Origin of the sequence: Leuconostoc garlicum (assembly GCF_001998805.1) — a bacterium.
GTDB classification, from domain to species: domain Bacteria; phylum Bacillota; class Bacilli; order Lactobacillales; family Lactobacillaceae; genus Leuconostoc; species Leuconostoc lactis.
This window is the reverse complement of record NZ_CP016329.1, coordinates 173,015-230,685: the sequence shown is the minus strand read 5'-3', so window position 1 is coordinate 230,685 and position 57,671 is coordinate 173,015. Positions and strand designations below refer to the sequence as shown.

Below are 57,671 nucleotides of genomic sequence, written 5' to 3'. Positions count from 1 at the left end.
TTAGGTATCTTATTTAGCGGTCAAGGGGCGCAAAAAGCTGGCATGGGTGCCGACTTATACGCGGCATTACCCGCTTACCGTGACACAATTGACCAAGCGTCAGCCATCTTAGGCTATGATTTACAAGCTGTAGCCAATGACGAAACAAAAATCACGCAAACAGCTTACGCACAACCTGCTATTTTGGCGATGAGCAATGCCATTATTAACGCGTTGGGTGAGGCTTTGCCAACCCCAGTAGCAGGTCTGGGCTTGAGTTTGGGTGAATACTCAGCGTTGGCTGCCAGTGGCGCTATGGGATTTGACCAAGCCGTGGCGATTATCAAAGACCGTGGTATCTACATGCAGACAGTCGGTGAGGCCAATCCAGGTAAGATGGTTGCCGTGATGGGTGATGATCAAGCGTTGGTAGAAGACGTGTTAACATCACTGCAGGCAGCTGGCAAGCAAGTTTACCCAGCCAACTATAATACATTTGCGCAACTGGTCATTGGTGGTGTGTCTGAAGATGTTGATGAGGCCATGGCAGCCTTAACTGAAGCAGGGATTCAACGCCTCGTTGAATTACCCGTGTCAGGAGCCTTCCATACGCCATTGTTAAAAGATGCGGCTGTGCAGTTGACAACACGTCTGGCTGGCGAAACTTTCAGCGAGACCCAATATCCGGTTTATTCAAATACAACGGGGGCATTATTTACGGCTGACACGTTATTTGAAACATTGACAAAACAAATTATTTCACCCACTTACTTTGCGCAAGCGATGGAAAAAATGTTGGCTGATGGTGTCGATACATTTATTGAAGTTGGCCCATCAGATACGTTAATTAAATTCGCCAAGAAAATTGCACCAAAGGACGTCAAGCGTTATGCGATTACCGATATTGACAGTTTCAATGCGGTGCGTGATTTATTAGTTGCAGCAGGAAAGGAAGCCTAGTATGATGGATTTCACAGATCAAACAGTGCTCGTTACTGGCTCATCGCGCGGTATTGGTTTGGCAATTGCCAAAGCCTTTGATGCTGCGGGCGCTCACGTGATTTTACATGCGCGTTCAGCTATCGCGCCAGAAATTTTGGCTGAATTCAAGCAAACACCGCAAACTTTGCAATTTGATATTGCGGATGCTGAAGCAGCTGAGGCGAGTATCAAGGCCTTATACAAGCAAGCGGATTTCCCTGGTATTGATGTTTTGATTAACAATGCGGGTATTACCAAAGACCAATTGGCCATGGCGATGACGCCAGCTGATTTTGCTCAGGTCATTAATGTGAACTTGAATGGGACATTTAATGTAACGCAACCAATCTTTAAGAAGATGATTCGTCAAAGACATGGGGCAATTGTGAATATGAGTTCCGTTATTGGCTTAATGGGTAACATGGGACAAACGAATTATGCCGCTTCAAAAGCTGGTATCATTGGTTTCACCAAGTCACTTGCCAAAGAAGGTGCCCGTCGTGGGATTCGTGTAAATGCGATTGCGCCAGGCATGATTATGTCTGATATGACGGCGGTTTTGCCAGCAGAAACGCAAACGGAAATTTTGAAAAATATTCCCTTATCACGGTTTGGTGAAGCCAGTGAAGTCGCTGAAGCAGCGCTTTTCTTAGCACATAGTTCCTACATTACAGGGCAAACATTGACTGTTGATGGCGGATTGTATATTTAATTAAAGGAGAACAACATGACACGAGTAGTCATTACTGGTCTTGGTGCCGTAACCCCACTTGGAAATGATACAGAAACATTTTTGAATGGTATCTTCAACGAAGAAATCGGGATTAAGCCAATTACAAAGTTCGATGCCACAGAAACAGGGATTACGGTCGCTGGACAAGTTGATGGATTTGACCCAGCAAAACGTGTGGGCAAGCGTGACGCACGTAAGTTGGATTTGTTCTCACAATACGCCATCGATGCGGCTGATCAAGCATTGGAAAATGCTGGTTTGAAAGCACCTGAAGGCTCAGAAAACCCAACGACTGTCCAAGACCCGACGCGTTTTGGCGTTATTCTGGGTAATGGTATCGGTGGTTTGACCACTATTCAGGAACAAGTGATCAAAATGCATGACAAGGGACCACAACGTGTAAGCCCATTGTTCGTGCCTGAATCAATTCCAAACATGGTATCGGGTAACGTGTCATTGCGTTTTGGTGCCAAAGGGGTAAACTATACGGTTGTGACTGCTTGTGCCTCTGCAACCAATGCCATTGGTGAAGCTTTCTGGCGTATCCAATCCGGTAAGGCAGATGTGATGTTGACGGGTGGTTCAGAAGCCACAGTTAACGAAATTGGGATTGCTGGTTTCGCGGCTTTGACAGCGTTGTCAACGGAAACAGATCCGACGGAAGCATCAAAGCCATTTGATAAGAACCGTCATGGTTTTGTCCTTGGTGAAGGTTCAGGTATCTTGGTCATTGAAAGCCTTGAACATGCCCAAGCACGTGGGGCCAACATTTTGGCTGAACTTGTGGGTTATGGTGCATCATCTGATGCTTACCACATGACATCACCATCACCTGATGGTGAAGGTGCAGCGCGTGCCATGCGTGATGCCCTTCGCGATGCCGATTTGCAACCTGAAAAGATTTCATATATCAATGCGCACGGAACAGCAACTGGTGCCAATGATTCTGGTGAAGCACATGCGATTGCCACTGTCTTTGGGGCTAACAATGTCCCTGTCTCATCAACTAAGGGGATGACAGGTCATTTGCTTGGTGCGGCTGGTGCGATTGAAGCCTTGGTTTCGGTTGGCGCACTTGTCCGTGGGGAAATGCCAGTCAACGTTGGTGTGGACGAACAAGATGATGACACGAAGTTGGTGAACTTGGTGTCTACTGCGACAAAGCATACCGCACCTGAATATGTACTAAGTGCAAATTATGGTTTTGGTGGCCACAACGCTGCAGTCATTTTCAAAAACTGGCACGAAGAGGCTTAATTCATGAGTTTAAATATCGATGAAATCCGCAGCTTGATGGCGGATCTAGAAAATAGTTCATTACGCGAATTTCAAATTACCGACGGTGATTTTAGTTTGCATTTGTCAAAAAATGACAACGCGGCGATTGTCGCACCAGCACTCACTGCCGCCGCTGAACCAGTAGTGGCTAACGATGCACCTAACGAACATCCATTGGCAAAACCAGTGACAGCGGGTGTCGAAATCGTTGCGCCAATGGTTGGCACAGTGTATTTGCAACCAAAACCAGAAGCGCCAATGTTTAAACAAGTTGGTGACAAGGTAGCGGTTGGTGAAACAGTAGCTGTGATTGAAGCGATGAAACTGATGACCGAAATTCACAGTGAAGTTGCTGGCACAATTGCCGAAGTTTTGGTTGAAAACGAAGAAGTGGTGGACTATAACAAGCCACTTTATATCGTGACACCAGCATAATTTAAGCGGAGTTTTCCGCGTACATACCTGAATAGGAGGAAAGGCATACAGTAATTGGTGCTGTATGTTTAATAGACACATGAGCGTACTAAACACCCAACAAATTATGGACATCATCCCGCATCGTTATCCGATGTTGATGTTGGATACGGTTGAAGAATTGGTGCCAGGTGAACGGGCCGTGGCTTACAAGAATATTTCAATCAATGAAGAAATTTTCCAAGGTCATTTCCCAGGGAACCCAACCTTTCCAGGTGCGTTAACCGTTGAAGCCTTGGCCCAAACGGGTGCCGTTGCGCTCTTGTCAATGCCAGAATATAAAGGGAAGACTGCTTACTTTGGTGGTATCAAGAAGGCGCGTTACCGTCAAATGGTACGCCCTGGTGACCGCTTGCGTTTGGAAGTGACAATCGATCGTTTGCGTGGGCCAATTGGAACGGGTAAAGGGATTGTGTGGATTGGTGACAAGAAGGCAACAACTGCTGAATTGACATTCATCATTGGAGATTAATTGTGTTTAAAAAAGTATTGGTTGCCAACCGTGGTGAAATTGCGGTTCGTATTATCCGAACGTTAAAAGAAATGGGCATTGGGTCAGTGGCGATTTATTCGACCGCTGATAAGGATAGCCTGCATGTTCAAATCGCTGATGAAGCCATCGCTGTCGGTGGGCCAAAGCCAAAAGACTCTTATTTGAACATGAAAAACATTTTGAGCGCCGCCTTGCTATCTGGGGCAGAAGCCATTCACCCAGGTTACGGTTTCTTAGCTGAAAATGCGTTGTTTGCTGAAATGGTCGGTGAGGTCGGAATTCAATGGATCGGGCCACGGCCAGAGACCATCGAATTAATGGGTAATAAAGCGAACGCCCGTGAAGAAATGCGCCGCGCTGGTGTGCCTGTCATTCCAGGATCTGAAGGGTTTATTCGAGATTTTGACGAAGCCAAGGCTGTGGCCGATCGCATTGGTTATCCTTTGTTGCTCAAGGCTGCTGCTGGTGGTGGTGGTAAAGGGATGCGCTTTGTATACGGCGAAGATGAGCTCTCAGATAAATTTGATGATGCGCAAAACGAAGCCCGTGCTGCTTTTGGCGATGACCATATGTATATCGAAAAGGTTATGGAACGCGTGCGGCATATTGAAATGCAATTGTTGCGTGATGAAAATGGCCATGTGATTTATTTGCCTGAACGTAATTGTTCTTTGCAACGTAATAACCAAAAAGTGTTAGAAGAATCGCCAGCAACTGGTGTGACGCCAGCAATGCGTGCTGAATTGGGTGAAATTGTGACCCGCGCAGCTCAAGCTTTGGGCTATGTGAATACAGGGACGATTGAATTTTTGCAAGATCATGAAGGCGCCTTTTATTTCATGGAAATGAACACGCGAATTCAAGTGGAACATCCCGTTTCAGAAATGGTCACCGGTTTAGATTTGATTCGATTGCAGATTGCCGTGGCCGCTGGCGAAGATTTGCCAGTGACGCAAGCTGATGTGCAAGTGCAAGGTCATGCAATTGAAGTGCGTTTGACGGCTGAACAGCCAGAAAAGCATTTTGCCCCTAGTGCCGGGACAGTTGATTTCGTCTTTCTCCCAACTGGTGGGCCTGGTATTCGTATTGATTCGGCATTATTTAATGGTGATAAAATCCAACCATTCTATGATTCAATGATTGGTAAGCTCATTGTGCATGGTGCTGATCGTGCGCAAGCGATGGCTAAGATGCGTCGGATTGTGGATGAAACGGTGGTCCGTGGCGTCGCCACGAGCCGCGCCTTCCAACAGGCATTGTTAGCTGATCCCCAAGTACAACGTGGAGAATTTGATACACGTTACCTAGAAAGTGACTTTTTACCACGCTGGCTTGATAGTTTGCCAGCGACTGAATAAACAATAATACCGCGTATGGCCGACATATGCGGTATTATCATATTAGTGCCATATGCAGTTCTGGACTGCTAAGTAAAGTGATTAGGAGGCATGTGTCCCAACTGGTGAGTTTGCGGTGTTGGGACACGGGATAAAGATGGATTTATACGATAATCAAAAATCAACCGCTAAAATTAAGCGGGATGCATCGGTCAATGAACGCATCCCAGACGGGCTTTTCTTAGCTTGTCCTTATTGCGGTGTTCAAATGTACAATAAGCAATTGGGACCGTTTCGTGTATGCGCGCACTGTGGTTATGGCTTCCGTTTGCAAGCGCAAGAACGTGTCGATTTGCTCACGCAATCATTTGAAGAAATGGATGCTGACATTGAAATGACAACACCAGAATTTCCTGGCTATGCGGATAAGCTCGCGCGGGCGAAATCACAAACAGGTTTAGGCGAATCCGTATTGACCGGTGTGGCCACAATTGAAAATGAAAAAGTGGCGCTAGGCGTCATGGATTCTTATTTCATGATGGGGTCATTGGGATCAATGACTGGTGAAAAAATCACCCGCTTGTTTGAATATGCGACGGATAAAAAATTACCGGTAGTATTGTTCACGGCTTCTGGTGGGGCACGGATGCAAGAAGGTATTAATTCCTTGATGCAAATGGCCAAAGTGTCAGCGGCAGTGGCGGCGCATCAAGAAGCTGGCCTCCTTTATTTGGTCGTACTGACAGATCCAACAACTGGTGGGGTGACGGCCAGTTTCGCCATGCAAGGCGATATTACGTTAGCTGAACCGCATGCTTTGGTTGGCTTTGCTGGTGCACGTGTGATTGAATCAACGATTCATGAGAAGCTACCAAAGGACTTTCAGCGTGTCGAAACGTTACTAGAAAATGGCTTTGTTGATCAAATTGTGCCCCGTCCTGAACTGAGCGCCATTATTGCTAAACTGGTGAGGTTGCATCGGGTGTCGGAGGTATAACATGGCAGTCAATATTGGATTAAAATTATTTAAGCATGAATTAACGCCAGCTGAAGTGGTGAAAAAGTCACGTGAAGACCGCTTTTTGGCGCGTGAAATTATTGATGGTATTTTTACGGACTTTGTTGAATTGCATGGCGATCGTTTGAGTGGGGATGACATGTCGGTGATTGGTGGCATTGCCGCTTTAAATGGCAAGCCAGTGACTGTCATTGCCATTGATAAGGGTGTTGATATTCAAGATAAGCTGAGCAAACGCAATGGGTCGCCTGAACCTTGGGGTTATCGCAAAGCACAACGCTTGATGCAACAAGCCAACAAATTTCATCGCCCAATTGTGACGTTTATTAACACGCCAGGGGCATTTCCAGGTAAAACGGCGGAAGCGCAAGGCCAAGGCGAAGCGATTGCCAAGTCTATTTTAGAATCTATGAAATTGACGGTGCCAATGATTGCCATTATTTATGGAGAAGGTGGTTCTGGTGGCGCTTTGGCGTTGGCCACGAGTGATCAAGTCTGGATGTTCCAAAATGCGACTTATTCCATTTTGTCACCGGAAGGTTTTGCATCTATTTTATGGAAAGATAGTAAGCGTGCTGATGAGGCCGCCGCTGTCATGGGTATCACGGCTAAGGATCTTTTGGAAAAGGGTGTGATTGAATATATTATTCCCGAATCACGGAATCATCCGCGTGTCTTTAATTTGATTCGCCAGCGATTAGACGATGAATTTGCGCGACTAAATGCGTTAACGCCAGAAGAATTACTTAAGCAACGACGTGCACGGTTTAGAGCGTTTTAATATGGTATAATAAAAATACTGACGGCTGTCAGTATTTTTATTTGTTGCGTGAGCAGCTTAAATTGGGGTCGTTTTTGGAATTCGACAGGCTGTTTAGGGCATGGACTGCGTTTCGCCATCCGGGCGTTAAAACGGGCAGAAATTTTAACTGCAAAAAACGAAAACTCTTTCGCAATCGCTGCCTAAAAAACAGTGATGCGTCACTTAATCTTGGTAGCTGGCGTCTAAGGTTAGGTCATAAAAAGTCAGATCGCGTCGTTGCTTAGATTCGGAACAGCGGCGTTAAATGAATCGAGTTAGTGATTGATGTTAGCCTCGTGTTGTGGCGGAATCAATCATGAAACTTAAATGACAACACTATAAGCGTAGAGGTTCATGTACCGGGCAGTTTGGACAGGGGTTCGACTCCCCTCGGCTCCATATTAGCGGGGATACTAGGCATACTGGTGTCATCGCTTTTTGTATGTAAAACGTTGGTGTGACAGTGTTTTCAGTGTGCTAAAAAGGATACGTGAGAATAAAACATCAGCACCATTTGCTACAAATTTGCGCCATAGACACAAAAAACGCACCAGCTGAAACTGGTGCGTTTTTTATCGTATTAATTCGTGAAAAAATTTTAAATTTGACGGTTATGACTGTGTTTGTTGCTGATGCTTCTTGAGACGTAAAAGGATAACGGCAACAATGCCGACAGCGAGTACAGCTAAGACGACTTTTAGTTCTGGTGTACTGTGGCCACGGAAGATGGCATCGCCACCAACACTAAGCAGTACTGCAGATGGAATGCTGCCGATAAACATTGACAAATAGGTTACTTTATCAGGCAATTTAAGTTTATTGGCGGTGTAATTCACGATAAACATCGGGATAATGGGAATCATATATGAAATCGTTAAAATGATTGCGGGATGTTTAGCGGAAGAGATAAATCGCACCCATCGGTTTTTCGTGTGTGGCTTAGATAGGATCTTGAAATGGCTGATGAGAATAAAAGATAAACTATTACCAGTAAAGGTACCGATGATATTTAATAAAATACCAATAGCGGGACCAAAATAGACACCGATTAAAACACCGACCATTGATGTTGGCACACCAGGAATCAGACAGAAAAGTGCCAAGGTAGCAGTTAATAGAAAGGCCGTGGTAATACCATGTGAACGAATTTGCGCACGAATGTCTGCCGCAGGCGTATGGGGGTTAATTAATGAGAGAACGTCAGGATATAGATTTTTAGTTAATAACAATAACAAAATGATTGTGATAGCACCAACTAAAATACTGACTATAGTCTTTTTTTTCACAACAGCTTAATCCTTTCTGAGTTATTACGCTGTGGTACAAGGCGAGTTAATCGGCATTTAATTGCCTGACCGTAACCGCCGCTAGGGATTCAATTAAATCAATGCCTTGATCTTGGGTAGCATTGCCGTTTGTTAAGACAGCAATGGTATAGTTACTATTCTCGGTTTTGACGTGGCCAATTGTATTCACCACCCAACCGGTATCGAGTTCTAGCCAACCATTTTTAAGTTCAACTTGTGCATTGTCAGCGAGTTCGCTACTCATGCCCCAGGCTTGGTCGGGCGCAACATTTGCCATGAGTTGCAAGACATAGTTGCGATCTGCTTGATCGAGTGGGGATTTGGTACCATAAGCCAACGCGTTTAATAATTTGATTTGATCGGTTGCGGTTGTCGTTGATAGTCCCCAAGCAGCCGTGCTCATTTTGGTATGGGTCATGCCGAGTTGATTAAAAAGGCGGTTGGGTGCCGTGTAGCCACCTTGATAGGTGTTTAATAAAGTAGTCGTGGCTTGGTTATCAGATAAGATGATCATGTCGTGAGCAAGGGTTTGCTCATCAGCGGACAATGATGTGTTATTGTCTTCGTGGTTATTTAATAAGTTAGCCAAAACAGCCACTTTAATGATACTAGCGGTGTAGTAGGTCGCGGACGTGTTATTGCTGAAAGCGGTAGTCTGGTTCGTTTTGTGGTTATAAACCGCGATGTTAACGTTAGCGTCTTGATCTGTGAGGATATCTTGCCACTGCTGCTTTAATTCAGAATCTGGTTGGTGAGTTAATTGTTCAGACAACGAGACAACGGGTCTGATCAATGATTCGAAGAATGCTTTACCACCAGCCTGATAAACTAAGATACCACTGAGAACGACTAGTAGGAGAATCGTGACACGGACACCTTTTTTCAACTTGGGTCTTTTTTGCTTACGGAGGGTCATAAAATCAGTTTACATTTCTAAAGTAGTTGCAGTATTAGACGTGGCATGGCAGGTATCATTTACCAGTTGCTTGTCTGGCATGATACAGCCATGACGTCAAATAACAATATACCCATCATAACAAATATTTAGGAGACCTGTCAGAGAATTGTGCGTGCTAACGCCTCGTGCGCCCTGTGTGAAGCGAAATTAGTTGTTGTCGCAAAAAATTATGTACGCACTCAAACGAGTGCTTGTTGTTTATTTTTGTCTGGCATACCAGTCAGCTTGAAAAATAGCGTAACGATCGTTGTCGACCCATTGCCCATGATAGAATACCTCGTGCTTGAACGTCGCTTCTTTGGCGAAACCAACGCGTGTATATACCTTAATTGCCCCAATATTAAAAGGATAAACATTGAGTTTGATTTTATGCAGGTTCAGGTTGTTAAACCCATAATCTAAGATGAGGTTTAATAGTTCAGTGCCATAACCTTTGCCACGATCGTCACTTTGAAGAATGCCTAAGGCAAGTTCAGCTGTGTGATTACGAATACTGATTCCAAACAGGCCGACAAAACCAATGAGACGATCATCACTGGTTTTCCTGACTGTGAACTCGACATTGTCGTGGCTATTTGCGCTTCTGGTAAAAATCTTTTCCCAATCGGCTGCGGTGAACGGATGAATCATCTCAGTTGATAAGGGATTGTTAAACGCATCATCCCATTGCCCTGTGGCGAATTGTGCACCATCACCTTCATGATAGTGTGATAACTTGACGTTTTGACCAATAAACATATTTTCTCTTTTCTCTAAATGTGTGCGGGGATACTTGCAACAGTTAAAGAAGGCTGCAAGTTAGGGCAGTTTAGTGGCAATCATATGCAACTCCTGGGCACATCTTTTAGCGTGGATAAGTGCTTGCACGTATACGAGAGCGGTGGGTAATTCAAAAATTAAATGTTAAAAGTGTTAGAAATATTATATCATAGTTATAAAATGGAAAGAGGGTGTAACGGATGACAAAACGAGTTGGACGCTTAACTGCGACAGATATCACAGCTGCTGCACAATTATATCAAACGGTATTTTCCCAAGCACCATGGTGTGAAACGCATGCTTTACCTGACGTGAGCCAATACATCTCACGCTTGCTGGCAATGAACACTAATCGTTGCTATGCAATTTGGGAAGCAAAACAACTTATCGGGGTGGCCTTAGGCTTTTCTAGACCGTGGCATCGTGGGGTAGAATACCAGTTATTAGACTTATTCGTGGCTGCTGACCAACAAAAAAAGGGTGTCGGCACCCTTTTGCTTGAAACGATTAAAGCTGATTTATCATCAGTTGATATCCCGCATATCATATTAGAAACGGATAAGGGGACACCAGCTGAACAATTTTATTATCACAATGGTTTCACGGTACAACCCGACCAACGTGCGCTGACGTTGGTCAGTACGACAGCACGTTAATCTTTGATGCGACTTTAATAGCTGTTATTAATGAGTGTTGAGAGCATTGTCACAAAAAAGAAGACATAAAGTACGCCAAGAATCACTGCGATAATGAATTGGACAAGTCCGGCACGATTCCAAGTTGCTTGAACGGCTTTAAAAGTGTCAACATCTTGGTAATCACCTTTTTGCCAAGCCCATTCGTTGCCTTTAAAGCCACAGACAAATATCCAAACGAGATTGAAGACAGGGATGAGACAAAGTAGTGGCAGGTAGGTCTTATTGCCAATGCCCCAAAAGATATTGTAAATAAATGCTCCCCAGTTCCAACCGCGTATTTCCTCAGGCACTGTTTTACCATTTTCATTCATGATTAAATTCCCCCTATAGCTTGTTATGTGGGATAACCCACATCAATCATTGCTTCTAGCATAACAAAACACTCAGAAAAGTGGTAGGCAAACACCCTGAAAATTGCCATTATGGTATTTTAAGCATTTTTTCTATTATAAAACGAAACGTATCGTTTTATAATTAACCCTAACAGGAGGGCACAATGCATAATCCCAGTAAACAAGATAAATCAGTCGGTCGCCCACGTAGCGAGGCGGCCAAAACAGCCATTATCCAAGCGACCATATCATTATTAGATACGGTACCGTTTTCTAATTTGACGATTGAAGCCATTGCGAAACAATCAGGTGTGAGTAAAGCAACAATTTATCGTTGGTGGCCAAATAAGGAAGCTTTACTCTTTACGGCCTTTTTACACGTCACCACAGTTGACGTTAATTTTGAGCCAGCATTGTCAATTGCGGACAACTTCCGCCAAGTGATTGGGGACCTTGTGGTCATCTTAAATCAGCCACTTGGTCGCGCCTTAATTACCGTTTTAATTGATCAACCTGAGCGTGTGACCGCTTTTCAAACGACATTTTTTGAAGTCAAACGCCGCGCAGCAAAGCAACTCTTAACAGCTGGTCAAGCGCAGCACGTGATTAAGCCTGATATTGATCTGGATAAGGCATTGGATATGTTATTTGGCGCAGTTTATCTGAGAGTATTTTTGTATACAGAGGTTGTAGATACGGACTATATTGATGCAGTGATTGCCGCATTTATGCAAGGCATTCGTCAGGATTAAGACGAGAAAGGTCGTGTCACATGACAGATGAATTGGTTGTACAAGTTGCCCAAGGGCAGTTACTTGGGAAAAAAGAAGGCCAGACGCACGCATTTTACGATATCCCTTATGGACAATTCGCAGGACGCTTTAAGTATGTTGCAGCACCAAATACTTGGGAAGGGACACGACTGGCGACCAAGCCTGGTCCGATATTTAACCAAGATATTAACCGCTTGGGGCCGGTAATGGGGAGCAAACCTGAAGAAAAAAATCAGTCCGAAGATGCTTTTCGTTTAAATGTGTGGACAACTGGTTCACAAACGAAAAAACCAGTGCTTTTTTGGATTCATGGTGGGGGCTTTTTGACCGGTGGTGGCGCCTTACCTTGGTATAACGGACAAAGCTTGGCAGAAAATGGCGATATTGTGGTGGTCACCGTTAATTATCGATTAGGCGCCTTGGGCCATCTCTACCAACCAGGGGTTGCGGATGATAATTTGGCACTCCATGATTTAATCACGGCCTTGACTTGGGTCAAGGACAACATCGCGGTCTTTGGCGGCGATCCCGACCAAATAACCGTTGCCGGACAATCGGTGGGGGCTTGGTATGCATTAGCCCTATTTGCATCGCCAATGGCCAGTCAATTGATCAATCGGATTGGCTTATTGAGTTTTCCAGGGGCTGCTGAACCGTTAACCAAAGATAAAGCAGCGATGCTGACGGCTATTTTACTCGCACAACTGGACTTAGACGATCCGGCTGAATTGACACAAGTGCCAGTTGAAAAGATTGTGACAGCGCAGGGTGCCGTGGCATTAGAAATGCAAAAGCGGACAGGCGATCCTGTCCCAACGGGTTTTTATCCGTATATCGATGGTCATATCATTACCGGTTCGATTATGCAAGGTGCGTTGGACCGCGCCAATGCTCAGACACAACTCTTTGCTGGTACCACAACTAATGAAACGACTGCTTTTTTCCAACAGCCAACCGTTCAAAAACAAGCCAATTATTTTGAGATGATTCAAAAAACAACGGCTGACATTTTCCAAATCCCAACGCAGGCGTTAATCACTGGATTTGCGGCCCAACAAGCACCAAGCTATCTTTATGACATGGCGCTTGCCGCCAAAGATCCTATGATGTTGGCGTGTCATTGTATTGATTTACCGTTTATTTTTAACAATTTTGCCCAATGGGATAATGCACCGATGCTGGCCGATGTAGACACAAGCAAAGCTTATCCGCTCGCTGAACACATGCAGGCGTATTTCACGCAGTTTGTGAAAACGGGGAACCCAAACCAAGAAGACCAACTCGATTGGCCGCAGTTTGCAGCCAATTACCCAGCAAAAATTGTCTTCAATCAAGTTATCACCGTTGAAAAATGAGTGGTCAATCTGAGAGCTAATGAGTTGGCATTTTTTGAAAAAGTGCTATGCCTATAGCAAAATAGGAGAAAAAACATGTCACTTAATCGCGCAGAACACGCTCAAACAGCGCAGGAATTACAAGAAAATTTAAGCAAAGTTGCTTTAAAACAGGTCGCTGCTGACTTAGGCACAACGCCGGAAAAGGTGCTGGCAGTGAGTCAACTCGATGTTGATCGCATTGAAGAACCGTGGATTTTGCGTAACTATTTGATCAAAGCATTGGGATCAGATTTAACGCCCTTTACGGTATTGTGACTGGTGACTATCGCCAGATGTGGTTCTTAGATACGGCTTATATTGACCGTGCACAACTTGGCTATGCTTGATAGATAAGAACGCATCGATTGAGATGCGTTTTTTTATTGGCAATAAAAAAGTGATCAGCTGCTATATCAGACATAGCAGCTGATCACGGTTAATCAATTGACGGGTATTTCATTTTTAAATTATTGAATAGGTAGTCAATGGCTGGCCGAACGATAAAAAAGAAGACAGGGACAGCAACAAAAAATGTTTTAGCCCAGTTACCAAAGTAGCCAGGAATAAAGTAAGGGTAAAGTTGACGATGGGTTTCAGTTAAAATGACCATCATGACAGAGACATTACCGGCAATCACGAGAACTGGAATTGAAACGTGTCGTGGCACAATTGTTGTGAAGTGTTTTGGAAAATAATTGTGTAACTTTAACACGAGTGGCAATGTCACATAAGTACGTAAGCAGTAGATGAATAACACAGTGAGTGGGTAAACCTTCAAAATCGTCATCACGATGGGCCATGATAAACCGAAGCGAATAATCGTATTGTAGCTCAACATGATCATCACCATTGTACTCAGCAGTGCGATGGCCACTGTATTAGGGTGATGCAAAATTCTAAACAAGAATTTTTGAAGTAGGGGGACTGGCATAAAACGTTTCCTTTATTTGGGATATTGTGGTCTTGATACGGTGTTTGGCCAGGAGACGATGATAAGCATTTGGTGCAACTCTAATTGATTATACATATGCAACATTGGTTATTTCACTAATAATTCAGACCTATCTATCATATCAAAAAGGCCACCCAAGATAAAGCAGTTTATGCAGCGCTATTGTCGTTTCGTGTTTTTTCCGATATGCTAGGGGCAACACATAAAAACCAAAGTAAGTGAGGCTTTAAGCATGAATGAAAAAACAACTTTTTCAGACTTTGAACGTGAAGCCATGCGCGAACGCGCAGCAGAATTGCGTCGGACTAAGAATACTGAAGCTGATTTGTTGGAAAAAATTGCGGAAATGACCGACGAGGAAGCCCGTTTGGCATTGAAAATACATGAGATTGTGACAACGACTGCACCGGAACTGAAACCCAAAACATGGTATGGCATGCCAGCCTATGCCAATTCGCAAGGTAAAACGGTCTTGTTTTTCCAACCGGCAACAAAGTTTAAAGCCCGTTATTCAACGTTGGGATTTAACGATGCGGCGCAATTAGATGAGACGGCGATGTGGCCAACAGCTTATGCTATCACAGAATTAACGCCAGCTGTGGCAACACAGATTGAAGCGTTAGTCAAAAAAAGTGTTGGCCGTTAAAAAGTGGATACTGTATTACAACAACACACGCATCCAAACAAAATTAAACGGCCACTCACCGGTAGAATACCGACAAATGGCCGCTTAATGAACTAAACTATTTTACTTTAACTTTTTGGGTACACCACAATATGCTGTGCTTCTTTAAGGATTTTTATTGATTTCTTCAAAGTCGCCTTCAAACGTGTTGGGGTCTTCTGGCGCGCGGGGTGGTTTGATAAAGCGCATGCGGATCCAAAAGGCTAACGCAAACAGTAACAACAAGCCAACAATCGCAAAGAAGTTTTTGATCACAAAACTGACCAACAAAATCAAAACAATGGCTAAAAGTAAACGGGGGATAATCCCAAATGTGTTTGTAAATAAGAATGCGATAAAATAAATCCCGAGAAAGATAATGACGAATGGGATTAACAGAAAGCTTAACATCGTTATTCCTCCAAAAATTCAGTTTCAATTAGCGCCGTAATTTCTGCGCTTTTTGGGTGTTAGCAAAATGCACTTTGGCAAAATGGTTTAAATCCAGACCACGATCAAGTAGTTGCGCAGCAGCTTCATCAGCCTGACGGCCCGCGCCAATGGGCAATGATATGCCAGCTTCGTCACTTAATTTGGCCATGCTGTCGAGTTCAACAACACGGGCTAAAATTGAGGCCGCAGCCACACTTAAATGATACTGTTCGCCCTTCGTGGTGAAATAGACGTTGTCTTTGATGATTGGGGATTGCTGGGCTTGGGTTAAATACTTGAAATAAGTACTGGCCTGCGCAAATTGGTCAATGAGAATGGCATCAGGGGTTGTTGGGGCAATTTTTGCTAGGACTTTACCGAGAACAAAATTATGTGAAATCGCCTTCATTTGATTCACGTTGTTGGTCGGTTGCATTTGATTATACTTTTCCGGCATTAAATTCACAACATGATGCGGCAAATTGGCGATGATTTCGGGCGCAATTTGTCGCATTTTAGCATCGGTTAATGTTTTAGAATCAGCGATTCCTAGTTGTCGCACCCAAGCAAGCTGGTCTTTTGGTACGTAGACTGCTGCAGTGGTGAGTGGGCCAAAATAAGCACCAGCGCCAACTTCATCCGAACCTAAAACGGACCAATTGGCAAACCCTTGGGGAATATTGACACCAGGCGTTGTCGCTTGTTTGCCGGTGGCTTGGCGGGTGGTGTTTTGTTGTGCCGGTGTTTGCCAGCGGGCTGCTTCTTGGGCATAATTGGCCCCCTGAAACATGACTTTACCCGAGCGATATGCGGTGATGGTCGTGGGGCCTTTTTTAGCGACAAAAATAGCGCCAGTGGGTTGTTTGCCCGTCGCCATGTTGGCGTAGTAATCGGTGATTTTTTTTAATTGTGTTGGGGTCACTTGAATAACAGTTTGCATACTAGTCATTATAGCAGTTTTGGCCGTCTGAAATATGGTGTATAATGGATGAGATATTATAAGGATAAAAATAATGGCTTATCAAAACGAGAAACGACAATATCGGGCAAATTTAGCCGGTAAAAATTATACAATTTCTGGGCACGCAAGCTTGCCACATTTTAAGGCAACGGAAACACTGTTTAACAAGCAAATGACGCAAATTAAAACAGTTGCTCCAAAGCTTGCGCCCGTTGATCAACTGACACTGTTGACATTTAACGCCCTGTCAGACCAGCTTTACAAACAGGCAGAAGTCGATGCGTTGCAACAACAAGTGGCGAAATTAGAGGCAGAAATTGCCCAACTGCAGCAAGCACCAAAGACCACGGCTAAGCGCACACCGCGTAATGCGATTAGCTCAATTATTGATGATGCCAAGCAGGAAAGTCACGCGCGGACGACGGATAAATTATTTAAACAAGGGACAAACACATGATTTTACTTGGGATTGCCATCATTTTTGTGCTACTCTGGTTGATTTCGGGCTACCGTCATGGGTTCGTTAACGGCCTATTGCGTTTAGCATTGTGGGTGGTTGTGTGGTACATTGCCATTAAGTTTGCGCAACCGTTTGGCCAGTTCTTGTCACGTTTTCTGGCGGGTCAGTTTGTGCGTACTACGGTGCCGCAAGATGTTGTGAGTCACGGCTCACAATTTTTAGGTTCAGGCATTGCGTTTAGTTTATTACTCATTCTAGGTGGGACAGTCAGTCATTTTGTACTGCGATCTTTGCACGTTATCCGGCATATCCCAATATTAGGTTGGGTTGATGGCGTTTTAGGGGCATTATTATATGGTGTGATTGGGGTTGTGATTGCCTTTTTTGCCCTCCAAGTGCTCTCGGTTGTCCCTGATGTGTGGATCCAAGATCAATTTTTAAGCACACCATTGTTGAACCAATTACTGGATGGCGTGCCGTTTTTTGCAGAACAGATTTATCACTGGTGGCTATAAATGACCTACCTGATGACACGGTAAATTATTGAATCAGAACGGGGGCGTATTAAAATTTATGAATAAAAAAGTTTTAACAACACTTGAATATGACAAAATCAAAGCGCAATTACAGGACTTTTTAGCGACACCAGTTGGGCGTCAAGAGGCTGATCAATTACAACCGGAAACGGATGTGACAGTCATTAACGCTTGGCTACAAGAAACGGCAGATGGTGTTTTAATTGACCGCTTAAAAGGTGGGATTCCTTTGGCCAAGTTGGCGGATATTACCCCACATTTGAAGCGATTGAAGATTAATGCGAGTTTGAGTGCCACTGAATTGTCAGAGCTTAGTACCGTTTTACGGAATACGAATGCGATTGCACACTTTTTTGAACAAATGGCGGATGAAGCGATTGGAGATTCCCTACAAGTTTTGCCGGAACAAGCAGCCAACTTGGCGACATTGCCGACATTAACCCAGCAAATCGAAATCGCGATTGATGCTACCGGCCGCATTAATGATGAAGCCTCGTTTGATTTGAAAAGTATTCGTGGCAAAATTACTGGTAATGAACAAGCCGTTAAAACGAAGATGCAAGGCTACACGCGGGGAAAAACTGCGCAGTATCTCAGTGATCCAATTGTGACTATTCGTGCTGACCGTTATGTATTACCGGTCAAGGCCGAATACCGTAGTCAATTTGGTGGCGTGGTACATGACCAAAGTCAAACTGGGCAAACGCTTTATATTGAGCCCCAGGCAGTGGTTGAACTCAATAATAAATTGAGTGAACTGCGCGTTAAAGAACAAGCCGAAGAGCAACGTGTGCTACAAGAATTGTCAGCTGCCTTGGCACCTTACACTGAAGAAATTGCCCGTAATGTGGCCATTTTGGGGCATTTTGATTTTGTGAATGCCAAAGCACGTTTGGCGGCACGTTTAGATGCGATGCAACCGGTTGTGGATCCAGAAAATCATGTGGCGTTACAACAAGCATGGCATCCCTTATTGGATAAAAACGTGGCGGTCGCTAACGATATTGTTTTAGGCGAAGACTACAAGGCCATTATCATTACGGGGCCAAACACCGGTGGTAAGACGATTACCATCAAAACCTTGGGCTTATTACAATTGATGGCGCAATCGGGCTTGTTTATTACGACGAAGCGACCATCAACAGTGGGCGTTTTCCACGAAGTCTTTGCCGATATTGGGGATGAACAGTCAATTGAACAGAGTTTATCCACATTTAGTTCGCACATGGCCAACATTGTGTCCATGTTAGAACGCATTGATGATCGCTCGCTGGTGATTTTTGATGAATTAGGGGCAGGCACTGATCCGGCCGAAGGTGCCGCATTGGCTATTGCCATTTTGGATAAAGTGGCAAGTTTGGGTGCCTATGTGATTGCGACAACACATTATCCAGAATTAAAACTCTATGGTTATAACCGGCCAGAAACACTGAACGCTTCAATGGTCTTTGATGTGGAAACGTTGAAGCCAACTTATCAGTTCTTGATGGGCGTACCAGGACAATCAAATGCCTTAGCGATTGCTAAGCGGTTAGGCTTTGGGGATGATGTGATTGGGGCAGCGACGGCCTTAACGGATAAATCTGATCAGGATTTGAATCAAATGATTGCTGATTTGGTCGCACAACGTGAGGCGGTTAAACAGCATGATGCTGAACTGACGATGCAGCTGAAAGCAACAGCTGAGCAAGCGGAAGCTTTGGCTGCCAAAGAGGCACAGCTAGAACGTGACCGTGCACGGATTGTGCTTGATGCTAAAAATGAAGCCAACCATATTGTGGCCGCGACGAAAAAGCAAGCCGAACAACTCATTTCAGAGATTCGTAAGGAGCGTTTGAATGCTGGTCAGCAGACTGGTAAGTTGAGTGAACAAGCCTTGCAAGCTAAAAAAGCGGCGTTGGATAAACTCCGCCAAAATGATAGTTTGGAAAAAAATAAGGTGTTGCAAAAGGCTAAGCGCGCCAAGCAATTGGCTGCTGGCGATGAGATTGTCGTGCAATCTTATGGGCAACAGGGAACGCTAGTGAAGCGACACAGTAACGGTCAATGGGAAGTTGAGATGGGCATCTTGAAGATGCTGGTTGATGAAGACGATATTGTGAAGACGGAAGCCACGACTAAGGCCCAAAAAACGAAACAAAAGAAAAAACAACAAAAAATTGTCAAAACTACGACAGCGGGTGGTTCAGCTCGTGTGTCAGCCCGATCAAGCTTGGACTTGCGTGGTGTACGCTATGAAGCCGCTTTGGCGGAGTTGGATCGTTACCTTGATCAAGCCGTATTGGCGAATTTAGGTGCGGTAGAAATCATTCACGGCAAAGGGACAGGGGCGTTGCGTAAGGGTGTGACAGAGTTCTTACGGTCAGATCGCCGCGTCAAATCCTTCCGTTTTGCTAACGCGAATGCTGGTGGTGATGGCGCTACCATTGCCGAATTGGCATAAATTTATCAGTCAACATAAGTTGGGGTATCTGTTGGTGCCCCAGCTTTTTTGATTGGATATCATTTATCCCTCATGGGATGTGTTAAAATTAGTATTACGCATGGCGATTGGTTTGAATCGCAAAAAGTGGTTTAAACCCAGTCATTTGAATGATAAAAGCTGATAGATAAGTGTTAAGAGGTGTGTATGCCAGAGTTACCAGAAGTTGAAACGGTCCGTCGTGGCTTAGAAAAATTAATTATTGGTAGTCAAATTACCCAAGTGAAGTTACCTTATCCAAAGGTTATTACCGGTGATTCACAAGCCTTTATCACAGGGGTACGCAATGCGCATTTTACGGCGGTTGATCGTCGCGGAAAATATTTACTCTTGCGGTTATCAAATGGGCATACCATTGTCTCGCATCTGCGTATGGAAGGGCAATATTCGGTTGAACCGATTGATGCAACCCCGCATAAGCATACGGAAATTATTTTTGAACTCGCTGATGAACGGGTGTTGTTCTATAATGATACGCGCCGATTTGGACGTATGGTGCTAGCGACAATCAATCAGGAAACGCTGGCTGTGCCGGCTTTGGGCAAGCTTGGTCCTGAACCAACAGCGCAAGACCTGACCTTAGCAGACATGGTAGCAAAATTTGCCCGTTCCAAAAAACCAGTGAAATCGTTTTTGTTGGATCAAACGCAAATTGCTGGTATTGGCAATATTTATGCCGATGAGGTCTTATGGCAAAGTAAGATTCATCCAGAGACGCCCGCTAATCTGTTGTCGGAAATGCAATTAGCGACCTTACGGCAAAATATCATTTCAGAGATGGCACGCGCCATCGCACATCATGGCACAACGGTCCATAGTTTTAGTAATGTTTTTGGCGAGGTTGGGCAATTTCAAAATGAATTGCAGGCTTATGGCCGCGTTGATCAGCCGTGCCTGCGCTGTGGCACCCCATTAGTTAAAATTAAGGTCGGTCAACGGGGCACGACTTTTTGCCCAGTTTGTCAAATTAAACAAGAACCAACGACATAGGAGAAATAATGAATTCAACAGAACCAATTAGTATTCGTGAAGTGAAGCGTGAAGCACGGGCCCTTTACCGTGGTCGCTATCGTACGGCCATTAAAATCAATATTATCCCAATTATTTTAAGCATCGTATCTGTTTACATGATGAGTTTAGCGGCCTATGCTTTCTGGGGCTTTGCAACGGCACCTTCGCCACAAGTGGCAGATAACGCTTCGGCGGTGTCACAAATTAATGATGCGATCGAAAATATTTTAAGTAGTGCGATTGAGATGATGTTTATTTGGACCACCAGTTGGACATTGATTGATTGGTTTGAAAAGCCATTGTCACAGCCAACGCTCAAAGAGACGTTCCAAATTTTTCGTCGTGGTAATGTGTTTCACTCGTTTTTGCTAACGATTGTGCAAAGTGTTTTGCTCTTTTTGTGGACGTTACTCTTTGTAATCCCCGGTATCATTAAATTATTCTCTTATTCGCAAACGTATTTTGCGTATAAGATTGATCTTGAAAATGGGACACGTCAACGCCAGTTGACAGATTATATCACGATTAGCCGCCGTGTCATGAATGGCCGTAAGTGGGAACTGTTTCTGCTTGAATTGAGTTTCATTGGTTGGCACTTACTCGGTATTTTGACGGTTGGTTTGGCCTATATTTACGTTGTGCCTTATTTGAATGCCACGCGGGTCGCTTATTCACGCCATTTGTTTACCATGGCATTGGCTAAGCGTGGTGAACAGTAATGTTGATTGTCGGTCTTACAGGTGGGATTGCCACTGGCAAATCAACAGTGAGTGCGCAGTTACGCGCGGCAGGCTTTCCCGTTGTTGATGCTGATATTGTGGCACGGGAAGTTGTTGAACCAGGGACACATACGTTAGAAGCGCTAAAACTTGCGTTTGGGCCTGGCATTATTGATAATGGGGTGCTTAACCGTCAGCTACTCGGTGAACGCGTTTTCAACAATCCGGCGGAACTAGCCCGGTTAAATCGTATTATCCAACCTGCTATTAGTTCTGCTATGTCAGATAAAATCAACTTTTGGCGGCAACAACAGACGCCGATTCTCATTTTAGATGTACCGCTGTTGTTTGAACGTGGTTATCATCAAGAAAATCGTGTCGATAAAATTGTCGTTGTCACCGCAGATGAAGCCGTGCAACTCGCGCGGTTGCAAGCACGTGATCAGCTAGATGTCCAACAAGCGCAGGCCCGGATGCAATCACAAATGCCGTTGGCTGAGAAAGTTGCTCAAGCTGACTACGTGATTGATAATAATGGAGATCAAGCCCAACTAACGACTCAGGTCCAAACACTCATCACTGAATTAAAGGAACTTGCACCAAAATATGACGCCAACAAATGAGACAATTGAATTTCATGCATCAGCAGGGGTTTTCGTTCAGAGTGATCATTTGATTACCGCTGATGATTTGTCGCGGGTTTTTAACTTGTATTTACCCTTCATCGGTGCGACAAGTTACGCCTTGTATCATTTATTGGTCAATGAATTACCCTTTGCCCAAGAACAGGTGACGCGGCAAGACCATAATTTTATCATTGATAGTCTGAATATTAGCTTACCCAACTTTGTTAAATTTAGACGACGCCTTGAAGCAGCAGGATTAATTAAAACTTTGTATCAACGTGACGCACTTGGTGAAGTCTATGGGTACCGGTTATTGACGCCTTTGACGGCAGACAAATTCTTTAAAGAACAGCTGTTGGCCGGTTTACTGTACAAATTTGTTGGCGAAGAGCGTTATCTCACGTTGCAAAAGCGCTACGATGTGCAAGGGCAAACGACGTTGGCCGGCGAAGACATTTCCGCACGTTTCTTACAAGTCTTTCAAAATCAAAACGATGTGAGCGTGCCAACCACGCCACTTGCTTACCAAGAACCTGTTGTGCGTGCTGAACCAGTGACGTTTGCGTTTGAGACATTTGCCGATATGGTACGGGGCGTGGCAGCGCCGCATTTGCAACAGCAACGGAATTTCTTAGTGGCGATGCATTTGACGTATGGTGTGGACGAAGTAACATTAGCCGGGATTGTGAACCAAAGTGTGACACTGGATACACATGAAATTAACACCCAAGAAGTCCAGCGCTTACTGCGGCAACAAACGGCGCCACGGCCGCAATCAGCAGACAAGTTGGTCGCAACAGCGTCAACGGTACCGGAAATTAAAAATGCCGAGGCGCGCGCTTTGATTGCCATTGCGCGCGACACTCCAGCACAGGAATTTTTGGCCTATGTGAAAACAACGCTTAAAAATGGGCTTGTCCTGAAAAATGAACGCGATGTTGTTGATTATTTGATTGCCCGAAGCGTTTTGCCAGTTGCCGTGGTCAACATTTTGGTCCATTATGTATTGATTGGGTTGCAAAATGATAACCTCAAGCCAGCCTTAGTGACGACGATTGCGGATTCTTGGACACAAAATCAGGTTGATTCACCAGAAAAAGCGTTGATTCAAATTCAACAACACCAGCAAGCTAATCAAGCACGCCAAGAAAAGCGCTTTAGCCGCCAACAAAAGCCGCAAAAGACGACGCCAAAATTTGTCAAGCAAGCACCAAGCACAACCACTTCAGCCGCCGATACGACAGCCAACCCCTCAGTCAGCACCGATGATGTGGCGGCCGCATTGGCTAAATTAAAGAATATAAAGACGAAGAATTAATATGCAAAATTTATCTGAAGTACTCAAACAGTTTCAACAAAAGTATCCTAAAATTGACGACACCAAGTTGGCTGATATTGTCCAAAAGATTGCAGATGATGCGGATGTGCGGCAATTTTGGGCTGAGCATCAAGATGCGCTGCGGGCCAATGCTTTTCAACTGAAAATGATGGATTTGTATGAATTTGTGCAACAAAAACAACGTATCGCACGTGGGGAAAAAGCGCTTTATCCAGGCTATTATCCACAATTAGAGATTGAAAAAGGCTATCCGCATGTCCGTTATGTGGCCAATGAAAAAACGGCGCAACAGCGGATGCAAGCAGAGCGCTTAACGGCCTATAAAATGCCTAAAGCCATTCGTCACGCTGATTTGCAAACGATTGCCACGGACCCTGGCCGTGCTGAAGTGATTACAGCAATTGTGGATATCTTGCCTAAATTGCTGGCACATCAAGACGACTATGTTCAAGGTTTGTATTTGTATGGCGATTTTGGTGTGGGAAAAACCTATCTGATGGGCGCATTGGCTAACGCATTAGCGGCTAACAATATCGATGTGATGTTGATGCATTTCCCATCATTTGCAGTCGATTTGAAGAACACGATTGGCAAGGATAATGCGGCACGGGAACGGCTACTTAACCAGGCTAAAACAGCGACGGTGTTGATCATTGATGATCTCGGTGCGGAAAACCTCAGCATGTGGATTCGTGATGATATTTTAGGTGTAATTCTAGAATATCGGATGCAAAATGAACTCACCACGTTTATCACCTCGAATTTCGATATGGCTGAACTGACGGCTTATTTGGCGGAAACGCGTGATGATCGTGATCCTGGTAAAGCGGCACGATTAATGCAACGGATTCAATTCTTAACACGATTGGTGCCAGTCACTGGGAAAAATAGACGGTTAGAAAGATAATGTTACGACAGTCAGCAAAAAAATATGGTATCGTGTTGCTCGCCATTGTTGGTGTATGGTTTTTTCTGCGGCATGATGCGTTTTTATATCAGGAACCAGTTGGTCAAGTCACCCAAATGACGGAAAAAGTGACCCAGGCCACCACCGATGAACATAATAATAGCGATACGATGATGACGCAACACTTAACGGTTGCAATCTTGAACCGCAACCAAACCATCAAGCTCACGAATACGTACGCTGATTCGCAAGTCATCACGAATCGCTATCGTGTCGGGGATCAATTGCTGTTAGAAAATGTTGGTGGCAATATCCACATTTTATCTTTAAAACGTGATGCCTTGATAGGGGCTTTGGCCACCTTATTTATTGGGCTGTTGGTGATTTATAGTCGCTGGCGCGCCACGAGTTGGTTGTTGTTAAGCCTAGTGTTAAATGTTGTGTTGTTCGGTGTGGCCATTCATGTTGATATCCAGGATAAAAATGCGAACGTTTTGTTGGTCTTTAGTGTGCTCGCATTGGGCTTAGCTATTGCCAGTTTGGCCTTAGTACTTGGGAAAACACTACAGATGACGTTAACGTTGCTGGCAACAGTGGTGACGACCGGCTTAACCATGCTCATTTTATTTGCCGTATTAGCCGTGACACATGGTAAAGGGGTACATTTTGAGACCATGTCGTATGTGACCCAACTGCCGAAATCAATTTTTATGGCGCAAACCGTGATTGGCGTGTTGGGCGCGGTGATGGATGAAGCAGCTGATATTGTGGCAATGCAGTTTGGTATGCGACGCGAAAACGTGACGCGACAATTCAGTGATTACTGGCAGGCGGGCCTGTCAGTTGGTCGTGATATTATGGGCACTTTAGTCAATGTGCTCTTTATGATCTTTATTGCCGAGACGTTGCCAATGGTCTTTTTGATGTTGCGTAATGGTAATAACTGGGCATACATTATGGATCAAATTATGAATCTTGGCATTTTGCAAACAGTTGTTTCTGGCATTGGGATTGTCTTAGCTGTACCGGTGACGAGTGTCATTGTCGGTTGGGCGATGTCACGAAAGGCGGTGAAGGCATGAATGCAATTGGCTTATTATTACTCATTTTATTCGGCCTGATGATTTTTGTGGGTCGGGGGCAAGGCGTCAAAGCATTTATTGGCCTCATTTGTAATTTTTTTGCGATATTTATTCTCATCGTCTTAATCAATTGGCAATTTAATCCCTATATCGTCATCGGTATCACAAGTTTGATTATTTTAGCGATTGCGATTTATTTAGGTGCTGATGATGTGGCGGTCACTAATGTGGCTTTTAAAACGAGTGTCATTGTCGTGGCCATTTTAATGCTACTGGCTAGTGTCATGCAGTACTTTGGCCAATTCCAAGGCTTTACGACCGAAAATTCGGAAGAGTTGGAAGGGCTGTCAATGACGGTTGGCCTATCATTTAGTCACATCGCCCTGGCCGTGATGGTTATTTCGGTACTCGGTGCTGTTGCGGAAGCAGCGATGGCGATTGTGGCAGATTTAGCTGAAGTGGTCGAACGAACACCAGATATGTCAGCCACAGGCTTATATGGGCAAGCACGCATCATTGGTGGGCAAATTTTGGGCACGGCAATCAATACCCTATTTTTTGGGGTTTTAGGGGCTAATTTGCCCCTTATTATTTGGTTTGTGCGCCTAAGATATCCGCTGGCAATGTTTTTTAATGCCAAGCTACTCATGGCGGAAGTTGTCACAATGTTACTTGGGATGTTGGGGATTTTATTAAGTATTTGGATTGCAAGTTGGCTCGTCGTGCGAACGGCGATGCGACAGCAAAAAGTAGGCATAACACATGATGAATGAAACATTTAACTTAATTGAAGAAATTACGCGTCTAGATGGCTCAATTTATTTTGAATTGGGGAATATTATGCATAATGGGCGGGCTGAGTATGCAGCGGAGCATGGCTACATTCAGCGTGTCCGCATTCTTAAGATGAATATTGCGCGATCAGCGAGTGTGGAAGCGTTGGAACAGTATATCAACACGCACTACAACCTGTTACCGTTAGAATATGACGGCTGGGAAGAGTGGGTACGAACACCCGAAATGGAAAAAGCCATGCAACAAATTTTGCTTGAAAATAAATTAGGTTAAAGCGCCAAATTTTGCGGTTAAGTGGTTTTACGGTATAATAGTTGCAGTAAATTCAAAGAGGAATAGTTATGCGATCAGTATTTCATCAACCCGAAGCAGTCGTTTTAGCATCGAAACATCTGGTGGATGGCTCAGGAAAATTGCGTTGGGTTTATCGGGAGTTGGCACCAACCACACCACAAGATACCGGCTGGTTTTTATTTGCCGATAATGATTCAGAGGCATGGAACGCTGATCCGGCCAACTTTATGCCGTTGGTTATTGAGACAGCCTTAGCCATTGAACCGAGTTTGCGCCATATCTTAGATTTGCCGTATGGCACGGACTTAGTTTTGGATACACGACCTGGCGTTCAAGGGTGGTGGGATCCCAAAACGAAAACGCCAGTCTGGTTGGCTGATGGCTCAGTATCACCAAATATTCAAGTTGTCGCTGGTCAAGTCGTTGAAGACGACGTAAAGTAGCAAAAGATTTGTAATTTTAGTGATTTTGACCTATAATAATAAACGTTGTTGTGTTTGAAAAAACGCAGCTGATTGATGCATGAACATCAGCAGTGTGAACAACGTCTATGATGGTAATATGGCCAAGTGGTAAGGCAACGGTCTGCAAAACCGTCATCGCCGGTTCGATTCCGGTTATTACCTTAATCAAAAAGGTTGCCAATATGGCAACCTTTTTTATGTCGTTAATGTGGTTAAAGTGGCTTTGGTGTACAGACCTTGCTGGAGTTTTTCCGCAATGACAGCGCCATTGGCTTGCCAAGTTGAAAAATCTGCGGTACTGACCCGTGCTAATTTATCCGTGAGTTCTGATAAGTGATTAATGGTGAAACCAAGATTGTGGGTTGTAATCAGTTGCCCAATGGCACTTTCCGACCAAGCAATTAAGGGTAAGCCAGCACGTAGATAGAGACTAGCTTTGTGTGGCGCGTTGTACTTGGTATAAGTTTGATAGGTTTTATCGTCAAAGTCGTCATCCCAAATCAGCCCAAAACCTTGCGTCAATTGATTAATGATCTCATCGGGGTCAAAATTACCTTGGTAGGCAATGTTTTCGGGGAAATCAACAGCGCGCCATTTTTTAGGTTTCGCGCCAAATAACGTGATTGGGGCTGCGCGGTAAATTTGCAGCCAGGGTGATTTTTGAAAAGTCCCCGCAAAATTAATTTGTGTACTAAAACGTGCCGGCGTGACACTAGCACCCAAATAATCAAATAAGGGTTGAATGATGAAATGACTGGTAATACCAGCTGCTTCTAACCGGTGACGCATCGCTTCGGAATGTACAATCAGCGTGTCGTATTGTTTGAGGACGTCAAATTCCCACGGATCTAGCTTATTGAGGCGTAAGGGCTCAATATCATGAATGACCAGCGCCCGCCGCACCTGCCGCTCTTGGAGCGTCGCCACAAATAATTGTTCAAATTGCGCACTCATGTAGGTAGGAAATTGATGGACCACCAGGTCGTTGGCTTTGACAGGGGCTAACCATTCCTGAATATGGGCAATCAGGGTTGCTTGATCAAAGCGGGTATCGTTATAGCGATACAGGGGTAAGCGTGTCCAGCCAACTGTTTGCGCAATGGCGGCATAATCAGCTTTAGCTTTCAAGGCACCAGGCGGCATCCAAGGTTCGATTGTTTGGGTAATAAAATTTGTCATGGCTCTATTTTACCAAAAACCGAACTTTTTTTCTGAATAAGTTGTAAAAAACGAACATAAAATGAAAATAAAATATATTGTTCGGTTATAGTTTTTGTTTTTAATCGTTTTTTCATGGTTGTATCAGATAAAAGTTGGATAATAAGGATATCAAATATTTAGAGGAGATGTGTGACTGTCTTCAGTCGCACGTGGTAATATTATGCAACGTTCAGCACAAATTGGTATTGGTATTCTGGCAGTTGCCGTTATTGGTGGCGGTATCTATGCAGCAACACGTGGTGGTTCATCGACTTCAGGTAAAGATAACTACACAGCTGCGCTGGTAACAGATGGTGGTGGTGTGGATGACCGTTCGTTCAACCAATCAGCCTGGAATGGTTTGAAGGCTTATGGTAAAGCCAACAACTTGAAGCAAGGCACAACCGGTTATAATTATTTCCAAAGTTCAGATTCTTCTGATATTAAGACCAACTTGCAAACAGCCGTTAAGGGTGGGTATAAGTTAGTTTATGGTGTTGGTTTTGCTGCAGCACCTGCCATGAATACCGTGGCTAAGGCTAACCCTAAGACAAGCTTTGCGATTATTGATGCTGTTGTGCCAGATAAAAATGTGGCCTCATTGATGTTTAAGTCTGAACAATCATCATATTTGGCTGGTGTGGCTGCAGCTAAGCAGACAAAGTCTAACACGGTTGGTTTCATCGGTGGTGTGCACGGTGATATCATCGATACGTTTGAAGCCGGCTTCATTGCTGGTGTCAAGGCAACAAACCCAGATATTAAGATTATGACGCAATATGCTGATTCATTTACAGATGCAGCCAAGGGTAAGACAATTGCCGCTTCAATGATTGCTGGTGGCGCTGACGTCATCTTCCAAGCTGCTGGTGGCACTGGTTCAGGTGTCTTTGCGGAAGCAAAGGCAACCGACCAAAAGTTGGCAGCTGACTCAGATAAGAAGGTTTGGGTCATCGGTGTTGATATGGATCAAAAGCGTGACGGTGACTACACAGACAAGGATAACAAGAAGTCAAACTTCACGTTGGTATCTGCTGTTAAGCGTGTTGATAACGCGGTTGAATCATTGACTAACCAAGGTCGTGAAGGCAAGTTCCCTGGTGGTAAGACAATCACTTACGGTTTGAAGGAAAAGGGTGTTGGCTTGGCCAAGGACTCTGCTTCACCAGAAGTTTGGTCAGCCGTTGAAGCCGCGCAAAAGAAGATTATTGCTGGTGACATTAAGGTACCAGTCCATCCTTAATTTAGGCTAGACAAACAAAAGCTCAAAGCATTTGTGGCGTACCCCGAAAGTTAAAGCAACTTTCGGGGTTTTATTTATGACTAAAATTTCAAAACAAATTAAACTTCAGGCAATTCAAGATTATCTGTCTGGAAAATATTCCATACGTGGCATTACTGCTCGATATGGTATTGCTAACAGTGTCTTTCGCATGCTTATTGCCGCATACAAAAGTTTTGGATCAGATATATTATTTAATCCACCAGCAATCACACCTGAATTTAGGATTAAAGTGGCATCATGGGCCATTCAAAATAACGCTTCTCATAGTCAAGTGGCTGCTAAGTTCGGCTATACAGGCATTGCCCAAATTGTTTCGTGGAAGAAGATCTATTCACAACTAGGGCCAAATGGGTTATTATCTATTCAAAAAGGACGATCACCTAGAATGGCTAATAAGAAACCTAAGCAAGTAAAACAGCTCACAGAAACTGAAAAACACATTGCCCAACTAGAAGACGAAAACCTACGACTAAAGATTGAAAATGAAGCGTTAAAATTATTAGCCTCGATTCAGCAACGAACCGACAACTCGCAGAAGTAGCTTGCCGGCTCGAGGCGCAATTTAAATTGGTGGCTATCCTAAAGGTTCTGCCAATCGCAGAAAGTACAGTGCATTACTGGAAACGACAGTTTAAAAATGATGACCCTGATGCACCCCTTCGTGCGGCTATTAGGACAATCTGGGAAGCTGATAATCACTACGGTGTGCGAAGAGTGTATTTAAAGTTACGTCAACAACCAGCGTTTAAAGCGGTAAATCACAAGAAAGTACAACGGCTAATGCATGAAATGGGGCTAAAGGGTGTTGGCTACAATAAGCAATCACGTCAGTATGATTCATCCAAAGGACCTGAAGGAAAACGTGTGAAGAACAAGCTTCACCGTCGTTTCAAGACTAATCGGCCATTACAAAAATTAGCTAGCGATGTTACTGAATTTAAGATTTCAGCGACTGGTGAAAAGGTCTATTTAGAACCGATTCTTGATATGTATAACAATGAGATTCTTACCTATGCCATTAGCACGCGTCCAGATCTCGCCTTTACCTTACAACCGCTTAATCAGCTCGTAGCGCAACTGCCAAAACTTTCGTATCGTACAACAATTCATACGGATCAAGGCTGGCAATATCGCCACAGAACATGGCGTAAAACACTAAAGAAAAACCACATTATCCAAAGCATGTCGCGTCGTGCGACTGCTCTAGACAATGCGGTGATGGAAAGCTTCTTCAATAAGCTTAAAGTTGAAATCGGGCCACTAAACAAGTATTCATCAGCTAAAGCGTTGATAGAGGCCGTTAAAAAGTGGATACTGTATTACAACAACACACGCATCCAAACAAAATTAAACGGCCACTCACCGGTAGAATACCGACAACTGGCCGCTTAATGAACTAAACTATTTTACTTTAACTTTTTGGGTACACCACAATTTGCTTGAGCTTTTTATTTGTCAATTGTTATGGATATCGTGTCATTGCTTATAACGAATGTGATAATCATGTCATGTAAGCTCACATGACATCACTGGACACTGGTTGGGTTTGATAGAATAAACTTATTATGGAAAAGATGAAAAAATATTTGTTAATTGTGGCGATAGCTTTGCTATCGTTTGTCGGATTTGGGCTGAACGCACATGCTGCTGAGAAGCCGAATTATGTGATTACAACGGATGCGACTTATCCACCGTTTGATTTCCAAGATAAAAATGGACAATACACTGGTATTGACCAAGAAATCTTGAAAACGATTGCTGAGCGCGAAGGTTTTACCTACACGTTGAAGCCGATGAGCTTTAATTCTGCGACTCAGTCTGTTGCTTCAGATCAGGCGGATGCGGTGATGGCGGGGATGTCCATCACTGATGAACGTAAGAATGTTTTTGACTTTGGGACACCTTATTACCGTTCTGGTATTGGTTGGGCCGTAAAAAAAGGATCAAACATCAAGTCACTAAAAGATTTGAAGGGCAAAACCGTTGCAATTAAGACAGGGACGTCTGGTGCAGACTATGCCTTGTCAATCCAAAAAAAGTATGGCTTTAAAGTCGTTTATTTCAATGATTCAGACACCCTTTATAATGATGTGATTAATGATAATTCGCAAGCCACTTTTGGTGATTTGCCAGTCATTCAATATGCTGTTAAAAATGGGACAGCCTTAAAGGTGATGAATCCAAAGTCACCAATTCAAGCGGGTTGGTATGGCTTTGCCGTTAAGAAAGGCAAGAACGCGCAGTTGCTTGCCGACTTCAATAAGGGCTTTGCAGCCATTAAAGAAGACGGGACTTACGATAAGATTGTAGCCAAGTATTTAGGGGCTAGTGCAGCAACCTTTACCGGTAGTAAGAAAGATAACAACACAGTTTGGGGCATTTTGAAGGCCAACAAGATGGCCTTCCTACAAGGTCTTTGGGAAACGATTGTGTTGACGGTCTTTGGGATCGTGTTGGCCTCAATTTGGGGTATTATTTTAGGGGTCATGGGCGTGAGCCAAAATGGCTTTGTCCGTGGTATTTCAAGTACGATTATTTATATTTTCCGTGGTTTGCCACTGATGGTTTTGGCCTTCTTTATTTACATTGGGTTGCCAGGTGTTATTGGCATGAAGATTCCGGCCGTAACGGCAGGAATTTTGACGCTGGTCCTAAACGAAGGGGCTTATACGGGTGCGTTCGTGCGTGGTGGCTTTGAAGCCGTTGATCGCGGTCAGATGGAAGCGGCACGTTCTTTGGGCTTGCCATACAGCCGGGCGATGCGCCGTGTGATTATGCCACAAGGTATTCGGATTATGATTCCAAGTTTCATTAACCAATTTATTATTACCTTGAAGGATACGTCAATTTTGTCAGCCATTGGTATCTTGGAATTGACACAAACAGGTAGTTTGATTGTGTCACGTAATTCTCAAGGATTCCGCGTTTGGGCCATTGTCGCTGTGATATACTTAATTGTGATTACGTTACTCACATGGTTGAGTAATTGGGTAGAAAAGAGGATTCACGCATGAGTGATGCGCAAACAAAAGTAAAAGTCCATGTTGAAAATGTTAACAAGTCATATGGTGATAACCATGTCTTGCGAGATATTTCATTGGACGTTTCTGAAAATGAAGTGGTGGTCATGATTGGCCCTTCAGGATCAGGTAAGTCAACTTTCTTACGGATGTTGAATCAGTTAGAAACACCAGATAACGGCACGATCATTGTTGACGGCTTTAATATTTCTGATAAGGCAACAGACATTAACAAAGTGCGTGAAAATATTGGGATGGTTTTCCAAAACTTTAACCTCTTCAATAATTACACGGTACTTGAAAATATCATGTTGGCACCAGTTGAATTAGGCAAGTTAGACAAGGCAGCTGCCGAGAAGAAAGCCCGTGAATTACTTGAAACAGTTGGCTTGAGTGATAAAGCTGATATGTCAGTTAATTCATTATCTGGTGGTCAAAAGCAGCGTATCGCCATTGCTCGTGCGTTGGCCATGTCACCAGATATTATGTTGTTTGATGAACCAACATCAGCCCTGGATCCAGAAATGGTCGGGGATGTGTTGAACGTCATGAAAGATTTAGCGGTTTCTGGGATGACGATGATTATCGTGACACACGAAATGGGCTTTGCCAAGCAAGTCGCCGATCGCGTGGTTTTCTTTGAATCAGGTAAGATTCAAGAATCTGGCACACCAGAAGAAGTCTTTAACGCACCTAAAAATGCACGTTTGCAAGAATTTTTGAGCAAAGTCATGCAAGCCTAATGGGTTTGATAGACAGTCTCACAATTGCACGTGCAACAAACGATTGAAAAAGCCGACCGTTTGGTCGACTTTTTTGTAATGTAGGAAGAGAATTTTAATGATCATGTTAAAAAGATACATTTTAGGGCTGGCAACATTAGTCATGTTTTTTCTGATGACGCCAATCGCGTCAGCTGATAAACCACACTACACCATTACGACAGATGCAACCTATGCGCCGTTCACTTTTCAGGATAAAAATAATCGTTATGTCGGCATTGAACAAGATATGATGAAAGCCATTGCCGAACGAGAAGGATTTACCTATACTATGAAGCCCATGAGCTTCAATTCTGCGGCGCAACTGGTCTCAAACGGACAAGCTGACGGGATTATTGCCGGTATGTCTATTACACCAGAACGGCGTCAAGTCTATGACTTTTCAACCCCTTATTACAAAACAGGGGTGGCTTGGATTGTTAAAAAAGGCAGCAAAATTAAATCACTGGCAGATTTAAAAGGGCAAACTGTGGCTTTAAAGACGGGAACGGCAGCGTCTGAATATGGCCTATCGCTACAGAAAAAATATGGTTTTCAGGTCAAATATTTCAACGATACCGATACTATGTATAATGATGTGGCAGTTGGTAATTCGGCGGCCACATTTGAAGATATGCCCGTCATTCAATATGCGATTAAAAATGGCATGGCCTTAAAGGTCATGAACCCAGATCAACCTGGTAACGCTGGGTCTTATGGTTTCGCAGTTGAAAAAGGCAAAAACAAAGCCCTCTTAGCAGCCTTTAATCGTGGTTTTGCTGCCATCAAAAAAGATGGCACGTACGATAAAATTGTGGCGAAGTATTTGGGTGCCCGGCAAGCAACGTTCTCTGGCACTAAAAGTGATAACAGCACTGTACTTGGGATTTTACGGACCAATAAGACAGCGCTGCTCAACGGTTTGTGGCAGACCATTGTGTTGACCGTGATTGCGATTATTTTTGCCTCAATCTGGGGTATTTTACTCGGTATCATGGGCGTGAGTCAATTTAGCTGGGTGCGGGGAATTGCAACCACAATTATTTACATTTTCCGTGGCCTACCATTGATGGTCTTAGCGTTCTTTATTTATATTGGGTTGCCTGGTTTAACTGGGGTGAAAATACCAGCCTTTACAGCGGGTATCATCACGCTGATTCTAAATGAAGGCGCCTATACAGGGGCGTTTGTTCGTGGTGGCTTTGAAGCTGTTAACCGTGGGCAAATGGAAGCTGCGCGGTCGTTGGGCTTGTCTTATAGTCAGGCCATGCGTCGGGTCGTGATGCCGCAGGGGCTGCGCATTATGGTGCCAAGTTTCATCAACCAATTCATTATTACCTTAAAAGATACGTCGATTCTATCAGCCATTGGGTTGCTCGAATTAACGCAGACAGGTTCTTTGATTGTGGCGCGTAATTCGCAAGGTTTTCGTGTCTGGGCAATCATTGGGGTCATGTATCTCATTTTGATTACGTTGTTGACTTGGTTTAGTCGCTGGGTTGAAAAACGCATGACTGCAAAATAAACATCAAAAACACTTCCTATTCGTATGATGAATAGGAGGTGTTTTTTGATGTTTATCGCACAAGACAAGCAAGGCACGTATGTGCAAGCTAACGTCGCTGGGACAACCGGTGAGTTTTACTGTCCTGGTTGTTTGGCACCGGTCTACTTACGTCAGGGAGAGATTAAGCAACCGCATTTTGCACATCGCGCGGGTGCGCAGTGCCACACTTTCTCAGACCATGAAACACCGCAACATTTAGCTGGGAAATTACAATTGGCAGCTTACTGTCAGAAATTCGGGCAAGTCACTTTGGAAGCGGTTATTCCGGCCATCAACCAACGACCTGACATTTTAATCACCCGCGCACATCAGCGTATTGCCATTGAATATCAGTGTAGTCCGATCTCACAACAACGTTTAGATGAACGGAATGCGGGCTACCGCCAACAGCACATTACCGTGATTTGGATTTTAGGCGCCACTTATTATCAGGCTAAAATGGCGCAACGTACGATTGTTAAATTTTTAGCCAATCAACGATTGTGCTTTTATTTACCTGATACGCAAAAATTTTATCACCGCGCCCATTTTGAAAAACCAGATTTTGGTCGGGTTAATTACAGTGAAATTGTCAGCACGCAGTTGTTGACAACAGTACCAAAGCACAAACAACGCAGCCTAAATGTGGTGCAACAAATTTACAAACTGCAACAACTCATCGCGCAAAAACGGGTAGATCAGCGCTTGATTACCTATCTTTATTTGCAACAACGCTTATTATTGCAGGCACCGCTCTGGATTCATCTGGGGCAAACCTTTGGCCTGACGATCAGCAATTGGCAGTGGCGGTTACAGAGTGTGTTAGTGTTAGAAAAAATTGGCGTTGGCCATGTTTTGCATCAGCAGGTAATGCTGGCCAAACTAAAACCCTATGTTTTAGGGCATCCCACTTTTCAACAAGAACAAGTGATGGCATTATTGCAAGAAATGGTGGCGCAGCACTTTATTGTGCAGCATGGTGCTTATTTCTTAGTTGTTGAATTACCGGTGTGGTATGGGTCGTTGCGACAAAAATTAGGCCAAGTGAGAAAATAGTGATAAAATAAAGTATGATATTTTAAGAAGGGAATGTTGGTGTCCACCGATTATATGCGTGACACTGACTTGTAATAATAATGGCACAACTACAACGCGATGAAGTACCTGAAGAGTTAACTTGGGATTTGACCTCCATTTTTGCAACCGATGACGATTGGGAAACAGCCTATGATGCCGTTTATCAAGGCGCACAGGCGCTGAAGCAATTTGTGGGGCATGTTGGTGATTCAGCCCAAACGTTGCAAGCAGCACTGGAAGCTGATCTTGATTTGGAACGTCAATTAGAAAAAGTCTATGTCTATGCGCACCAAATTTATGATCAAGACACAACCAATCAAAAATATGCCGCTTTTAATAGTCGTGCGCAAGCGCTTTGGTCTGAAGTCAGTGAAGCAACAGCTTATTTCCAACCAGAAGTGTTGAATATTCCAGAAGAAACGTTGGCGAACTATTTGAAGACGGCAGGGTTGCAACCTTACCAACATTTATTTGATCAAATTCTGGCGCAAAAGCCTTACACTTTGCCAGCAGAACAGGAAGCACTGTTGGCCGGAGCAGGGGATATTTTTAACGCGTCAGAAAACACTTTTGGTGCGTTAGATAACTCCGACATGACTTTTGGGGATGTCCATACTGAAACGGGTGAAGTGGTGCCATTGACAAATGGCCTTTACAGCCTGTTGCTGGAATCTAAGTCACGTGAATTGCGCCAAGAAGCGTTTGAAACCTTGTACGATAGTTACATTGCCTTGCAAAATACTTTTGCGTCAACGTTATCGTCACATGTCAAAGGCCATAACTATTTAGCGAAAGTGCGTCACTATCGCTCAGCACGGGAAGCAGCCATTCTGCCACATAGCCTACCAACATCAGTATTTGAAACGTTGCGTGAAACGGTTGATGCCAATTTGCCATTGTTGCATCGCTTTGTATCACTCCGCAAGCAAGTTTTGGGCGTTGACGATGTGCACTCATACGACCTCTACGTACCGCTGGTCGATGAGATTGATTTTGATGTCACTTATGACAAAGCCAAAGACATTGTGTTGGCCGCTTTGGCACCATTAGGACCAGACTACATTGCCGTGGTTAAAAAAGCCTTTGACGAACGCTGGATTGATGTGGTGGAAAATAAGGGCAAGCGGACTGGCGCTTATTCGAGTGGCACCTATGACACGAACCCCTTTATTTTGTTGAATTGGCAAAATAACTTAAATAACGTCTACACTTTGGCCCATGAAATGGGACACTCGGTGCATTCTTATTTGACCCGCCAAGCACAACCTTATCATTATGGTGATTACCCAATTTTCCTAGCTGAAATTGCGTCAACAACCAATGAAAGCCTACTGACGGATTATTTGTTAAAGACAAATGATGATCCAAAATTCCAAGCTTATGTGTTGAATCAGTATCTTGATGGCTTTAAGGGCACGGTGTTCCGACAGACCCAATTTGCAGAGTTTGAAGATTGGATTCATGAACAAAGTGCCGCTGGGGTGGCGTTAACAGCTGACGCGATGAGCACGTACTATGCAGCATTGAACCAGAAGTACTATGGGCCAGATCTCTTCCCGGATGAAGAAATCGCGTATGAATGGGCCCGTATTCCACATTTCTACTACAATTATTATGTCTATCAGTATGCCACTGGTGAAGCCGCAGCGACGACTTTGGCTGACCGTATTTTGAACCAGAATGGGGCAGAAGCGTATAAAGACTACTTAAAGGCCGGTGCCTCAGACTATCCATTAGCCGTTATCGGCCAAGCAGGGGTTGATATGACGCAAGCGGATTATTTGAAGGAAGCCTTTGGCGTGTTTGAAAAGCGTCTCGATCAGTTGACAGATTTGTTAGTTCACAAGTAACCACATTGATCTGTCTTATGGTACTGCCATGTTTATGGTAAAATGATAGGACAATAAATGGAGAACAACAACATGCAAACGACACCGCCCGAAGAATTAGTGGCTGTTGCGCTTGAAGCGCTTGACGAAACTTATACACCGTATTCACATTTTCCAGTGGGTGCTGCGTTATTGACAGCATCAGGCACTGTGTTTAAAGGGATTAACATCGAAAATGTCTCTTTTGGTCTCACCAATTGTGCAGAACGTACTGCTATTTTTAGTGCCATGGCAGCTGGTCATCGCCAGTTTGCTGGTTTAGTAGTTGCCGGGCGCACAAGTGAGCCAATTGCCCCTTGTGGTGCATGTCGACAAGTCATGGTCGAACTTTTCCCATCCGACATGCCAATTTGGTTGATTAATGATACTGGCAAAAGTGTGCAAACGACGATTGCGGATTTAATGCCAGGGTCATTTAACGCACTGGCGTAGTATCACGCTGATACGTCGCTTAAAAGTACTGACTTGAAGGAGAGCATATGCAAAAGCAAAAAGTACTCGTTTTTGACGGCACAGCACAAGCCGCAATTGATTATTTAAAAGCCCATGATTTAGAAGTGATTTCAAATCCACAACAATCAGATGCCGATTTTCTTGCCGCAGCTGATGTAGATGCGGTGATTTTAATGATGCATCCGCTGTCCGAGCAACTATTATCACAGATGCCAAATCTTAAAGTGATTGCGCGTTATGGTGTGGGCTATGACAATGTTGATTTGGCCGATGCAACGGCACATGATATTGTTGTCACCAATACGCCAGGGGCGAATGCAACGGCGGTTGCGGAAACGGCTGTCATGCATATGTTGATGGCTGGACGTTATTTCTATCAACAACGACAGAGCATTACTGACCCCAACGTGCCAAATGGGACGGGGCAAGAAGTTTCGCATAAGACAGTCGGCATTATTGGTTTTGGGGCTATTGGTCAAAAAATTGATGAATTGCTGACGGGATTTGATGTCAACGTGCTAGCCTATGCCCGACATGACAAGCCTGTCAAAAACGGGCGTATGGCCACGTTAGACGAGATTTATACAACAGCAGACTATATCATCTTGGCGCTGCCAGCAACGCCAGCAACGCAACATATGATTGATACGGCTGTTTTCAAGAAAATGAAAAACAATGCCGTCTTAATTAACATTGCGCGTGGGGCAGTCGTGGACGAAGCGGCCTTAATTGCCGCCTTGAAGACAGGGGAGATTGCTGGTGCGGGGCTAGATGTGGTCACGGTTGAACCAGTTGCACCAGATAATGAATTATTAACATTACCAAATGTTTTTGTCACACCACACGTGGCGGCAAAATCAGTTGAAGCGTTTGATGCGGTTGGTTTAGCGGCAGCACAAGAAGTTGTGCGTGTCTTAAACGGTGAAGCACCAAAAAATCAGGTCAATTAAAAAAACACGTCGCCTTTTTAGGACGACGTGTTTTTTTATTCAGGTTTGTGTAATGAAACAGGGAGCATGTCAAGGTCTGGTAATGCTTCATGATTAATTTCAGCAAATAGGACGTCAATGAGACGTTGTGCGGCCTCATGGATTGGCTGCACGATTGTTGGGAGATTGGGGTGCAACTGTTGGACAATTGGTGAACCGTCATACCCTGCCACAATCACGTCCTCAGGGACCCGAATGTTTGCCCGGCGTAGCGCATTTTGTAGCTGGACAGCCATCATGTCATTATAAGCAAAGACGCCATCCACTTTTTGCGTCACAATCAAGTCAACAATCTCTGCCATCTCTTCGGCACTTGCAAATTCATTAGAATTAGAATTGATACTGTGCTCAATTAAGCGGCTTTTATTGGCAATCGCATCCGCAAAGCCAACATAACGTTGTGCGGTTGGGGATGCAGAAGGGTCGTTGTCACATAATACCAGCAGATTCTTAGTCCCTTGAGAGACAAGATATTCGCCAATGAGATAGCCACCGCGATAATTGTCTTCATGAACAATCGGAATGTTATCTGCTAAATGACGATCATATGACACGATTGGGAGAAAATTATCTTGATAACTGGCGATACCGAGATTATGTGATGAGGTGATAATACCTTCCACTTGATTAGCTGCTAACATTTGCAAATATTGTTGTTCTTTTTCAATGTTATTGGCACTTGTGGCAATAATCACTTTGTAGCCTTTTTCAAATAAGAGTTGTTCGATTTCCGTGGCTAAAGCGGTAAAAAAGGGATTTTGAATGTTAGGGAAAATTAAACCGATAAATTGTGACGATTTACCTTGTAGTGAGCGAGCCATGGCATTTGGTTGGTAGTGCAACTCGCGCATGGCAGCATGAACTTTATCAATCGTTTTTTGGCTCAAGGAACCATAATTATTGATGACGCGTGATACTGTTGTAATTGAAACGCCGGCCAATTCGGCGACGTCACTTAATTTTGCAACCATTGAAACCTCCGTTTACTGCTAAAAATTGTGTTGCATTTTTAATCACTAAGCACATTCTATTATACACTTTTTCGCGGCAAAACTTTTAGCAAAAAAATTGCTTAACGCTTGACAAATTATTTAAAAGGGTTAATATGGTCTTATAAGTTAAAAACATCACAATTAAAACGGAGCGGAAAACATGGAAGCATTAGTGTTGACTGGTATTAAGTCACTGGAATTGAAAGAAATTGCACAACCTGAAATCAAGCCTGACGAAGTTAAGATTCATACAGCCTTTGCTGGTATTTGTGGTACCGACCATGCGTTGTATGCTGGTTTGCCTGGTTCTGCACCAGCGGTGCCACCAATCGTCTTAGGTCACGAAAATTCAGGTGTGGTTGTCGAAGTTGGTTCAGAAGTCACAAACGTTAAGGTTGGGGATCGTGTGGCAGTTGACCCAAACATCTACTGCGGTCAATGCAAGTACTGCCGTACAGGACGTCCAGAATTATGCGAACATCTCTCAGCTATCGGGGTGACGCGTGACGGTGGCTTTGAAGACTACTTCACAGCACCTGCCTCAGTTGTTTACCCAATCCCAGACAATGTGTCATTGAAGGCGGCAGCTTTAGTTGAACCAATTTCTTGTGCCGTTCACGGCATTCAATTGTTGAAGGTATCACCATACCAAAAGGCACTTGTCATTGGTGATGGCTTCATGGGACAATTGTTTGTCCAAATTTTGCAAGCTTACGGTATTCACGAAGTTGATTTGGCTGGTATTGTGGATGAAAAGTTGGCCATGGCGAAGGACAAGTTTGGTGCAAAGCGCACATTTAACACAATGGCCGGTGACAAGATTCCTGATAGTGAATATGACGTTGTCATTGAAGCGGTTGGTTCACCAAAGACACAAGAAGCAGCGATTGAAGCTGCTGCACGTGGTGGTCAAGTGTTGATGTTTGGTGTGGGTGGCCCAGACGACACATTTGAAATGAACACTTATGAAGTCTTCCAAAAGCAATTGACGATTCAAGGTTCATTCATCAATCCAAATGCCTTTGAAGACTCATTGGCTTTGTTGGCATCAGGTAAGGTGGATGTTGAACCTTTGATTTCACATGAATTGGACTATGCCACTGTTGAAGACTTCTTGAACGGCAAGCTTGGTGTGGTGTCAAAGGCTGTTGTGAAGGTTGGTGGCGAAGAAGCGTAACCGGAAGACAGGTCACGCGATAAAGTCATCAGCGCGTTGATCGAGGGGGGCAAGTATGGCATTTTCAGATTATTATTCAGGTTTACAACACATCGGTATACCAACACATGATTTGGCGGCTGCAGAAGCTTTTTGGACAAAATTAGGGTTTACGAAAATTGGTGATTTTCCAGTTGGACAAGTCATTTTTATGCAACGTGACAATCTTGTGATTGAAACATGGTACCAAGAAGCGGTTGCCAATCAACCAGGTGCAATTAACCATATCTCATTGGACACGACAGATGCTGAAGCAGCTTTTGCGGCTGCAAAGGCTGAAGGTTTTGATCTGATTGATTCAGAAGTACAACAATTAGCATTTTGGGACAAAGGGATTAAGTTCTTTAATATCCAAGGCCCAGATGCCGTAATTGTAGAATTCTGTGAAATTGTAAAATAGAAAAAGTTGGCGTGGTGGCGCCAACTTTTTTTATTGCACGGCATTGTGGTGGTGTTATCGTGTTTTCATATCTGTTTCTGAAAGTTACAAAAATATGATGAATTATTTTCTAAAATTAATCCTGACGAACGCTTGACACTGGTCATTTAAATCGATTAAACTAATAATGTAAGCGCTTAACAAAACGATAAAATAAAGCAATGATGGACAATGTAACGTCACGACGTACCGTAAATGTTAACCACACATTTTAGTCAAGTTGTGTCATGATTGTTAGTCTGTCCGGCAACGGGTGCGCGTTGTTTTGTTGCAACTGTGGACTTGGCGTCACCAGCCTACGGTTTTTGATTGGGATGCTACAGTCACAATGACCACCTTTGCTGTGTATACGGGTTTAAATGGTGATCATCATGACAGCAAATGACTAAAACAGAGATAAGAAAAGAGAAAAAATCATGGGACTATTAGGTGCAATTGAAGCAGGTGGTACAAAGTTTGTGGTGGCTGTTGCCGATGAAGACTTTAACATTATCGATCGGACAGCCTTTCCAACATTGGATGGTGAAAAGACGTTAGATCAGGTCATTGCGTTCTTTGACCAATATGATAACATCGACGCCATTGGGATTGCCGCCTTTGGGCCAATTGATATTGTGCCTGAATCAAAGACTTACGGTTATGTCCTCGACACGCCAAAACACGGCTGGTCAGGGTATGATTTCTTAGGGCGGATGAAGGCTTGGCGTGATATCCCTTACTACTGGACAACGGATGTCAATGGTGCTGGTTGGGCTGAGTTTACTACAGGCGCTGCCAAAGACGTTGACAATATGGTGTATTTGACAGTCGGCACGGGTGTTGGGGCCGGTATTGTCTCTGGTGGACACCTTGTCAGTGGTTATGGTCACCCAGAAGCCGGTCACATTTTCTTGCAAAAGCATCCAGAAGACACGTATGCTGGGCACTGCCCATTCCACGGTGCGAACTGTTTGGAAGGTTTGGCAGTTGGACCAGCCATCGAAGAACGCTGGGGCATGAGTGCTAAGGAAATCCCTGATGATCATTTGGCATGGCGGATGGAAGCCTTCTACTTGGCACAAGCGATTTTGGATTATACGATGATCTTGCGTCCAGAAAAGGTGGTACTTGGTGGCGGCGTGCCACACCGTGAGATTCTTTTCCCCTTAATTCGGGAAAGCTTTGCGGAACAAATGCATGATTATTTGGCAGTGCCACCATTGGATGACTATATCGTGCCAGTGGCTAATGGCGATAATGCTGGCATCCTCGGTTGCTTCTATTTGGCGAAAACATTGCGATAACCGTTGTTTAGTTAAATACTTACTTTTTGTCAAGTTGCGCGCTTTGTGTTACTATGAACACATCAATAACTCAGAGGGAAAATGATGGCAAAATTAGCAGAACATACAGAGGATTTACTCTGCGAGAATTTCACCAATACATTTCAGATTTTAGGTCGTAAATGGAATGGCCTGATCATTGAAACGTTGCTGATTAGCGGGCCAAAACGTTTCTTAGAATTGTCACGAGCGATTTCGGGCTGTTCTGACCGTGTGTTGGTTGAACGTCTGAAAGAACTTGAAGCCGTACAGTTGGTTAACCGTGTCACTTATGAAAATTCTAGTCTCATTGAATATAAGCTGACGGAGTCTGGTGAAGCAATGCGTCCGTTGATGGCAGCAATTCATGAATGGTCTGATCAATATAATAATGTGGCCAAGACAAAACATGACGACACAGACGCTTTAGCATGATATACTAGAGTTGTAGTCTAGCGCGTTTTAGTGCTGTGCCGTTATGGCAAATAGTTACTAAAATAGGTGCTAAAACAGTAAAATATGTTTTAAACACGATGAATGACCTAGTAATGATAGAACAAATTTAGCGAGCAATACAAATTGGTGAAAGTATTGTATTTGCGTCTATGATGAATTTCAGTCAGGAGTGATTGGTTTAATCACCAACGTTTTGACAGCGTTATTGTCACTTAGAGCTGACGTTAGTCAGAAAATTGGGTGGTACCACGATCAGACGTCCCATGTTATCTCATGATAACATGGGACGTTTTTTATTCACGTGATTAAAACATCAGGCGTCGTATTGAAAGGAAATGATGATGAGTTTAACTGAAGAACTAACAGCATTAAAGGCTTCAGCCGTAGAACGAATTAACGCCGCAGACGCAGATATTGAAGCGTTGCGCGTCAGTTTGCTGGGTAAAAAAGGCGAATTAACTGCTTTACTGAAAGGGATGAAGGACGTTGCGCCAGAAGACCGCAAGGCAGTGGGCGAAATTGGCAACGATGTACGCCAAACTATTACCGCTTTGTTGGCGGAAAAAAAGGCGGCCGCTGAAGCAGCAAAGCTTGAGGCACAATTGGCAGCCGAAACGATTGATGTGACGTTGCCAGGTAGTGCACATGTTGTCGGACAACCCCATGTTTTGCAACAAATTATTGATGAAATTGAACAACATTTCTTAGGTTTAGGCTTTGAAGTGATTGATGATACCGTTGATTCACCGGAAGTTGAAACCGACGAATATAACTTTGAACGGGAAAACTTGCCAAAGGACCATCCGGCCAGAGATATGCAAGATACGTTCTATATTACGCCTGAAATCCTATTACGGACGCAAACGTCACCTGTACAATCCCGTTCATTAGAAAAGCACGACTTTTCAAAGGGACCCCTTAAGATGATTGCGCCTGGAAAGGTTTATCGTCGTGATACGGATGATGCGACGCATTCACACCAATTCCATCAAGTTGAAGGGATGGTTGTGGGTGAAAACATCACAATGGCTGACTTGAAGGGCACTTTGCTCTCAATCATGCAAGCCTTGTTTGGCGAAAAGCATCAAATCCGGATGCGCCCATCATATTTCCCATTTACTGAACCTTCAGTTGAAGTTGACGTGTCTTGGAATGAAGTGACACCAGATACCAAGCCAGAAGATATTGAGTGGATTGAAGTGTTGGGTGCGGGGATGACGCATCCCAATGTTTTGCGTATGGACGGGATTGACCCAGAGAAGTATTCGGCGTTTGCCTTTGGCTTGGGACCAGATCGTTTTGCGATGTTGAAATATGGCGTCGACGATATTCGTCAATTCTATTTGAACGATGTCCGCTTCTTGTCACAATTTAACCGAAAGGGGAACTAAACATGAAAACGAATTTAACATGGTTAAATGATTATTTAGACCAAACCATTGCGTTAGATCAACAAGCGGTAGCGGATTTAGCTGAACAAGTCGCCCGCACAAGTGTTGAAGTCGATAGCGTCACGACATTGGCGCAACAACAAGATGGTCTTGTTGTTGCTGAAGTTGTCAGTGTTGTACCACATCCAGATTCTGATCACATGGTTATCACACAAGTCAATATTGGTGAACCTGAATTGGTACAAGTTGTGACAGGGGCACCCAACGTAGCCGTGGGCCAATTGGTTGTTCTGGCTAAAGTTGGGGCACATATTATTAATCGCGAATCAGGCGAATTAATGACCTTAACAGCCGCTAAGCTACGTGGTGAAATGTCTTATGGGATGTTAGTAGCCTTACAAGAAATTGGGTTTGATAATAAAATTGCACCGAAAGACTTTGAAGCGGGTATTTATGTCTTTGGACCAAATGATGGTGTGCAACCTGGTGATGATGCCTTAGTGGCGCTGGGCATGACAGATCCCGTGTTGGATACTGATTTAACGCCTAATCGTGCGGATATGCTCTCAATGATTGGGACAGCGTATGAATTTGGGGCGATGCTAAAGCAACCAGTAACTGAGCCAGCATTTGATTTAGTCGAATATGAGACGTTAGCCAGTGATCAAGTTGATGTTGTGATTGAAGATGACACTTTGGCGCCAAAGTATGCTTTGCGCGTGGTGAACAACGTGACGGTTGGTGATTCACCACTCTGGCTGCAAAAAGCACTTTGGAATGCGGGTATGCGCCCAATTAACAATATTGTTGATATTACAAATTACATGATGTTGATGTATGGGCAACCTTTGCATGCGTTTGATTTGGATAAGTTATCGGATAAAACCGTGCATGTGCGTCGTGCTAAAACAGCGGAACAATTGGTGACGTTGGATGACCAAACGCGTGATCTTCGTCCGGATGAAGACATCGTGATTGCCACTGCTGATGAACCACTGATGCTGGCTGGTGTCATGGGTGGTGCCAGTTCAGAAGTTGACCATACGACACGACACATCGTTTTGGAAGGTGCTGTGTTTAATCCAAGTTTGGTGCGCGCTACGGCACGTCGTCATAATTTGCATTCAGAAGCTTCGGCTCGCTTTGAACGTGGCGTGAACTGGGATGCAACCTTTACGGCTTTGGATCATGCCGCACAATTGGTTGATGCATTAGCCGGTGGCCAAGTAGCCCGTGGCCGAGTGGTTGCAGCCGATACACCTTACGAAGAAATTGTGATGCCGTTGACGGCGGCACGTGTGAATCAAATTCTTGGCACATCATTGAGGCTTGCAGATATTGCTGCCATTTTTGATCAATTAGCCCTGGACTATCAAATTGCAGCGGACACCATTCAAGTGACCTTGCCAGCGCGTCGACCAGATCTACGAATTGAAGCAGATTTGATTGAAGAAATTGCGCGCCTTTATGGTTATGACAATTTGCCTGTGACTTTGCCTTATGGGCCAACAACACCTGGTCACTTAACATTACGTCAGCGTCAAATTCGTGCAAGTCGTCGTATTATGGAAAGTTTGGGCTTGAATCAAGCCATTTCCTACGTCTTAACTACACCTGAAAAGGCACAACAATTTGCTGAAAATCCTGGTGAAAAGGTTGTCACGTTGGACTACCCAATGAGTTCAGATCGGACGACAGTGCGTCAAAATCTATTAGCGGGTCTATTAGAAGATGTTGTTTATAATGTCAATCATGGCGTGTCCGACGTGGCACTTTATGAACAGGGGCGTATTTTTATTGGGACTGACGACAATACGCAGCCAACTGAAATGGAACATTTGGCTGGTGTTTTGACGGGTACACGCGCAACTTCAAGTTGGCAACAGGATAAAACGCAAAAGCCAGTTGACTTCTATGATATGAAGGGGATTGTTGCTGAATATTTGGCCCAAATCGGTGTTGAAAATGTGCGTTATGAAGCGACAAAGCGCCACCAAAACATGCATCCTGGGCAAACGGCTGATATTTACAGTGGCGATGTTTATCTTGGTTTTGTGGGGCAAATTCATCCTAAGGTGACACAAGCCCATAAGTTAGCACCGGTATTTGGCTTTGAACTGAACTTGTTTGCAGTGATGTCACAAGTAACTGGTGACGTTGCTTATGCCCCAATTTCACGTTTCCCACAAATGCGACGCGATGCGGCGTTGTTGGTTGATGAACACATTCAACATGCTGACATTGTCGCCCTGATTCGTGAAACAGCTGGTAACAAGCTTGTGGATGTGCAATTATTTGATGTCTACACAGGGGATAATTTGCCTGTCGGTAAGCGCTCACTAGCCTATACGTTGACGTATCAAGATAATGATGAGACACTAGTTGAAGCAGAGGTTAACGCTGACTTTGAACGGGTAACCAATGCATTGATCGCGCAACTTCATGTGGAAGTGCGTTAAAATCTTTTCTAATTAAATTTGAGTTAAGTCTGTTGGCACGGTATAATTATCAATGGACTATAACGATTACAAGGAAACCTCATGGCTAAAATAATTGTACACGGCGGCAAACGCCTCCATGGTGAAGTCACAATTGGTGGCGCAAAAAACTCAACAGTAGCACTTATTCCTGCTGCTATTTTGGCGGATACACCAGTGACTTTTGATACTGTACCTCAAATTCTCGACGTGAAAAATTTGCAACTCATCTTGGATGCAATGAACGTTCAGTCAAAATTTGAAAATGGCAATTTGGCCATTGATCCGACACAAATTGTGGAAAGTGATTTGCCAAGTGGCGCAATTAAATCACTTCGTGCCTCTTACTATTTCATGGGGGCTTTACTTGGCCGCTTTAACCGCGCAACGGTGACTTTCCCTGGTGGGGATAACTTGGGCCGACGTCCGATTGATCAACACATTAAAGGTTTTGAAGCGCTTGGTGCCAAGGTAACGGAAAGCAACGATATTATCCATATTGATGCCACAGAAAATGGGCTAGTCGGCGCACGTATCGCTTTAGATACGGTTTCAGTTGGTGCAACAATCAATATTATTTTGGCTGCGGTGCGTGCTAAGGGTCAAACGATCATTGAAAACGCGGCACGTGAACCAGAAATTATTGATATTGCAACATTTTTGAATAACATGGGTGCCAACATTCGTGGCGTTGGGACGGATACCATTCGTATTTCAGGTGTGCCAACATTAAAGGCGACAAACACGCATACGGTCATTCCTGATCGGATTGAAGCCGGTACTTATATGAGTATGGCGGCAGCCTTTGGTGATGGGGTGACGATTAAAAACGTTATTCCAGAACATTTGGAGTCTTACACATCAAAATTGATTGAAATGGGTGTGAATTTGGACATCGGTGAAGATGCGATTCACGTCTACCCATCAGACGCTTTACAACCAGTTAATATTAAAACGATGCCTTATCCAGGCTTTGCTACTGATTTACAACAACCAATCACGCCACTATTGTTGATGGCTGAAGGTGAAAGTGTCATTCAAGATACAATCTATCCAAAGCGCGTGAAGCATATTGCAGAATTGCGTCGTATGGGCGGTGATATTGATTCTGAAAAGCCTGGTGAAATTCGGGTTAATCATTCACCACGTCTTGTCGGCACAGATGTTGCTGCTGCCGAAATTCGTGCGGGGGCAGCTTTAGTTATTGCTGCGGTGATGGCCGATGGCGACACTGTGATTAACGATGCTGATCATATTTTGCGTGGCTATGATCGTATTCAAGAAAAGCTTGCTGGTCTAGGCGCTGATATTACGATTGAAGGCATTGATTTAATTAATTTGATGCCGTAGCCTTGTAATTTCATACGGCACATGATAAACTGTATTAGTTATAAACTGACTCTGTGACAAAAGTCTCAGGGCGCTAAGGAGAAATGATTATGCGAGCAGACATTCACCCAGAATACCGTCCAGTGGTTTTCCTTGATGCAACAACAGGTAAGAAGTTCTTGTCAGCTTCTACTGCAACATCAAACGATACGACTGAATTTGAAGGTAAAGAATACCCAGTTATCCGTTTGGATATCACATCAGACTCACACCCATTCTACACAGGTAAGCAAAAGTTTACACAAGCCGATGGTGCGGTCGACAAGTTCAACAAGAAGTTTGCTGGATTTGGTTTCAAGAACAACGAAGACAAGTAATTGTTCTGATAAAAGCGTTCACTTTGGTGGACGCTTTTATTTTTTAAAGCATAAAAAGAGAAAGGTTAGTGGCGCCATCATGACTGATTGGCTAGGATGATGCGCTGCTTGCAAGGTGGAGACGATGCCACGAACAATTTTGCCAGTAAAACTGCATGAACAACTGACGGTGACTGTCGATGATATCCGAATTGATGGGATGGGCATCGTCAATATTACCCCCACTTATCCGCTTTATGTCGCGGATGCGCTCCCAGGTGAAAAAATCACCATTGAAGTGACGCAAGTTGACAAATTCTCGGGCTATGCCAAGATATTGCAACGCTTGGTGGCATCAGATCAACGTCAAAATAGTGATCGCCAGTATCTAATCGATGCGGGGACAGCCCCGCTTGTGAATCTTAAGTACCAAGCGCAACTTGACTTGAAACAGGCACAAGTTCAGCGGTTGTTTGCCCAACGCGGGCTAGACGTGACGGTCGCACCAACCATTGGGATGGCGGATCCGACGTATTATCGCAATAAAACAATTGTCCCAGTTAAGTGGCAGAATGGCCATTTAACAAGTGGCTTTTATCGTCGTGGGACGCATGATTTAGTGCCAATGACAGACTATTTTGTCAATGATGCTAAAATTGATCAAGCCATTGTTGTGGTTCGCGATATCTTAGAAAAGTACCAAATTAGTGCGTTTGATCCGGATCGCCAAACAGGTGCAATTCGCTATATTATGATTCGACGTGGCTATTATTCGCATGAATTAATGGTTGTACTCGTCTCAAACGACGCAACTATTCCGCATGAGGCAGATGTGATTGCGGCATTGCGCGCTGAGTTACCTGAATTAAAAAGTTTAATTTTTAACTTTAGTCCAAAAAAAGACTTTGTTTTGTTAAGTCCCAACAATCGGACATTATGGGGCGACGATGCGATTCATGATACGTTGCTCGGATACCAATTTGTTATCGGACCGAATTCGTTTTATCAAGTGAATCCGCAAACAACGGAAGTCCTCTATGATCTCGCAGCGCAAAAAGCGCAGTTGCAGCCAACCGATACGGTTATTGATGCCTATTCAGGTATTGGTACGATTGGGATTACGGTGGCCAATCGTGTGAAGCAAGTCTTAGGTGTTGAAGTGGTACCAGGCGCAGTGGCGGATGCACAACATAATATGCGGCTTAATGGGATTCAAAATGCCACTTATTTGTTAGCCGATGCGCCAGAACAATTTAAAATCTGGGAAGCGGCACAACTGCAGCCAGAAGTGGTCTTTGTTGATCCGCCTCGGCGTGGGCTAACGAGTGAATTAATTCAAGCAACCGTCGATATGGGGCCAGAACGCTTGGTTTATATTAGCTGCAACCCAGTCACTTTGGCGCGGGATGCCGCTGAAATTGTGCAAAAAGGCTATCAGATTGAAGGCCCCGTACAACCAGTTGATCAATTTCCACAGACATCCCATGTGGAAAGTATTACGGTCTTTAAGAAAAATTTCTAATCAAGTCACGCGTGTGCGATAGTTGCTATCGCTGGGGATATTTTTGGAGAACACATGGATTATTCAATAGCAAAAATTGGCGACATTTTAAACGCCAAAACACAAGGTAGTGGCCAAGTCACAGGCGTGAGCTTTAACTCACGCCAAGTGGTGCCAGGGGATTTATTTGTGGCTTTAGTCGCTGATAACGATGGGCATCAGTACATTCAAGATGCCTTACAGCGCGGGGCAGCAGCCGTTTTGGTTGATGATCAACACGACATCCCAAACGATGTACCAGCTGTGATTGTGCCAGATACGCTGATTGCCCTACAACAACTGGGCGCTTTTCGTCGCCAGGAGTTGAACCCTAAAGTAGTTGCCATTACGGGCTCTAATGGGAAAACAACCACGAAGGATATGACGGCTGCGGTGATGGCGAAACGTTATAAAACCTTTAAAACACCAGAAAACTTCAATAACGAGATTGGTGTGCCGATGACGTTGTTGACCATGCCAGCCGATACGGAAGTATTAGTTGTTGAACTGGGGATGGATCGGCCAGGTCAATTAACGGCACTTTCCAAACTAGTTGTGCCGGACGTGGCGATTATTACCATGATTGGTGAAGCGCATATCGAATTTTTCCAGACACGCGCTAAGATTGCCCAAGCTAAATTGGAAATTGTGGCTGGTCTGAAACCAGATGGCGTCTTGTGCATTCCGTTTGATGAGCCGCTATTAACGCAAGCGGCTATTGCCCAAAAAGTGGTGTTGTTTGGCGACGGTGTCTCGGCAGTTCAGGGTGATGCGACGACGACAACATTTACGTATCAAGAAACTCGATTTGCAATTCCGTTAATTGGCGGTTATAATATTATGAATGCGCTCGCAGCAGTTTCAGCGGGTATCTTACTACATATTGATTTAGACGACGCCGTTGAGGCGCTACAAACATTTGATTTGACTAAAAATCGCACAGAGCGACTCGTGACAGCACGCGGCGTGAATTTGATTAGTGATGTTTATAATTCAAATCCGACGGCCGTAGCAGCAGTTCTGGCGACATTAAAAGCAATACCGGCACCACACAAGTATGTTGTGCTGGGAGATATGTTAGAATTAGGCGAACAAGCAGCCACATTACATGCCAATTTGGCCAAAGAAATTTTGGCAGCAAACGTGACTGGTGTTTACCTTGTTGGGCAATTGTTTACGGCAAATGCAGCCCCAATTTTAGCGCCACACTTTGATTCAGAGCACTTGCATTTATATGACACACAGCAACTTGATGCACTTATTGCAGACCTTAAGACGTTAGGGGATGCAGGGGATGTGATCTTATTAAAAGCAAGTCATGGCATTCATCTAGAAAACGTTGTTAATGCATTAGTACAATAGTTGTTGTATTTTTGGGGGATGCAGAGTTGAAACGCACGCAACACAATACCAGGCGACGTCATTTATGGCATACTGGTATTTTGGTTATGTTACTGCTAGGTGTTGTTAGCCTATCGAGTTTGGTTGCTTTGAGAACAACTGCTGATGCAAAGGTTTCCAAAGCGCTGATGAAACGAGCAAAGGCCGACAATGGTCTAAGAACTGCGATGCGTGATCAAACGGTTTTTCTAACCCATAATCAGCAAGCAGTGCGGTTAGATCAGCAGCTAAAAGCCGCCGGCTATGTCGGCTCCGCGTTAGTTGTGTCGCATGGGCAAGTGATTTTGCAACAAGGTTATGGTTATGCCAACCAAGCCAAGCAGCAATTAAACAATGCACAATCATTGTTTCAAATTGCCTCTTTGCAAAAAAGCTTTACCGCAACGTTGATTATGCAACAAGTGCAGGCTGGAAAGCTCAGCTTGGATACGACGTTAGCAACGTATTACCCGGATGTGCCAGATGCCAATCAAGTGACGATTCGCCAATTGATGACGATGACGAGTGGCTTGGGTGAGTATATTCTGGGGCATCAGGTGACGACTGAACAAGAAAACGTCGCCTTTGATGCAGCGCATGTGCGACTACTGGGATCAAAGTCTTGGGGTTATCAGGCGGTGAATTATCGTTTGTTAGCTGGAATTTTGATGAAAATTACGGGACAGTCGTACGATCAGTTATTTGATCGGGTCTTTAATCAACAATGGCAGCTCAATATTGTTGATTATCGCCACTTTGTGACGCAAGCGCATCGCACAACTGGTTATCAAACACGCAGCTACAGTGAGCCAACTGCAGATAACCCAGGATTATTTGCCAGAGAGACAGGCACTGGGAATATGGCCATGACAGTCGGCAAGCTGTATGCCTATTATCGTCTACTGATGCAACATCGGATTGTTGACAGTCAGTGTTTACAGGCGATGTGGACACCCGTACCGGGGGAATCGTATAGTGCCGGTTTGTATCATCATGCGCAGTATCGTGATGGACACGGTGTTATCACCGGATATGAGCCGACTGTACTGTTCACACCAGATGGTCAAGATGCGGTCATCTTATTGAGCAACGTATTTGAAAAGGGTAAGAGCTGGCAACCGCTAGCTAAAACCCTCTTTACACAAATTACAGCGATAAAAACGTCATAACGGCTTATCGCACACGCGCCAAAGCGCGCAGAGGAGAGAAATTTTGAAGTTTAGTGAATTAGGTTTATCACAAGATATTTTGGATGCCATTACAACACATGGTTATGTGGAAGCAACACCAATCCAAGAAAAGACAATTCCGCTAACATTAGCGGGTAAAGATGTTATTGGTCAAGCGCAAACAGGAACTGGTAAGACAGCTGCCTTTGGTTTACCAATTTTAGAAAACATTGATTTAGATAACAAGAATATTCAAGCATTGATCGTGTCACCAACACGTGAATTAGCGATTCAAACAGCAGATGAATTGAAGAAGTTGGGTCATGACAAGCACGTTGACGTGCAAGTTGTCTTTGGTGGTGCAGATATTCGCCGTCAAATCCAAAACTTGAAGTCACACCCACAAATTTTGGTGGGAACACCAGGCCGTTTGTTGGATCATATTAACCGTAAGACAGTTAAAATTGATCAAGTGAAGACATTGGTTTTGGATGAAGCCGATGAAATGTTGAACATGGGCTTCTTGGATGACATCGAAGCCATCATTAAGAACACACCTGCAGACCGTCAAACATTATTGTTCTCTGCTACAATGCCACCAGCAATCAAGCGGATTGGTGTCAAGTTCATGACTGACCCTGAACATATCCAAATTGAAGCTAAGGAATTGACAACTGACTTGGTTGATCAATACTTTGTTCGCGCACGTGATAACGAAAAGTTTGACACAATGACACGTATCTTGGATGTGCAAGCACCTAAGTTGGCGATTGTGTTTGGTCGTACAAAGCGTCGTGTTGAAGAATTGGCCCGTGGTTTGGAAGCCCGTGGTTACTATGCAGCTGGTTTGCACGGTGATTTGACACAACAAATGCGTTCACGCGTGTTGTCACAATTCAAATCACACGAAATCAACATTTTGGTTGCAACTGATGTGGCAGCCCGTGGTTTGGACGTTAAGGATGTGTCACACGTCTATAACTTCGATATTCCACAAGACCCAGAATCATACGTTCACCGTATTGGCCGTACCGGTCGTGCGGGGGCTGAAGGGGTGTCAGTCACTTTTGTTGCTCCAAATGAAATGGATTACTTGCGTGCAATTGAAGACTTAACTAAGAAGCGCATGACACCGTTGCAACCTGCAACACTACAAGAAGCACGTATTGGCAAGATCAAGAACGCTGCTGGTGAAGTGTCAAAGTTGGTTAACACAGTTGATGCTGATGACATTCAATCAGAAGTTGAAAAGTTGACAGCACAATACAGCTCAGAACAATTGGCAGCGGCTTTGTTGTCATCTGTTGCTGATTTGGAAAAGCAAAACACACCTGTTGAAATTACACGTGAACGGCCATTGCCACGTCGTCGTGGTGGTAACGGTGGGTCATCATCACGTCGCAGCGGTAGCAGCGATCGTCGCGGCAATGGTGATCGCCGTGGTGGTAACCGTGAACGTCGCGGTAATGGTGGTCCACGTCGTGAAGGTAATGGCGATCGTCGTTTTGGTGATTATAAGCGCCGTGATGGTCGCTCAACAGAACGCCGTACGGGTGGCGCACGTAAGAGTCGTGAATTTACAGTTCGCGAAAAAGATTAATTTTCGCACCAACAAAGCGTTTTAAATCCGGCGTGGTGTGACGCTCAACCATGCAACACGTTTTATAAAGTTATACGATGAAACCGTCCAAACAAGTGTTGGATGGTTTTTCATTAGTTAAGGGTGAAGGAGACAGACGATGCAAACAGTTGCTGAAGCGATTGCTTATATCCATAATCGACCTAAAGGTGGACAAAAAGAGTCCTTGGCACGCATGCACACGTTGTTAGCGGCATTGGGTCGACCACAAAATACGTTGCCACCAGCTATTCACATTACGGGTACTAATGGCAAAGGGTCGGTTGCCACGATGACCAGTAATATTTTACGTGTCGCTGGGTATCGCACCGGTCTGTTTATCTCACCCTTTATCACTGATTTTCGTGAACGTATTCAGATTAATAATAACTTAATACCAGCAGAAGACTTATTAGCGGTCACGCAACACGTTGCCGATGTGTTGGTGACAGTTGATGCCGCTTTGGCACCAGATATACCAACTGAATTTGAGGTCTTAACGGCCATTATGATGACTTATTTTGCGCAGCAAAATTTAGATGCCTTAGTGATTGAGGTTGGGATTGGCGGGCAATTGGATTCAACCAACGTGATGCCCAATGCACGGGTCGCAGTGATTACCAGTGTTGGCTTGGATCATCAAGCCTTACTTGGTCCTACGATTGCAGCGATTGCCACGCAAAAAGCGGGGATTATTCATGATGACATGGCGGTTGTGATTGGTGATTTACCAGATGAGGCGCAAGCAGCAATTGCTGCAATAGCTAAAAGGCCGCTCATACAAGGTCAGCTGAATGCGTATGCACAAGGCTTGCCAGGGACTTATCAAATTCAAAATACGGCCACGGCAGTGGCTGCCATTACTGCCTTTGATGATCGAATCACCCCAGCGCAAATTAAGCAAGGATTAGCCGAGAGCCGGTTTTCTGGTCGTTTTGAACGTCTCAAGCCCAATGTATTACTTGACGGGGCCCATAATGTTGATGGCTTAAGACAGCTGCATCAGGCCTTGCAAGACTTAGATGAGCAACCGGAGACAATCACGTTAATTATTGGCAGTCTCATGGATAAAAATGTGGCGCTAGCTTTTGATGACCTCTTAAAAGATCATCGTCTCCAAATTGTGTTAGTCCCATTTGTTGGGCCGAATGGGCGCCATAGTTTAGACATCGCAGCAGTGGCGCAACAATACGGGCTCGCCACTGCCGACAGCTGGCAGGCAGCGTATCAAGCTAGTTCATCAGATTTGATTGTATTTACTGGGTCACTATATTTTGTGAGTGAGGTGAGAGGAAAAATATGAAACAAGTTGAAACAAAATTATCAGCACGCTTAATTTTAAGTGTGTTAGCCATTGGCTTACTAGGCTTCACCGATATTATGTTGGAAACGGCTTTAAACGTGAGTTTTCCAATTTTGATGACCACATTTAATGTCACGTCAAGTACGGTCCAGTGGTTAACTTCCGGTGTCATCTTGCTTACCAGTATGGTGGTCATCTTGTCACCCTGGCTGAAAAAGCGGTTCACGAATCGTAGTCAATTTATTGTGGCAACCCTGATTTCGATCGCTGGTGTGTTGATTGATGCGGTGAGTCATGATTTTAGCTTTACCTTATTTGGCCGCTTGCTCCAAGGTATCGGTGGCGGTGTTGGAATGCCATTGATGTACAATGTTATTTTTGAACAAGTACCAGAGAATAGACGCGGCACAATGGTGGGCCTTGGATCGTTAATTATTTCCTTTGCGCCTGCCATTGGACCGGCTTTTGGTGGTTATTTAACGCAAAATTATGGCTGGCGAACGGTATTTTGGGTTGTTTTACCCGTGCAAATTGGGTCGTTGATTCTTGGCTGGTTTACAATTAAGCAAGTCTCGGTGGTGGTCAAAGAAAAGCTGGATTGGATTGGTTGGTTGCTCTTGAGCACGTTCTTTGTCACCGGGATTTTCATGATCGAACGGATGAGTACACATGGCTTTACGAATGGCTATAGCATCGGCCTTTTTGTCATCATGTTGGGCAGTATTTTGACCTATCTGTGGTATGCCAAACGCGAACCGTCACCATTGCTTGATCCGCAAATTTTTAAGTTTAAGACATTTTCATTTAGTATTGCCGCATCATTTGTGACGCAAACCGTGAACTTGACCTTTAACTACGCCATTCCAATGGCTTTGCAAATTGTGCTTTTCCAAAATGCGCAGGTGGCTGGTTTGGCGTTACTACCAGGTGCTTTGGGTTATGCCTTCATGGCGATTGTGTCAGGCCGACTTTACGATCGCTACGGGGCTAAATTGCCGATTATGATTGGGTTAAGCTTGATGATGATTGGGACATTGTGCATGGCTATCCTCCCATTGAGTGTTGCCAATATGACATTGAGCTTTATGATTGTGCAACTCGGCGCTGGCTTCTGGTTTGGTAATAACATGACCCATGCGGTCAGCCATGTGGCGGTTGCGCATCAAAATGCCGGGAACTCGATTTTCTCAGCCACGAATAACTATTCAGCAGCCGTGGGTATTGCCTTAGCCGCTGGTGTATTAGCGATTTTCCAAAATCAGGCAGTGGATTCAAAAGCAGCCTTTGTTGCGGCAACACGCGCTGGTACTGTTTGGATGTTTAGATTAGATATTTTGTTGATCGTGATTGCTGGGAGTTTGTCCCTTTGGGCATTACGTGTTGTGAAGCAACGCGCATTGTAACGTATCATCTCACAGAGAGGTGAGATGACAGTGACATTAAATGACCAAATCAAAAAGTA

Annotated in this window: 60 protein-coding genes, 1 tRNA gene and 1 other RNA gene (2 of these 62 running past the window's edge); 53 read left to right on the top strand and 9 right to left on the bottom strand. The window is 44.2% G+C overall.

From position 1 onward, the window contains the following. From A9176_RS01130 to ssrA, 9 genes are all read left to right on the top strand, one after another. Positions 1–939 carry the 3' portion of an ACP S-malonyltransferase gene (locus tag A9176_RS01130; RefSeq protein WP_077281911.1) on the top strand. The gene continues 6 nt to the left of window position 1, outside the view, so 939 of the gene's 945 nt are visible here — the last part of the coding sequence; its start codon lies off the left edge, out of view; the stop codon is at positions 937–939. 1 nt (position 940) lies between these two features. Next, positions 941–1,672, top strand: a complete 732-nt coding sequence (gene fabG, locus A9176_RS01125) for a 3-oxoacyl-[acyl-carrier-protein] reductase (RefSeq protein ID WP_068850809.1) — start codon at positions 941–943, stop codon at positions 1,670–1,672. 15 nt (positions 1,673–1,687) lie between these two features. Beyond that, positions 1,688–2,950: a beta-ketoacyl-ACP synthase II gene (fabF, locus tag A9176_RS01120; protein ID WP_068850806.1), complete on the top strand. Its 1,263-nt coding sequence runs from the start codon at positions 1,688–1,690 to the stop codon at positions 2,948–2,950. 3 nt (positions 2,951–2,953) lie between these two features. After that, positions 2,954–3,406 (top strand): acetyl-CoA carboxylase biotin carboxyl carrier protein, encoded by a 453-nt coding sequence (gene accB, locus A9176_RS01115; RefSeq protein WP_077281910.1) that lies wholly within the window; start codon positions 2,954–2,956, stop codon positions 3,404–3,406. 79 nt (positions 3,407–3,485) lie between these two features. Then, positions 3,486–3,917 carry a 3-hydroxyacyl-ACP dehydratase FabZ gene (gene fabZ / locus A9176_RS01110; RefSeq protein WP_029508991.1) on the top strand — a complete coding sequence of 144 codons (432 nt, stop codon included), beginning with the start codon at positions 3,486–3,488 and terminating at the stop codon, positions 3,915–3,917. Between the two features lie 2 nt (positions 3,918–3,919). Then, complete coding sequence (locus tag A9176_RS01105) at positions 3,920–5,296, top strand: acetyl-CoA carboxylase biotin carboxylase subunit (protein WP_077281909.1); 1,377 nt, start codon at positions 3,920–3,922, stop codon at positions 5,294–5,296. Positions 5,297–5,432: 136 nt separating this feature from the next. After that, positions 5,433–6,272: an acetyl-CoA carboxylase carboxyltransferase subunit beta gene (locus A9176_RS01100; protein WP_029510424.1), complete on the top strand. Its 840-nt coding sequence runs from the start codon at positions 5,433–5,435 to the stop codon at positions 6,270–6,272. A gap of 1 nt (position 6,273) precedes the next feature. Continuing rightward, positions 6,274–7,074, top strand: coding sequence for a carboxyltransferase subunit alpha (gene accA, locus A9176_RS01095; RefSeq protein ID WP_010001634.1), 801 nt, complete (start codon positions 6,274–6,276; stop codon positions 7,072–7,074). A gap of 64 nt (positions 7,075–7,138) precedes the next feature. Then, positions 7,139–7,497: a transfer-messenger RNA gene (gene ssrA / locus A9176_RS01090) on the top strand. Positions 7,498–7,706: 209 nt separating this feature from the next. Here the strand turns inward: ssrA and A9176_RS01085 are convergent. From A9176_RS01085 to A9176_RS01075, 3 genes are all read right to left on the bottom strand, one after another. Then, positions 7,707–8,381 (bottom strand): TVP38/TMEM64 family protein, encoded by a 675-nt coding sequence (locus tag A9176_RS01085; protein ID WP_029510418.1) that lies wholly within the window; start codon positions 8,379–8,381, stop codon positions 7,707–7,709. A gap of 46 nt (positions 8,382–8,427) precedes the next feature. Then, the gene (locus tag A9176_RS01080; protein WP_077281908.1) at positions 8,428–9,318 is read right to left on the bottom strand and encodes a serine hydrolase; all 891 of its coding nucleotides are present in this window, start codon (positions 9,316–9,318) and stop codon (positions 8,428–8,430) included. Positions 9,319–9,558: 240 nt separating this feature from the next. Then, the gene (locus tag A9176_RS01075) at positions 9,559–10,098 is read right to left on the bottom strand and encodes a GNAT family N-acetyltransferase (protein WP_077281907.1); all 540 of its coding nucleotides are present in this window, start codon (positions 10,096–10,098) and stop codon (positions 9,559–9,561) included. Between the two features lie 221 nt (positions 10,099–10,319). On the opposite strand from A9176_RS01075, the gene A9176_RS01070 reads away from it, so the two are divergent. Next, positions 10,320–10,775, top strand: coding sequence for a GNAT family N-acetyltransferase (locus A9176_RS01070; protein WP_077281906.1), 456 nt, complete (start codon positions 10,320–10,322; stop codon positions 10,773–10,775). A gap of 14 nt (positions 10,776–10,789) precedes the next feature. Here A9176_RS01070 and A9176_RS01065 read toward each other — a convergent pair whose 3' ends face one another. Then, positions 10,790–11,128 (bottom strand): hypothetical protein, encoded by a 339-nt coding sequence (locus tag A9176_RS01065; RefSeq protein ID WP_029510412.1) that lies wholly within the window; start codon positions 11,126–11,128, stop codon positions 10,790–10,792. A gap of 185 nt (positions 11,129–11,313) precedes the next feature. Here A9176_RS01065 and A9176_RS01060 point away from each other — a divergent pair, with 185 nt between their 5' ends. The 3 genes from A9176_RS01060 (at position 11,314) to A9176_RS01050 (ending at position 13,574) form a co-directional block, all read left to right on the top strand. Further along, positions 11,314–11,901, top strand: coding sequence for a TetR/AcrR family transcriptional regulator (locus A9176_RS01060; protein ID WP_077281905.1), 588 nt, complete (start codon positions 11,314–11,316; stop codon positions 11,899–11,901). A gap of 20 nt (positions 11,902–11,921) precedes the next feature. Next, positions 11,922–13,277, top strand: a complete 1,356-nt coding sequence (locus A9176_RS01055; RefSeq protein WP_077281904.1) for a carboxylesterase family protein — start codon at positions 11,922–11,924, stop codon at positions 13,275–13,277. A gap of 75 nt (positions 13,278–13,352) precedes the next feature. Beyond that, positions 13,353–13,574 (top strand): DUF2316 family protein, encoded by a 222-nt coding sequence (locus A9176_RS01050; RefSeq protein ID WP_242943229.1) that lies wholly within the window; start codon positions 13,353–13,355, stop codon positions 13,572–13,574. A 160-nt stretch (positions 13,575–13,734) separates the two neighbouring features. Here A9176_RS01050 and A9176_RS01045 read toward each other — a convergent pair whose 3' ends face one another. Next, on the bottom strand, positions 13,735–14,229 hold the full coding sequence (locus A9176_RS01045; protein WP_077281903.1) for a hypothetical protein: 495 nt from the start codon (positions 14,227–14,229) through the stop codon (positions 13,735–13,737). Between the two features lie 253 nt (positions 14,230–14,482). Between A9176_RS01045 and A9176_RS01040 the strand changes: the two genes are divergently transcribed. Further along, positions 14,483–14,896, top strand: coding sequence for an iron chaperone (locus tag A9176_RS01040; protein WP_077281902.1), 414 nt, complete (start codon positions 14,483–14,485; stop codon positions 14,894–14,896). Continuing rightward, positions 14,883–14,984: an IS3 family transposase gene (locus A9176_RS09040; protein ID WP_077281901.1), complete on the top strand. Its 102-nt coding sequence runs from the start codon at positions 14,883–14,885 to the stop codon at positions 14,982–14,984. The genes A9176_RS01040 and A9176_RS09040 overlap by 14 nt, the downstream gene beginning before the upstream one ends. A 56-nt stretch (positions 14,985–15,040) precedes the next feature. Here A9176_RS09040 and A9176_RS01030 read toward each other — a convergent pair whose 3' ends face one another. Then, positions 15,041–15,325 (bottom strand): ribonuclease HIII, encoded by a 285-nt coding sequence (locus A9176_RS01030; RefSeq protein WP_077281900.1) that lies wholly within the window; start codon positions 15,323–15,325, stop codon positions 15,041–15,043. Positions 15,326–15,353: 28 nt separating this feature from the next. After that, entirely contained in the window at positions 15,354–16,286 is a 933-nt protein-coding gene (gene rnhC / locus A9176_RS01025) for a ribonuclease HIII (protein WP_029509926.1), read from the bottom strand. Between the two features lie 73 nt (positions 16,287–16,359). Between rnhC and zapA the strand changes: the two genes are divergently transcribed. The 13 genes from zapA (at position 16,360) to A9176_RS00960 (ending at position 27,184) form a co-directional block, all read left to right on the top strand. Then, entirely contained in the window at positions 16,360–16,764 is a 405-nt protein-coding gene (gene zapA / locus A9176_RS01020) for a cell division protein ZapA (RefSeq protein ID WP_029509925.1), read from the top strand. Continuing rightward, a complete protein-coding gene (locus A9176_RS01015) occupies positions 16,761–17,282 on the top strand; it encodes a CvpA family protein (RefSeq protein WP_048700499.1) in 522 nt (173 codons plus the stop codon). Before zapA ends, A9176_RS01015 begins: the two co-directional genes overlap by 4 nt. A gap of 58 nt (positions 17,283–17,340) precedes the next feature. Continuing rightward, complete coding sequence (locus tag A9176_RS01010; RefSeq protein ID WP_077281899.1) at positions 17,341–19,746, top strand: endonuclease MutS2; 2,406 nt, start codon at positions 17,341–17,343, stop codon at positions 19,744–19,746. A 186-nt stretch (positions 19,747–19,932) separates the two neighbouring features. Next, positions 19,933–20,775 (top strand): bifunctional DNA-formamidopyrimidine glycosylase/DNA-(apurinic or apyrimidinic site) lyase, encoded by an 843-nt coding sequence (mutM, locus tag A9176_RS01005; RefSeq protein WP_077281898.1) that lies wholly within the window; start codon positions 19,933–19,935, stop codon positions 20,773–20,775. Between the two features lie 8 nt (positions 20,776–20,783). Then, positions 20,784–21,515, top strand: a complete 732-nt coding sequence (locus A9176_RS01000; RefSeq protein WP_077281897.1) for a DUF975 family protein — start codon at positions 20,784–20,786, stop codon at positions 21,513–21,515. Further along, complete coding sequence (coaE, locus tag A9176_RS00995; RefSeq protein ID WP_077281896.1) at positions 21,515–22,138, top strand: dephospho-CoA kinase; 624 nt, start codon at positions 21,515–21,517, stop codon at positions 22,136–22,138. The genes A9176_RS01000 and coaE overlap by 1 nt, the downstream gene beginning before the upstream one ends. After that, positions 22,122–23,459 (top strand): DnaD domain protein, encoded by a 1,338-nt coding sequence (locus A9176_RS00990; RefSeq protein ID WP_077281895.1) that lies wholly within the window; start codon positions 22,122–22,124, stop codon positions 23,457–23,459. Before coaE ends, A9176_RS00990 begins: the two co-directional genes overlap by 17 nt. A gap of 1 nt (position 23,460) precedes the next feature. After that, positions 23,461–24,387 (top strand): primosomal protein DnaI, encoded by a 927-nt coding sequence (gene dnaI, locus A9176_RS00985; protein ID WP_077281894.1) that lies wholly within the window; start codon positions 23,461–23,463, stop codon positions 24,385–24,387. After that, on the top strand, positions 24,387–25,469 hold the full coding sequence (locus A9176_RS00980; RefSeq protein ID WP_077281893.1) for a YibE/F family protein: 1,083 nt from the start codon (positions 24,387–24,389) through the stop codon (positions 25,467–25,469). Before dnaI ends, A9176_RS00980 begins: the two co-directional genes overlap by 1 nt. Then, positions 25,466–26,242 carry a YibE/F family protein gene (locus tag A9176_RS00975; RefSeq protein ID WP_077281892.1) on the top strand — a complete coding sequence of 259 codons (777 nt, stop codon included), beginning with the start codon at positions 25,466–25,468 and terminating at the stop codon, positions 26,240–26,242. Before A9176_RS00980 ends, A9176_RS00975 begins: the two co-directional genes overlap by 4 nt. Next, positions 26,235–26,537, top strand: coding sequence for a hypothetical protein (locus tag A9176_RS00970; protein ID WP_029508974.1), 303 nt, complete (start codon positions 26,235–26,237; stop codon positions 26,535–26,537). The genes A9176_RS00975 and A9176_RS00970 overlap by 8 nt, the downstream gene beginning before the upstream one ends. Before the next feature lie 68 nt (positions 26,538–26,605). Beyond that, entirely contained in the window at positions 26,606–27,001 is a 396-nt protein-coding gene (locus A9176_RS00965) for an immunity protein Imm33 domain-containing protein (RefSeq protein ID WP_048700483.1), read from the top strand. A 112-nt stretch (positions 27,002–27,113) separates the two neighbouring features. Then, positions 27,114–27,184, top strand: a tRNA-Cys gene (locus tag A9176_RS00960). Positions 27,185–27,217: 33 nt separating this feature from the next. On the opposite strand, the gene A9176_RS00955 is transcribed toward A9176_RS00960, so the two are convergent. After that, positions 27,218–28,201 carry a sugar transferase gene (locus A9176_RS00955; RefSeq protein ID WP_077281891.1) on the bottom strand — a complete coding sequence of 328 codons (984 nt, stop codon included), beginning with the start codon at positions 28,199–28,201 and terminating at the stop codon, positions 27,218–27,220. Positions 28,202–28,403: 202 nt separating this feature from the next. On the opposite strand from A9176_RS00955, the gene A9176_RS00950 reads away from it, so the two are divergent. The 10 genes from A9176_RS00950 to A9176_RS00905 all read left to right on the top strand — a co-directional run bounded on the left by A9176_RS00950 (position 28,404) and on the right by A9176_RS00905 (position 39,203). Next, positions 28,404–29,465 carry a BMP family lipoprotein gene (locus A9176_RS00950; protein WP_068850741.1) on the top strand — a complete coding sequence of 354 codons (1,062 nt, stop codon included), beginning with the start codon at positions 28,404–28,406 and terminating at the stop codon, positions 29,463–29,465. Positions 29,466–29,541: 76 nt separating this feature from the next. After that, positions 29,542–30,048, top strand: coding sequence for a transposase (locus A9176_RS00945; protein WP_077281831.1), 507 nt, complete (start codon positions 29,542–29,544; stop codon positions 30,046–30,048). Positions 30,049–30,077: 29 nt separating this feature from the next. Next, positions 30,078–30,899, top strand: a complete 822-nt coding sequence (locus A9176_RS00940) for an IS3 family transposase (RefSeq protein ID WP_157093711.1) — start codon at positions 30,078–30,080, stop codon at positions 30,897–30,899. Positions 30,900–31,072: 173 nt separating this feature from the next. Next, a complete protein-coding gene (locus A9176_RS00935; RefSeq protein WP_029509915.1) occupies positions 31,073–32,521 on the top strand; it encodes an ABC transporter substrate-binding protein/permease in 1,449 nt (482 codons plus the stop codon). Further along, positions 32,518–33,270 carry an amino acid ABC transporter ATP-binding protein gene (locus tag A9176_RS00930; protein ID WP_010004224.1) on the top strand — a complete coding sequence of 251 codons (753 nt, stop codon included), beginning with the start codon at positions 32,518–32,520 and terminating at the stop codon, positions 33,268–33,270. Before A9176_RS00935 ends, A9176_RS00930 begins: the two co-directional genes overlap by 4 nt. Positions 33,271–33,373: 103 nt before the next feature. Next, positions 33,374–34,813: an ABC transporter substrate-binding protein/permease gene (locus tag A9176_RS00925; RefSeq protein WP_077283213.1), complete on the top strand. Its 1,440-nt coding sequence runs from the start codon at positions 33,374–33,376 to the stop codon at positions 34,811–34,813. Between the two features lie 48 nt (positions 34,814–34,861). Then, on the top strand, positions 34,862–35,890 hold the full coding sequence (locus A9176_RS00920) for a competence protein CoiA (protein ID WP_077281890.1): 1,029 nt from the start codon (positions 34,862–34,864) through the stop codon (positions 35,888–35,890). Between the two features lie 80 nt (positions 35,891–35,970). After that, a complete protein-coding gene (pepF, locus tag A9176_RS00915; protein ID WP_077281889.1) occupies positions 35,971–37,761 on the top strand; it encodes an oligoendopeptidase F in 1,791 nt (596 codons plus the stop codon). A 72-nt stretch (positions 37,762–37,833) separates the two neighbouring features. Next, positions 37,834–38,232 carry a cytidine deaminase gene (locus A9176_RS00910; protein WP_010006087.1) on the top strand — a complete coding sequence of 133 codons (399 nt, stop codon included), beginning with the start codon at positions 37,834–37,836 and terminating at the stop codon, positions 38,230–38,232. 47 nt (positions 38,233–38,279) lie between these two features. Further along, entirely contained in the window at positions 38,280–39,203 is a 924-nt protein-coding gene (locus A9176_RS00905; protein ID WP_077281888.1) for a phosphoglycerate dehydrogenase, read from the top strand. 35 nt (positions 39,204–39,238) lie between these two features. Here A9176_RS00905 and A9176_RS00900 read toward each other — a convergent pair whose 3' ends face one another. After that, entirely contained in the window at positions 39,239–40,213 is a 975-nt protein-coding gene (locus A9176_RS00900; protein ID WP_077281887.1) for a LacI family DNA-binding transcriptional regulator, read from the bottom strand. A gap of 181 nt (positions 40,214–40,394) precedes the next feature. Between A9176_RS00900 and A9176_RS00895 the strand changes: the two genes are divergently transcribed. From A9176_RS00895 to A9176_RS00825, 15 genes are all read left to right on the top strand, one after another. Continuing rightward, positions 40,395–41,411, top strand: a complete 1,017-nt coding sequence (locus tag A9176_RS00895) for a zinc-dependent alcohol dehydrogenase family protein (protein ID WP_029509909.1) — start codon at positions 40,395–40,397, stop codon at positions 41,409–41,411. A 55-nt stretch (positions 41,412–41,466) separates the two neighbouring features. Further along, positions 41,467–41,850 carry a VOC family protein gene (locus A9176_RS00890; RefSeq protein WP_029509908.1) on the top strand — a complete coding sequence of 128 codons (384 nt, stop codon included), beginning with the start codon at positions 41,467–41,469 and terminating at the stop codon, positions 41,848–41,850. A 455-nt stretch (positions 41,851–42,305) separates the two neighbouring features. After that, the gene (locus tag A9176_RS00885; RefSeq protein ID WP_077281886.1) at positions 42,306–43,172 is read left to right on the top strand and encodes an ROK family protein; all 867 of its coding nucleotides are present in this window, start codon (positions 42,306–42,308) and stop codon (positions 43,170–43,172) included. A gap of 84 nt (positions 43,173–43,256) precedes the next feature. Further along, positions 43,257–43,625, top strand: coding sequence for a winged helix-turn-helix transcriptional regulator (locus A9176_RS00880; RefSeq protein WP_010001231.1), 369 nt, complete (start codon positions 43,257–43,259; stop codon positions 43,623–43,625). 362 nt (positions 43,626–43,987) lie between these two features. Further along, the gene (gene pheS / locus A9176_RS00875; protein WP_055308308.1) at positions 43,988–45,037 is read left to right on the top strand and encodes a phenylalanine--tRNA ligase subunit alpha; all 1,050 of its coding nucleotides are present in this window, start codon (positions 43,988–43,990) and stop codon (positions 45,035–45,037) included. Between the two features lie 2 nt (positions 45,038–45,039). Next, positions 45,040–47,496 carry a phenylalanine--tRNA ligase subunit beta gene (gene pheT / locus A9176_RS00870; protein ID WP_077281885.1) on the top strand — a complete coding sequence of 819 codons (2,457 nt, stop codon included), beginning with the start codon at positions 45,040–45,042 and terminating at the stop codon, positions 47,494–47,496. 81 nt (positions 47,497–47,577) lie between these two features. Continuing rightward, positions 47,578–48,864: a UDP-N-acetylglucosamine 1-carboxyvinyltransferase gene (locus tag A9176_RS00865; protein WP_029509904.1), complete on the top strand. Its 1,287-nt coding sequence runs from the start codon at positions 47,578–47,580 to the stop codon at positions 48,862–48,864. Positions 48,865–48,953: 89 nt separating this feature from the next. After that, positions 48,954–49,220, top strand: a complete 267-nt coding sequence (locus A9176_RS00860) for a type B 50S ribosomal protein L31 (protein WP_010001225.1) — start codon at positions 48,954–48,956, stop codon at positions 49,218–49,220. A gap of 124 nt (positions 49,221–49,344) precedes the next feature. Further along, complete coding sequence (rlmD, locus tag A9176_RS00855; protein WP_077281884.1) at positions 49,345–50,721, top strand: 23S rRNA (uracil(1939)-C(5))-methyltransferase RlmD; 1,377 nt, start codon at positions 49,345–49,347, stop codon at positions 50,719–50,721. A 54-nt stretch (positions 50,722–50,775) separates the two neighbouring features. Next, entirely contained in the window at positions 50,776–52,101 is a 1,326-nt protein-coding gene (locus A9176_RS00850) for a UDP-N-acetylmuramoyl-tripeptide--D-alanyl-D-alanine ligase (protein ID WP_077281883.1), read from the top strand. A 26-nt stretch (positions 52,102–52,127) separates the two neighbouring features. Continuing rightward, entirely contained in the window at positions 52,128–53,288 is a 1,161-nt protein-coding gene (locus tag A9176_RS00845; protein ID WP_077281882.1) for a serine hydrolase domain-containing protein, read from the top strand. A gap of 43 nt (positions 53,289–53,331) precedes the next feature. Next, positions 53,332–54,888 (top strand): DEAD/DEAH box helicase, encoded by a 1,557-nt coding sequence (locus A9176_RS00840; RefSeq protein WP_077281881.1) that lies wholly within the window; start codon positions 53,332–53,334, stop codon positions 54,886–54,888. Between the two features lie 139 nt (positions 54,889–55,027). Beyond that, a complete protein-coding gene (locus A9176_RS00835) occupies positions 55,028–56,209 on the top strand; it encodes a bifunctional folylpolyglutamate synthase/dihydrofolate synthase (protein WP_077281880.1) in 1,182 nt (393 codons plus the stop codon). Beyond that, complete coding sequence (locus A9176_RS00830) at positions 56,206–57,612, top strand: MFS transporter (RefSeq protein ID WP_029509898.1); 1,407 nt, start codon at positions 56,206–56,208, stop codon at positions 57,610–57,612. The genes A9176_RS00835 and A9176_RS00830 overlap by 4 nt, the downstream gene beginning before the upstream one ends. 30 nt (positions 57,613–57,642) lie before the next feature. After that, on the top strand, positions 57,643–57,671 hold the 5' portion of the coding sequence (locus tag A9176_RS00825) for a JAB domain-containing protein (protein WP_077283211.1). Its footprint extends 604 nt past the window's final position; only the first 29 of its 633 coding nucleotides appear in the window; it begins with the start codon at positions 57,643–57,645; the stop codon falls past the right edge of the window.

Bases quoted from the DNA above. Each gene is read 5' to 3' on its own strand.
- fabG (WP_068850809.1), top strand. From the start codon at position 941: ATGATGGATTTCACAGATCAAACAGTGCTCGTTACTGGCTCATCGCGC.
- fabF (WP_068850806.1), top strand. From the start codon at position 1,688: ATGACACGAGTAGTCATTACTGGTCTTGGTGCCGTAACCCCACTTGGA.
- accB (WP_077281910.1), top strand. From the start codon at position 2,954: ATGAGTTTAAATATCGATGAAATCCGCAGCTTGATGGCGGATCTAGAA.
- fabZ (WP_029508991.1), top strand. From the start codon at position 3,486: ATGAGCGTACTAAACACCCAACAAATTATGGACATCATCCCGCATCGT.
- A9176_RS01100 (WP_029510424.1), top strand. From the start codon at position 5,433: ATGGATTTATACGATAATCAAAAATCAACCGCTAAAATTAAGCGGGAT.
- accA (WP_010001634.1), top strand. From the start codon at position 6,274: ATGGCAGTCAATATTGGATTAAAATTATTTAAGCATGAATTAACGCCA.
- A9176_RS01080 (WP_077281908.1), bottom strand. From the start codon at position 9,318: ATGACCCTCCGTAAGCAAAAAAGACCCAAGTTGAAAAAAGGTGTCCGT.
- A9176_RS01075 (WP_077281907.1), bottom strand. From the start codon at position 10,098: ATGTTTATTGGTCAAAACGTCAAGTTATCACACTATCATGAAGGTGAT.
- A9176_RS01070 (WP_077281906.1), top strand. From the start codon at position 10,320: ATGACAAAACGAGTTGGACGCTTAACTGCGACAGATATCACAGCTGCT.
- A9176_RS01065 (WP_029510412.1), bottom strand. From the start codon at position 11,128: ATGAATGAAAATGGTAAAACAGTGCCTGAGGAAATACGCGGTTGGAAC.
- A9176_RS01060 (WP_077281905.1), top strand. From the start codon at position 11,314: ATGCATAATCCCAGTAAACAAGATAAATCAGTCGGTCGCCCACGTAGC.
- A9176_RS01055 (WP_077281904.1), top strand. From the start codon at position 11,922: ATGACAGATGAATTGGTTGTACAAGTTGCCCAAGGGCAGTTACTTGGG.
- A9176_RS01050 (WP_242943229.1), top strand. From the start codon at position 13,353: ATGTCACTTAATCGCGCAGAACACGCTCAAACAGCGCAGGAATTACAA.
- A9176_RS01045 (WP_077281903.1), bottom strand. From the start codon at position 14,229: ATGCCAGTCCCCCTACTTCAAAAATTCTTGTTTAGAATTTTGCATCAC.
- A9176_RS01040 (WP_077281902.1), top strand. From the start codon at position 14,483: ATGAATGAAAAAACAACTTTTTCAGACTTTGAACGTGAAGCCATGCGC.
- A9176_RS01030 (WP_077281900.1), bottom strand. From the start codon at position 15,325: ATGTTAAGCTTTCTGTTAATCCCATTCGTCATTATCTTTCTCGGGATT.
- rnhC (WP_029509926.1), bottom strand. From the start codon at position 16,286: ATGCAAACTGTTATTCAAGTGACCCCAACACAATTAAAAAAAATCACC.
- zapA (WP_029509925.1), top strand. From the start codon at position 16,360: ATGGCTTATCAAAACGAGAAACGACAATATCGGGCAAATTTAGCCGGT.
- A9176_RS01015 (WP_048700499.1), top strand. From the start codon at position 16,761: ATGATTTTACTTGGGATTGCCATCATTTTTGTGCTACTCTGGTTGATT.
- A9176_RS01010 (WP_077281899.1), top strand. From the start codon at position 17,341: ATGAATAAAAAAGTTTTAACAACACTTGAATATGACAAAATCAAAGCG.
- mutM (WP_077281898.1), top strand. From the start codon at position 19,933: ATGCCAGAGTTACCAGAAGTTGAAACGGTCCGTCGTGGCTTAGAAAAA.
- A9176_RS01000 (WP_077281897.1), top strand. From the start codon at position 20,784: ATGAATTCAACAGAACCAATTAGTATTCGTGAAGTGAAGCGTGAAGCA.
- coaE (WP_077281896.1), top strand. From the start codon at position 21,515: ATGTTGATTGTCGGTCTTACAGGTGGGATTGCCACTGGCAAATCAACA.
- A9176_RS00990 (WP_077281895.1), top strand. From the start codon at position 22,122: ATGACGCCAACAAATGAGACAATTGAATTTCATGCATCAGCAGGGGTT.
- dnaI (WP_077281894.1), top strand. From the start codon at position 23,461: ATGCAAAATTTATCTGAAGTACTCAAACAGTTTCAACAAAAGTATCCT.
- A9176_RS00980 (WP_077281893.1), top strand. From the start codon at position 24,387: ATGTTACGACAGTCAGCAAAAAAATATGGTATCGTGTTGCTCGCCATT.
- A9176_RS00975 (WP_077281892.1), top strand. From the start codon at position 25,466: ATGAATGCAATTGGCTTATTATTACTCATTTTATTCGGCCTGATGATT.
- A9176_RS00970 (WP_029508974.1), top strand. From the start codon at position 26,235: ATGAATGAAACATTTAACTTAATTGAAGAAATTACGCGTCTAGATGGC.
- A9176_RS00965 (WP_048700483.1), top strand. From the start codon at position 26,606: ATGCGATCAGTATTTCATCAACCCGAAGCAGTCGTTTTAGCATCGAAA.
- A9176_RS00955 (WP_077281891.1), bottom strand. From the start codon at position 28,201: ATGACAAATTTTATTACCCAAACAATCGAACCTTGGATGCCGCCTGGT.
- A9176_RS00950 (WP_068850741.1), top strand. From the start codon at position 28,404: ATGCAACGTTCAGCACAAATTGGTATTGGTATTCTGGCAGTTGCCGTT.
- A9176_RS00945 (WP_077281831.1), top strand. From the start codon at position 29,542: ATGACTAAAATTTCAAAACAAATTAAACTTCAGGCAATTCAAGATTAT.
- A9176_RS00935 (WP_029509915.1), top strand. From the start codon at position 31,073: ATGGAAAAGATGAAAAAATATTTGTTAATTGTGGCGATAGCTTTGCTA.
- A9176_RS00930 (WP_010004224.1), top strand. From the start codon at position 32,518: ATGAGTGATGCGCAAACAAAAGTAAAAGTCCATGTTGAAAATGTTAAC.
- A9176_RS00925 (WP_077283213.1), top strand. From the start codon at position 33,374: ATGTTAAAAAGATACATTTTAGGGCTGGCAACATTAGTCATGTTTTTT.
- A9176_RS00920 (WP_077281890.1), top strand. From the start codon at position 34,862: ATGTTTATCGCACAAGACAAGCAAGGCACGTATGTGCAAGCTAACGTC.
- pepF (WP_077281889.1), top strand. From the start codon at position 35,971: ATGGCACAACTACAACGCGATGAAGTACCTGAAGAGTTAACTTGGGAT.
- A9176_RS00910 (WP_010006087.1), top strand. From the start codon at position 37,834: ATGCAAACGACACCGCCCGAAGAATTAGTGGCTGTTGCGCTTGAAGCG.
- A9176_RS00905 (WP_077281888.1), top strand. From the start codon at position 38,280: ATGCAAAAGCAAAAAGTACTCGTTTTTGACGGCACAGCACAAGCCGCA.
- A9176_RS00900 (WP_077281887.1), bottom strand. From the start codon at position 40,213: ATGGTTGCAAAATTAAGTGACGTCGCCGAATTGGCCGGCGTTTCAATT.
- A9176_RS00895 (WP_029509909.1), top strand. From the start codon at position 40,395: ATGGAAGCATTAGTGTTGACTGGTATTAAGTCACTGGAATTGAAAGAA.
- A9176_RS00890 (WP_029509908.1), top strand. From the start codon at position 41,467: ATGGCATTTTCAGATTATTATTCAGGTTTACAACACATCGGTATACCA.
- A9176_RS00885 (WP_077281886.1), top strand. From the start codon at position 42,306: ATGGGACTATTAGGTGCAATTGAAGCAGGTGGTACAAAGTTTGTGGTG.
- A9176_RS00880 (WP_010001231.1), top strand. From the start codon at position 43,257: ATGGCAAAATTAGCAGAACATACAGAGGATTTACTCTGCGAGAATTTC.
- pheS (WP_055308308.1), top strand. From the start codon at position 43,988: ATGAGTTTAACTGAAGAACTAACAGCATTAAAGGCTTCAGCCGTAGAA.
- pheT (WP_077281885.1), top strand. From the start codon at position 45,040: ATGAAAACGAATTTAACATGGTTAAATGATTATTTAGACCAAACCATT.
- A9176_RS00865 (WP_029509904.1), top strand. From the start codon at position 47,578: ATGGCTAAAATAATTGTACACGGCGGCAAACGCCTCCATGGTGAAGTC.
- A9176_RS00860 (WP_010001225.1), top strand. From the start codon at position 48,954: ATGCGAGCAGACATTCACCCAGAATACCGTCCAGTGGTTTTCCTTGAT.
- rlmD (WP_077281884.1), top strand. From the start codon at position 49,345: ATGCCACGAACAATTTTGCCAGTAAAACTGCATGAACAACTGACGGTG.
- A9176_RS00850 (WP_077281883.1), top strand. From the start codon at position 50,776: ATGGATTATTCAATAGCAAAAATTGGCGACATTTTAAACGCCAAAACA.
- A9176_RS00835 (WP_077281880.1), top strand. From the start codon at position 55,028: ATGCAAACAGTTGCTGAAGCGATTGCTTATATCCATAATCGACCTAAA.
- A9176_RS00830 (WP_029509898.1), top strand. From the start codon at position 56,206: ATGAAACAAGTTGAAACAAAATTATCAGCACGCTTAATTTTAAGTGTG.